The sequence below is a fragment of the Micromonospora sp. NPDC005257 genome, from assembly GCF_042872445.1.
Taxonomy (GTDB): domain Bacteria; phylum Actinomycetota; class Actinomycetes; order Mycobacteriales; family Micromonosporaceae; genus Micromonospora.
The window spans coordinates 229726-287396 of sequence record NZ_JBIAKL010000001.1; the positions used below are offsets into that span (position 1 = coordinate 229726).

The 57671-nt window shown below is 73.7% G+C and carries 39 protein-coding genes (2 of these 39 only partly in view); 21 read left to right on the forward strand and 18 right to left on the reverse strand.

The window, feature by feature from the left end; genetic code table 11:
• From ACFYO8_RS00955 to manD, 5 genes are all read left to right on the forward strand, one after another.
• On the forward strand, window positions 1–73 hold the end of the coding sequence (locus ACFYO8_RS00955) for a sigma-70 family RNA polymerase sigma factor (protein ID WP_355047584.1). It extends 941 nt beyond the left edge of the window; the window shows 73 of its 1014 coding nt (coding positions 942–1014); its start codon lies off the left edge, out of view; it ends in the stop codon at window positions 71–73.
• Between the two features lie 38 nt (window positions 74–111).
• Complete coding sequence (locus ACFYO8_RS00960) at window positions 112–963, forward strand: nuclear transport factor 2 family protein (protein ID WP_354864246.1); 852 nt, start codon at window positions 112–114, stop codon at window positions 961–963.
• Between the two features lie 140 nt (window positions 964–1103).
• A complete protein-coding gene (locus tag ACFYO8_RS00965) occupies window positions 1104–1325 on the forward strand; it encodes a hypothetical protein (RefSeq protein ID WP_354864244.1) in 222 nt (73 codons plus the stop codon).
• A 77-nt stretch (window positions 1326–1402) separates the two neighbouring features.
• The gene (locus ACFYO8_RS00970; protein WP_184686617.1) at window positions 1403–1573 is read left to right on the forward strand and encodes a hypothetical protein; all 171 of its coding nucleotides are present in this window, start codon (window positions 1403–1405) and stop codon (window positions 1571–1573) included.
• An 86-nt stretch (window positions 1574–1659) separates the two neighbouring features.
• On the forward strand, window positions 1660–2868 hold the full coding sequence (manD, locus tag ACFYO8_RS00975; RefSeq protein ID WP_354864242.1) for a D-mannonate dehydratase ManD: 1209 nt from the start codon (window positions 1660–1662) through the stop codon (window positions 2866–2868).
• 7 nt (window positions 2869–2875) lie between these two features.
• Here manD and ACFYO8_RS00980 read toward each other — a convergent pair whose 3' ends face one another.
• Genes ACFYO8_RS00980 through ACFYO8_RS01005 form a run of 6 tightly spaced genes read right to left on the reverse strand, consistent with a single transcriptional unit; the run spans window position 2876 to window position 10741 of the window.
• On the reverse strand, window positions 2876–4990 hold the full coding sequence (locus tag ACFYO8_RS00980; protein ID WP_354864240.1) for an alpha-glucuronidase: 2115 nt from the start codon (window positions 4988–4990) through the stop codon (window positions 2876–2878).
• A complete protein-coding gene (locus tag ACFYO8_RS00985) occupies window positions 4987–5676 on the reverse strand; it encodes a hypothetical protein (RefSeq protein WP_354864238.1) in 690 nt (229 codons plus the stop codon). The genes ACFYO8_RS00980 and ACFYO8_RS00985 overlap by 4 nt, the downstream gene beginning before the upstream one ends.
• Window positions 5673–7199 carry a xylan 1,4-beta-xylosidase gene (locus ACFYO8_RS00990; RefSeq protein ID WP_354864236.1) on the reverse strand — a complete coding sequence of 509 codons (1527 nt, stop codon included), beginning with the start codon at window positions 7197–7199 and terminating at the stop codon, window positions 5673–5675. The genes ACFYO8_RS00985 and ACFYO8_RS00990 overlap by 4 nt, the downstream gene beginning before the upstream one ends.
• A gap of 6 nt (window positions 7200–7205) precedes the next feature.
• Window positions 7206–8849, reverse strand: coding sequence for an extracellular solute-binding protein (locus tag ACFYO8_RS00995; RefSeq protein WP_354864234.1), 1644 nt, complete (start codon window positions 8847–8849; stop codon window positions 7206–7208).
• Window positions 8850–8888: 39 nt separating this feature from the next.
• The gene (locus tag ACFYO8_RS01000; protein WP_354864232.1) at window positions 8889–9815 is read right to left on the reverse strand and encodes a carbohydrate ABC transporter permease; all 927 of its coding nucleotides are present in this window, start codon (window positions 9813–9815) and stop codon (window positions 8889–8891) included.
• Window positions 9812–10741 (reverse strand): ABC transporter permease subunit, encoded by a 930-nt coding sequence (locus ACFYO8_RS01005; RefSeq protein WP_355047390.1) that lies wholly within the window; start codon window positions 10739–10741, stop codon window positions 9812–9814. Before ACFYO8_RS01005 ends, ACFYO8_RS01000 begins: the two co-directional genes overlap by 4 nt.
• A gap of 67 nt (window positions 10742–10808) precedes the next feature.
• Here ACFYO8_RS01005 and ACFYO8_RS01010 point away from each other — a divergent pair, with 67 nt between their 5' ends.
• Both ACFYO8_RS01010 and ACFYO8_RS01015 read left to right on the forward strand, forming a co-directional pair.
• Window positions 10809–11837 (forward strand): acetylxylan esterase, encoded by a 1029-nt coding sequence (locus ACFYO8_RS01010; RefSeq protein WP_354864228.1) that lies wholly within the window; start codon window positions 10809–10811, stop codon window positions 11835–11837.
• A 71-nt stretch (window positions 11838–11908) separates the two neighbouring features.
• Window positions 11909–12949, forward strand: coding sequence for a DUF4034 domain-containing protein (locus tag ACFYO8_RS01015; RefSeq protein WP_354864226.1), 1041 nt, complete (start codon window positions 11909–11911; stop codon window positions 12947–12949).
• A gap of 56 nt (window positions 12950–13005) precedes the next feature.
• Here ACFYO8_RS01015 and ACFYO8_RS01020 read toward each other — a convergent pair whose 3' ends face one another.
• Window positions 13006–15048, reverse strand: a complete 2043-nt coding sequence (locus tag ACFYO8_RS01020; protein ID WP_354864224.1) for a caspase family protein — start codon at window positions 15046–15048, stop codon at window positions 13006–13008.
• Window positions 15049–15495: 447 nt separating this feature from the next.
• Here ACFYO8_RS01020 and ACFYO8_RS01025 point away from each other — a divergent pair, with 447 nt between their 5' ends.
• A complete protein-coding gene (locus ACFYO8_RS01025; protein ID WP_387256617.1) occupies window positions 15496–16551 on the forward strand; it encodes a hypothetical protein in 1056 nt (351 codons plus the stop codon).
• Window positions 16552–16591: 40 nt separating this feature from the next.
• Here ACFYO8_RS01025 and ACFYO8_RS01030 read toward each other — a convergent pair whose 3' ends face one another.
• Window positions 16592–18961 carry a CHAT domain-containing protein gene (locus ACFYO8_RS01030; RefSeq protein WP_387256618.1) on the reverse strand — a complete coding sequence of 790 codons (2370 nt, stop codon included), beginning with the start codon at window positions 18959–18961 and terminating at the stop codon, window positions 16592–16594.
• Window positions 18962–19054: 93 nt separating this feature from the next.
• The gene (locus tag ACFYO8_RS01035; RefSeq protein WP_357708429.1) at window positions 19055–20014 is read right to left on the reverse strand and encodes a hypothetical protein; all 960 of its coding nucleotides are present in this window, start codon (window positions 20012–20014) and stop codon (window positions 19055–19057) included.
• Window positions 20015–20072: 58 nt separating this feature from the next.
• Between ACFYO8_RS01035 and ACFYO8_RS01040 the strand changes: the two genes are divergently transcribed.
• From ACFYO8_RS01040 to ACFYO8_RS01050, 3 genes are all read left to right on the forward strand, one after another.
• On the forward strand, window positions 20073–20666 hold the full coding sequence (locus tag ACFYO8_RS01040) for a hypothetical protein (protein WP_387256619.1): 594 nt from the start codon (window positions 20073–20075) through the stop codon (window positions 20664–20666).
• On the forward strand, window positions 20666–22933 hold the full coding sequence (locus ACFYO8_RS01045) for a CHAT domain-containing protein (RefSeq protein WP_387256620.1): 2268 nt from the start codon (window positions 20666–20668) through the stop codon (window positions 22931–22933). The genes ACFYO8_RS01040 and ACFYO8_RS01045 overlap by 1 nt, the downstream gene beginning before the upstream one ends.
• Before the next feature lie 183 nt (window positions 22934–23116).
• A complete protein-coding gene (locus ACFYO8_RS01050) occupies window positions 23117–24124 on the forward strand; it encodes a hypothetical protein (protein WP_355047392.1) in 1008 nt (335 codons plus the stop codon).
• Between the two features lie 703 nt (window positions 24125–24827).
• On the opposite strand, the gene ACFYO8_RS01055 is transcribed toward ACFYO8_RS01050, so the two are convergent.
• Both ACFYO8_RS01055 and ACFYO8_RS01060 read right to left on the reverse strand, forming a co-directional pair.
• Entirely contained in the window at window positions 24828–26135 is a 1308-nt protein-coding gene (locus ACFYO8_RS01055; protein ID WP_355047393.1) for a hypothetical protein, read from the reverse strand.
• Window positions 26136–26318: 183 nt separating this feature from the next.
• Window positions 26319–27545 carry an alpha/beta hydrolase gene (locus ACFYO8_RS01060; RefSeq protein ID WP_355047394.1) on the reverse strand — a complete coding sequence of 409 codons (1227 nt, stop codon included), beginning with the start codon at window positions 27543–27545 and terminating at the stop codon, window positions 26319–26321.
• Between the two features lie 202 nt (window positions 27546–27747).
• On the opposite strand from ACFYO8_RS01060, the gene ACFYO8_RS01065 reads away from it, so the two are divergent.
• From ACFYO8_RS01065 to ACFYO8_RS01110, 10 genes are all read left to right on the forward strand, one after another.
• Window positions 27748–28884 carry a hypothetical protein gene (locus ACFYO8_RS01065; protein ID WP_357708434.1) on the forward strand — a complete coding sequence of 379 codons (1137 nt, stop codon included), beginning with the start codon at window positions 27748–27750 and terminating at the stop codon, window positions 28882–28884.
• A 113-nt stretch (window positions 28885–28997) separates the two neighbouring features.
• Complete coding sequence (locus ACFYO8_RS01070; RefSeq protein WP_355047396.1) at window positions 28998–29615, forward strand: M23 family metallopeptidase; 618 nt, start codon at window positions 28998–29000, stop codon at window positions 29613–29615.
• A gap of 152 nt (window positions 29616–29767) precedes the next feature.
• A complete protein-coding gene (locus ACFYO8_RS01075; RefSeq protein WP_354864204.1) occupies window positions 29768–30307 on the forward strand; it encodes a DUF1697 domain-containing protein in 540 nt (179 codons plus the stop codon).
• A 27-nt stretch (window positions 30308–30334) separates the two neighbouring features.
• Entirely contained in the window at window positions 30335–33421 is a 3087-nt protein-coding gene (locus tag ACFYO8_RS01080; protein WP_354864202.1) for a BTAD domain-containing putative transcriptional regulator, read from the forward strand.
• A 122-nt stretch (window positions 33422–33543) separates the two neighbouring features.
• Window positions 33544–35208: a bifunctional 3-(3-hydroxy-phenyl)propionate/3-hydroxycinnamic acid hydroxylase gene (locus tag ACFYO8_RS01085; protein WP_354864200.1), complete on the forward strand. Its 1665-nt coding sequence runs from the start codon at window positions 33544–33546 to the stop codon at window positions 35206–35208.
• A 61-nt stretch (window positions 35209–35269) separates the two neighbouring features.
• On the forward strand, window positions 35270–37195 hold the full coding sequence (locus tag ACFYO8_RS01090) for an ABC transporter ATP-binding protein (RefSeq protein WP_355047397.1): 1926 nt from the start codon (window positions 35270–35272) through the stop codon (window positions 37193–37195).
• Between the two features lie 43 nt (window positions 37196–37238).
• Window positions 37239–39272: a hypothetical protein gene (locus ACFYO8_RS01095; RefSeq protein WP_355047398.1), complete on the forward strand. Its 2034-nt coding sequence runs from the start codon at window positions 37239–37241 to the stop codon at window positions 39270–39272.
• A 161-nt stretch (window positions 39273–39433) separates the two neighbouring features.
• Window positions 39434–39835, forward strand: coding sequence for a hypothetical protein (locus tag ACFYO8_RS01100; RefSeq protein ID WP_387256621.1), 402 nt, complete (start codon window positions 39434–39436; stop codon window positions 39833–39835).
• A gap of 41 nt (window positions 39836–39876) precedes the next feature.
• Window positions 39877–40308 carry a hypothetical protein gene (locus ACFYO8_RS01105; protein WP_387256622.1) on the forward strand — a complete coding sequence of 144 codons (432 nt, stop codon included), beginning with the start codon at window positions 39877–39879 and terminating at the stop codon, window positions 40306–40308.
• 173 nt (window positions 40309–40481) lie between these two features.
• The gene (locus tag ACFYO8_RS01110; protein ID WP_387256623.1) at window positions 40482–42713 is read left to right on the forward strand and encodes a S8 family serine peptidase; all 2232 of its coding nucleotides are present in this window, start codon (window positions 40482–40484) and stop codon (window positions 42711–42713) included.
• Here ACFYO8_RS01110 and ACFYO8_RS01115 read toward each other — a convergent pair whose 3' ends face one another.
• The 7 genes from ACFYO8_RS01115 to ACFYO8_RS01145 form a co-directional block, all read right to left on the reverse strand.
• Window positions 42714–43613 (reverse strand): GlcNAc-transferase family protein, encoded by a 900-nt coding sequence (locus tag ACFYO8_RS01115; protein ID WP_354864185.1) that lies wholly within the window; start codon window positions 43611–43613, stop codon window positions 42714–42716.
• A complete protein-coding gene (locus tag ACFYO8_RS01120; protein WP_387256624.1) occupies window positions 43610–44548 on the reverse strand; it encodes a hypothetical protein in 939 nt (312 codons plus the stop codon). The genes ACFYO8_RS01115 and ACFYO8_RS01120 overlap by 4 nt, the downstream gene beginning before the upstream one ends.
• Before the next feature lie 124 nt (window positions 44549–44672).
• Window positions 44673–45593, reverse strand: a complete 921-nt coding sequence (locus ACFYO8_RS01125; RefSeq protein ID WP_387188653.1) for a hypothetical protein — start codon at window positions 45591–45593, stop codon at window positions 44673–44675.
• A complete protein-coding gene (locus ACFYO8_RS01130; protein ID WP_355095954.1) occupies window positions 45590–46093 on the reverse strand; it encodes a type VII secretion system-associated protein in 504 nt (167 codons plus the stop codon). The genes ACFYO8_RS01125 and ACFYO8_RS01130 overlap by 4 nt, the downstream gene beginning before the upstream one ends.
• Window positions 46090–46452, reverse strand: a complete 363-nt coding sequence (locus tag ACFYO8_RS01135) for a type VII secretion system-associated protein (RefSeq protein WP_355095956.1) — start codon at window positions 46450–46452, stop codon at window positions 46090–46092. Before ACFYO8_RS01135 ends, ACFYO8_RS01130 begins: the two co-directional genes overlap by 4 nt.
• Window positions 46453–46514: 62 nt before the next feature.
• Window positions 46515–46838 (reverse strand): YrhB family protein, encoded by a 324-nt coding sequence (locus tag ACFYO8_RS01140; RefSeq protein WP_355095958.1) that lies wholly within the window; start codon window positions 46836–46838, stop codon window positions 46515–46517.
• 79 nt (window positions 46839–46917) lie between these two features.
• Window positions 46918–57671, reverse strand: the 3' portion of a protein-coding gene (locus tag ACFYO8_RS01145; protein ID WP_387256625.1) for a DUF6531 domain-containing protein. The gene runs 9133 nt beyond the window's last position; only the last 10754 of its 19887 coding nucleotides appear in the window; its start codon lies off the right edge, out of view; its stop codon occupies window positions 46918–46920.

A 57671-nucleotide genomic window follows, 5' to 3' on the forward strand; every position in this document is an offset into this window, starting at 1 on the left:
CTTCGACCTACCGGACCGGCTGCCGGAAAGTTCGCGCGGAGGCGATGAGTTCGCGGTTCGGCGGGGGTTCTAGTCCTGACAGGTTCACCAGTCACGAAGGGCAGAGCCGACATGCCGAGCGACGAAGAACAGATCCGCGCCCTGGTCGAGCGCTGGGCCGCGGCGGTTCACGAGGGGAGCCTCGCGGGCGTCCTGGCCGACCATGCCGAGGACATGGTGATGTTCGACGTGCCGCCGCCGTACGAGGGCGTGCGCGGGTTGGACGCCTACCGGGAGATCTGGCCGCCGTTCTTCGGATGGCAGGCGCAGGGCGCGTCGTTCGAGGTCGAGTCGTTGGACGTCGAGGCCGGCGAGGACGTCGCCTTCGCGTACGCGCTCCTGCGTTGCGGCACGCCGGCCGACGTCGCCGCGGATCCGGAGAACCGCCTGCGGGTGACCTTCGGCCTGCGTAGGCGGGAGGGCCGGTGGGTCGTCACCCACGAACACCACTCCTTCCCGCTCGCCGGTACCGCCGCCGAGCCGACTCCGGACGCGGCCACCGCCGAGGCGGAGGTGCGCCGGCTCCACCGGCGCTGGTTCGAGGGCACCGCGGCCAAGGACCTCGATGCCCTGATGGATGCCGTCGCCGATGACGTGGTCTCGTACGAGCACGACCAGCCGCTGCGATACGTCGGCGTGAACGCGGTCCGCGAGGTCTGCGCGGCGGGCCTGGCGGCGTCGGGTGACGGATCAGTCGCCTGGGACGTGCCCGACCTGACGATCCTGGTCGACGGCGACCTCGCCGTCGCGTGGGGCCTCAACCGCGTCTCGGTCAGCCCGAGCGGTGGCCCGCCGATCGAGAGCTGGTCCCGGGGGACCCGGGTCTTCCAGCGACGCGGCGGGGCCTGGCTGATGACCCACCAGCACCTCTCCTACCCGTACGACCCCTCGACCGGGAAGGCGAGGACGGATCTGCGTCCGTAGCGGCGGGGGCGGGACATCGCACACCGAGCCGCCATCGACGTCCATCGCATATATCGACTTGCGTCAGCGCACGGTCAGATCCATGGAACCTACGGAGGCGCCTGCGGGGCTGTGGTCGGCGTCGTGATCCAATGAAGCGCATGATTCCCCAGCGGATCGCCGCCGGCCTCCTGTTGCTGATCGGGCTGCTGGCGATGGCGGCCACCCACACCTTCCCGTTCCTCGACGATCTCTCCGAACTGGCCGAGACAGCGGTCGCGATCGGGGGCGCGGCGTGCCTGTCGGCCGGAGTGTGGCTGTGGTTGCGCAAGCCGGCCGACCGGTCGTCCACGCCCGCGGCCGGCGACGCTGAGAGCCCGTGACGATGCGGGAGGCGGAGGCGGGAAAGGGCCGGACCGCTCGGCGGGCGGTCCGGGCGGTGGCGTCGGATACTGGGCCGATGACCAACCCCGACCTCGATCCCGAGCTGTATCCGCCGATCGACCCGCGTGAGGACGTGCCGGACGACCCCGGCGAACTCCTCCCGGACACGCCCGGCGAACTGCCCGAGGCGCCGGTCGAGCCGATGCCCGACGACGGGGAGCCCGGGGGCGTGCCCGAACCGGCCTGACCGGCCCGGCCCGCACCGGCCACCCCATCGATCGACGATGATGGATAATCCTGGGGGATGGGCGCGCCGACCGCAGGGGAGACCGGATGAGAATCGTCGACGCCCGGGTGATCGTGACCTGCCCCGGCCGGAACTTCGTGACCCTGAAGGTCGTCACCGACGCCGGCGTCACCGGCGTCGGCGACGCCACCCTCAACGGCCGGGAGCTGGCTGTCGCGTCCTACCTGCGCGACCACGTCGTGCCGCTGCTGATCGGGCGCGACCCGGCCCGGATCGAGGACACCTGGCAGTACCTCTACCAGGGGTCGTACTGGCGGCGCGGGCCGGTCACGATGAGCGCCGTCGCCGCCGTCGACACCGCGCTGTGGGACATCAAGGGCAAGGTCGCCGGCCTGCCGGTCTACCAGTTGCTCGGCGGCCGGTCCCGCGACGGCGTGACCGTGTACGGACATGCCAACGGCGAGACCGTCGACGAGGTGCTGACCGAGGTCGCCCGCTTCGTCGACCTCGGCTACCGCGCGGTGCGGGTGCAGTGCGGTGTGCCCGGCCTGCCCCGGACGTACGGCGTCAGCGCCGACAAGATGTTCTACGAGCCCGCCGACGCAGCGCTGCCGACCGAGACCGCCTGGTCGACGGAGGCCTACCTGGCCCACGTGCCGAGCGTGTTCGCCCGGGTCCGCGAGGAGTTCGGGCCGACCCTGCGGCTGCTGCACGACGTGCACCACCGGCTCACCCCGATCGAGGCGGCGCGGCTCGGCAGGAGCCTGGAGCCGTACGCGCTGACCTGGATGGAGGATCCCGTCCCGGCGGACCTGCCGGAGGGTTTCCGGCTCATCCGGCAGCACACCACCACGCCGATCGCCGTCGGCGAGGTCTTCAGCAGCATCTGGGACGCCGCCCAGCTCATCCGGGAACAGCTCATCGACTACGTCCGCACCACAGTGGTCCACGCCGGCGGGATCACCCACCTGCGGCGCATCTTCGACCTCGCCGCGCTGCACCACGTCCGCAGCGGCTCGCACGGAGCCACCGACCTCTCCCCGGTCTGCATGGCCGCCGCGCTGCACCTGGACCTCGCCATCCCCAACTTCGGCCTGCAGGAGTACATGCGGCACACCGAGGCGACCGACGAGGTGTTCCCGCACGGCTACCACTTCGACGGTGGCTACCTGCATCCGGCCGAGACCCCGGGGCTCGGGGTGGACATCGACGAACAGGCCGCGGCCCGCTACCCGTACGCACCGGCCTACCTGCCGGTGAACCGGCTGGCGGACGGCACGGTGCACCCCTGGTGAGCGCGGCTCAGTAGATGCGGCGGCCGTGCGCGTCCGGCACCCCGGACTTGCGGAAGAAGTAGGTGTTGATCTGGTCCCGCCACTCGACGGCGCTGCGGAACTGTTCGTCGAGGCGCTCGGCCACCCGGTCGTGGACGGCCGGGTCGACCGCCCCGGCGAGGAGCCGCCACCGCTCCCGCATCGCCGCCACCTCCTCGACCCCGGCGAAGTGCGTGTCGTAGATGTGCTGGATGACGGTACGGCCATCCTGCAGCACATGCCGGTACGGGACGTGATGGAAGAACAACAGCAGTTCGTCGGGGCAGCGCTCGCGTGACTCGTACACCTCCGACCACGGCGGCGGGTACTGGCCGGTGAAGCCGGTCCCGGTCGCCCGGGTCCGGTCCACCCCGACGCCGTCGCGGTCGGCGAAGTGGTAGGTGCCCCACGGGGTGTACTCGTAGCCGTCCACGTCGGGACCGTAGTGGTGGCCGGGCCGCACCATGAAGCCGACGCCGAGCGGGGCGGTGTAGCGCTCGTAGGTGCGCCAGGAGTCGTCCATGATCGCGTGCATCGTCCGCCGCACCGGATCCGGATCGCCGGCGGTGACCGGCACCCAGGTCAGGTCGATCCACTCGTCGAGGATCGCAGCGGGATCCAGCCGCGGATCCCAGGCGAGCCGGCCGAAGGCGTACAGGTTCGCCTGGGCCAGCGGGTGCCCGGTCCAGAACGGGTCGTCGCCCACGTTGGCCACGGCGGCCAGACCGCCACCGCCGGTGCCCGCCCGGCCGGCCGCCACGTCGGCGATCGTGCCGCCGGCCGCGCCCCGGGGCCGGAACCCCAGCACCTCGCTCCACCAGGGTCCGAGGTAGCAGACGTGCCGCTGCTGGCCGGTGTACTCCTGCGTCGCCTGCACCTCCACCGCCAGCCGGGTGGCCGGCATCGCGGCGAGCACCGGGGACACCGGTTCGCGTGCCTGGAAGTCGATCGGGCCGAACTTCACCTGGACGATCACGTTGTCGGCGAACCGCCCGTCCAGCGGCGCGAAGTGGTCGTGGGCGGCCCGGGCGCGGTCGGTCGACCGGTCCCGCCAGTCCTGGCGGTGGTCGTAGACGAACGCCCGCCAGCGCACCACGCCGCCGTGCGGGGCGAGCGCCCCGGCGAGCAGGTTCGCGCCGTCGGCGTGGTCGCGCCCGTACGCGAACGGGCCGGGCCGGCCCTCGGAGTCGGCCTTCACCAGATAGCCGCCGAAGTCGGGGATCCGCTGGTAGACCCGCCGGGTGGCGGCGGCCCACCAGGCCCGTACCCGCTCGTCCAGCGGATCGGCGGTGGGCAGGCCGCCGAGGACCACCGGGGCGGCGAAGGTCACCGACAGGTGCACCCGGATGCCGTACGGGCGGAGCACCTCGGCGATCTCCGCGACGTCGCCGAGCCGGTCGGTCAGCAGTCGCGCCTCGGTGTCGTGCACGTTGACGTTGTTCACGCAGATCGCGTTGACGCCGCAGGCGGCGAGCAGGCGTCCGTAGTCCCGCAGCCGGGCGGGCTCGTGCCGGGCGGCGCCGTCGCGCCAGAACAGGGAGCCGCCGGCGTAGCCCCGCTCGACCTGACCCGACACCGGGTGTACGGCCACGTTGTCCCAGTGGTCGAGCATCCGCCGGTCCAGCGCCGGCCGGTGCCGCCGCGCCGGAAGGTCGTCGTCGAAGGCCGCCGGGCCCAGCCGGACCACGTGGAACATCCCGTACAGCAGGCCGGCCGGCGCGTCGGCCAGGACCACTGTCACGCCGCTCACCCGCGCCAGCAGGTACCCCTCGTCGCCGAGGGAGCCGTCGCCCGTGCCGTTCACCGCCGGTGTCGCACCGAGCCGGATCGCCTCCGCCGCCGCGTTCGGCACCGGACCGGCCTCGCGCAGGGCCAGCACCAGGTCCGCGTCGACCTGCCACGGTGGACCGTGCCAGAGCCGTCCGCCGTACCGGGCGCAGGCCCGGCTCACCTCGTCGATGACGGTGTCGACCAGGAGCCCGTCGCCGTGCACCAGCACCCCGCGGGAGCCGAGTTCGCGGAACACCGCGGGGGGTAGCCAGGCGGCGTGCCAGGCCGACTCGCCGGCGTCGGCCGCAGCCCGGCCGGTGACCGGAACGCTCATGCGGTGAACTCCGCCCGGATGTCATCGATCATGGGGTCGCCGATCCGCAGCAGCGCCAGCACCAGGAGCGCGGCCAGCAGGGCGAGTACCGCCTCGGAGAACACCGCGGTGACGGCGGCGCCGGCGGCCAGCAGCACGACGTTGCCGACTGTGACGCCGGGCTTGCGCGTCACGTAGTAGAGGGCGAGCCGGAGCACGTCGCGGGTGCGGAAGGCGAACAGTGAGACGATCACCAGCGCGTTGACCCCGACCAGGATCACCCCCGCGCCGATCACCACCAGCGGCACGGCCCACCAGCGGGGGAGGGCGGCGGCGGGCAGGTTCGCCAGGTTGACCGCGATGACGGCCAGCCACAGCAGCGTCGGCGCCCAGACGCGCAGCACGCCCGGCAGGTTGGCCCGGTAGGCCCGGCGGAACGTGACGGCGGGCCGGAGATCGGTCAGGTCCGGGCGTTGGTGGCGCAGCGTGTGCAGCGCGGCCGAGACCGCCGGACCGACCGGCAGCGCGGCGGCGGCGACCAGCGGGAGGTTGCTGCTGTCGCGGTCGAGCAGCACGAGCACGGCCAGGCCGGGCAGCATGCTCACCAGGAGGAGCAGTTCGACCACGAGCAGGGTGTGGACCGCCGCGGCGGCCCGCGACAGCGGCCCGTCGCCGAACTCCCGCGGCCCGCCGGTCGCGCCGCTCACCGTGGGTCCCCGGGCGGGTCGAGCAACCGGTCGTCGTCCCACCACGGCGGGGTCTCGTCCACCACCGGAGTCAGCTCGGCGAGGGTCACCTCGTGCCGGGTGAGGACGAGGTCGAGGTCGGCCCGGCCGGCCGCGACCCGCAGGGCCCGATGGGTACGGGCCGGCTCGGCGGCCTCCCGCAACGCGTCGAGCTGCCGGGGCCGGGGCGAGTGCGGGCTGCCCATCTCCCGCCAGGCCGCCCAGGCGTTGCCGGCGTCCTCGCTCACCGACGAGCGGAGCAGGAACGCCGACACGGTGCCCGGCGGGCCGACCGGAACCGACAGCGACAGGGTGTGCCGCTCGGGCGCCGGCTCCCGGCCGGTGACGTCCACCGGGGCCCAGGCCAGCACCGCGACCCGGCCGTCGGGGTGCCGGGTGACGAGGTGGTCCGGTCCGCGCGCGAGCACCTCGTCGCCGAGCCGGGCCATGAACGCGTACAGGTGGTAGGTGGGTTTCTTGACCTGCCGGTGGGTGAGCAGGCCGAAGCCGCCGTGCAGCAGCGCGGTGGGCACCCCCTCCTCCTCGAACACGTCGCTGAAGGTCCAGTAGGAGAAGGAGTCGACCAGGTCCCCGCCGCCGGCCAGCACCGGAGCGAGGTAGGCGGCGTGGAAGGCCGTGTCGTGGATCGGGTTGTCCGGCCGGTAGGAGGAGTTGAACTCGGTGATGTGCACCGGGAGGTCGGCCAGCGCGGTGCCGGCCAGGTGCCGGCGGGGCGCGGCGAACTGCTCCAGCAGTTCCGCGGCCGGGGCGAGGGTCTGCCGGGTGCCGAACGGCAGGTGCCGCGCCGGGCCGGAGGTGTAGGCGTGCCGGCTGACGAAGTCGACGGGCACGTCGCGGTCGGTGACGAACTCGGCGAAGGGCTTCAGCCACTCGTCGGCCCCGGGGGAGAGGGCCGGGCCGCCGACCTGGAGCGCCGCGTCGACCTCCTTCACGGCGTGCGCCGACACCTCGTACAGGCGGTGGTAGGCGTCCTGGTCGGCGCCCGCCCAGAACGCCGTCAGGTTGGGTTCGTTCCACACCTCGATCGGCCAGCCACGCACCTCGTCGAGGCCGTACCGGCCGACCAGGTGGGCCACCGTGGCGCGGACCAGGTCACCCCATTCGGTGTACGACTCCGGAGGCGTCACGTTGCCCCGCCACCAGAACACCGTCTGGTCGCCGGAGGCGAGCGCCGAGGGCATGAACCCCAGCTCCACGAAGGGCCGGATGCCCATGCCGAGGTAGGCGTCGACGACCTGGTCGACGTAGGTGAAGGCGTGCCGCACCCGGCGCTCGCCCTGGTAGGTGTAGGGGCGGTGCACGCCGGCGCCGTCGCTGAGCAGCCCGTGCCCGCGGATGTGCCGGAAGCCGATGTCCCGCTGCACCAGGGCGAGCGAGTCCTGGTAGTCGCGTCGCAGGGCCAGGTCGAACCGGCCGGTGCCGACGCAGGTACGCCAGGCGTCGGTCAGCCGGCCGGTGGGTCGATCGGGAACGGTTTCGCGCATCGCCGGTCAGCCGTGGTTCTTGCGGTACCGCTCGTACGCCTTGTTGACCAGGTCGGTGTAGGCCTGCGCGTTCTTGCCCCTCAGCTCCGAGACGTAGGCGTCCCACTCGCTCAGCGGCCGCTGGCCGAGGGCGAACTTCAGCGTGTTCTGGGTGACGTGGTCCTTCAGCGCGGTCGCCCACAGTGTCGTCTGCTCGCGTTCTTCGTCGTTGAGCGGCGCGGGTGGCGGGGTCACCCAGGGCGCGGGCTTGCGGGCGTTCATCTCCTTCTGGAACTCCAGCTCCTCGGGCGAGAAGAACGACTGCACCAGGTCGAGCTTGCCGCCGTAGGCGAAGACGCCGTTGTAGAAGCCGAAGTCCTTCTGGAGGTGCTTGCTGCCCTTGGGGTTGAGGCCGACGACGTTGACGTCCGGGGCGAGGGTGCGCTTGCCGGAGGCGTCAGTGGCGTACGTGGTGCCCTCGACGCCCCACTTGGCGAACTCCTGGCCGGCGTCGGAATACCAGAGCCAGTCGATGAACTGCATCATGGCCACGAAGTTCTTGCCGTCCCGGGCCTTGCTGGAGATCATCACGCCGTTCTCCAGCCGGCTCGCCGGGTTGACCGGCCCGGCCGGCCCAACCGGGAAGAGGATCTTGCCGAGCCGGGCGTTCGGGTTGATCTTCGCGATGTCCGGGCGGTAGTCGTTCACCAGGGTCTGCGCGTTCGTGCTGATCACGAAGGACTTGCCGCTGGCGAGCTTCTGCCGGGCCTGGTCGTCGGTCTGGGTGAACGTCTCCGGGTCGAGCAACCCTTCGGCGACCAGCTTGTGGAGGTACTCCACCACCTGCCGGTAGCCGTCCGAGGCGCCGGTGAAGACGTACTTCCCGGCCCCGGCGTCCCAGCTCGTCGCCTGGTAGTTCCAGCCGGCGCCGGGTAGGCCGTGCGCGAGGGCCAGCATGTTCAGCAGGTTGCCGGCCGGGTTGGGCTTGCCGAACCGGTCGGAGAACGGGATGACGTCCGGGTGGGCCGCCTTCATCGCCTTGAGCATGGCGTACACCTCGTCCCAGGTGGTCGGGGACGGGATCTTCAACTGCTCCAGCACGTCGGTGCGGACCGCGAGGGTGTAGTCCTGCCAGGGCTTCTCGTGCAGTCCGGGCAGCAGGTAGAACTTGCCGTCCTCCTGCCGGAGCGTGTCCATCTCCGGCTGGAGGTTCCACCGCTCGATCTTGTCCTTGAAGTGCGGCATCAGGTCGAGGTAGTCGCTGACCGGCAGGATGGCGCCGGAGGAGACGTACGAGCTCTCCTGCGGGTGGTAGGTCTTCGGGATGATCAGCGGGGCGTCGCCCGAGCCGACCAGCACGCTGCGCTTCTGCTCGTAGTCGCTCAGCGGCACGGCGACCGGGTCCAGCTTGACGTTCGTCCGCCGGGCCAGCTCGGCCCAGAACAGCCACTCGGGCTTGAGCGGGTAGTTCGGGTGGTTGTTGTAGAGGATCGAGAACGTGACCGGTTCGGTGGCCTTGAACTGGTCCCCGAGGCCGTACTTCTCCATCGCGCCCGCACGGTTGCGGTCGAGGTCCTTCTTGTCGGGGGTGTCGTCGCCGCAACCCGCCAGGGAGACGACGGCGGCCGCGCCGCTGGCGAGCAGCAGTTGGCGCCGGGACAGCTTGGCCATGGATTCTTCCTTCCGGTGGTGGAGGTGGTGCGGGGGCGGCTATCCCTTCACGGCGCCGAGCATGATTCCGGAGACGAAATAGCGCTGGATGAACGGATAGACCGCGAGGATCGGCAGGATCGTCAGCACGATGGTCACGGACTGGATGGTGGCGGCGGACTGGACGACGTCGCCGGCGCTGCCGAGGCCGCCGCCGGTCTGCGTGGCGTCGGTCGCGCCCGCGATGAGGTTGCGCAGGTAGACGGTCACCGGGAGCAGGTCCTGACGGTCCATGTAGAGGAACGCGGCGAACCAGGAGTTCCAAAACGAGACGGCGTAGAACAGCACCATCGTGGCGACCATCGCCTTGGACAGCGGCAGCACGATCCGCAGCAGCGTGCCGTACGTGTTCAGCCCGTCGACGGCGGCAGCCTCCTCCAGCTCGACCGGCAGGCTCTCGAAGAACGCCTTCATCACCAGCAGGTTGAACACGTTTATGGCGTTGGGCAGGGCGATCGCCCACACGGAGTTCTTCAGCCCCAGGCTGGTGACCAGGACGTAGTTGGGGATCAGGCCGCCGGTGAAGAACATGGTGAACACGGCGATCCCGACCAGCGCGGTCCGGCCCCGCAGGTGCCTCTTCGACAGCACGTAGGCGTAGCAGGTGGTCAGCACGACGGAGATGAGCGTGGCGACCGCCGTGTAGAAGACGGTGTTGCGGTAGCTGACCCAGAACGCCGGGTCGGACGTCACCACCCGGTACGCGGTGAGGTTGAACCCCCGCGGCACGAGGTTCACCTCACCCGCGACGATGTACGCGTTGTCGCTGAGCGAGCGGGCCACGATGGTGAGGAACGGGTAGAGGGTCACCACCACGACGGCGGTCAGCACGACGGCGTTTACCGCCTGGAAGACCCGGTAGCCCCGGGTGGGCCGGGGGCCACGCGGCCGGACCGCCGGTGCCCCGGTGCGGGCGCGCGTGCTCACCACAGGCTCGTCCCCACCGTGCGCCGGGAGATCGCGTTCGCCGACAGCACCAGCGTCAGCCCGATCACGGACTCGAACAGGCCGATCGCGGCGGCGTAGCTGAGGTTTCCGGAGACGATGCCCACCCGGTACAGGTAGGTCGAGATCACGTCCGCAGTCGGGTAGGTGAGCGGGTTGTACAGCAGCAGGATCTTCTCGAAGCCGACGGCCATGAAGGTGCCGATGTTGAGGATCAGCAGGGTCACCATCGTCGGCCGGATCCCCGGCAGCGTCACGTGCCAGGTCTGTCGCCACCTGTTGGCGCCGTCGATGCGCGCCGCCTCGTACAGGTCGCCGTCGACAGTGGTGAGCGCGGCGAGGTAGAGGATGGTGCCCCAGCCGACGGTCTGCCAGACCTCGGAGGAGACGTAGATCGTCCGGAACCAGCCGGCCTGCTGCATGAACGGGACCGGCTCGCCACCCACGGCGCGCAGCATCTGGTTCACCGTGCCGTCCACCGACAGCAGCTGGAGGACCATGGCGGCCACGATCACGATCGACAGGAAGTGCGGCAGGTAGGACACCGACTGCACGAACCGCTTGAGGGCGCGGTTGCGCACCTCGTTGAGCAGCAGTGCGAGCACGATCGGCAGCGGGAAGCAGAACACCAGGGTCAGCGCGCCCAGCACGAGCGTGTTCGTGAACACGCTCCAGAAGGTGGGGTCGGTGAAGAACAGCCGGAAGTACCGCAGCCCGGTCCAGTACTCGCCGAAGAGGCTGCCGCCCGGCTGGAAGCGCCGGAACGCGATCACGTTGCCGAGCATCGGCAGGTAGCGGAACGTCAGGAAGAACAGCAGCGGCAGGACGGCCAGCGAGTAGAGCTGCCAGTCCCGGCGCAGGGCTCGCCGCCAGGGCGTACGGCGACCGCGCGGGGTCGGTGATGCCAAGCTCATCCTCCCGCCTGAACGTCGACCGGAACTTTCCGGTAATGCGCCGTAAGCCTTTCGGAAATTTATGGGTATCGTTATCGGGGTGTCAAGAGCATCGATCGATATCTCCCTCGACCAGCTCCGTCGCTATACGCCGGACGTTGTCGAACCCGCCGACTTCGACCGGTTCTGGTGCGGCACCCTCACCGCCGCCAGGGCCACCCCGGTGCTCGTTGACGTCCGGCCCGAACCCACCGGCCTGCGGCTGGTCGACGTGTGGGACGTGACGTTCGCCGGCTTCGCCGGTGAACCGGTCCGGGCCTGGTACACCCGCCCCGCGGGCGCACCCACGCCGCTGCCGGCCGTGGTGGAGTACCCCGGCTACGGACGCGGCCGGGGTCTGCCGGGGGAGCGGCTCACCTGGCCGGTGGCCGGCTACGCCCACCTGCTGGTGGACAACCGGGGGCAGGCCGGACTCTTCGGCCACGGCGACACCCCGGACCCGCACGACGCCCCCGGTGGGCCCAGCCCTGTCACGCGGGGGATCCTGGCCCCGGACGACTACCACTACCGCCGTCTGATCACCGACGCGGTGCGCGCGATCGACGCCGTCCGCGCCCTGCCGGGTGTGGACCCGGAGCGCGTCGCCGCGGTGGGCAACAGCCAGGGTGGCGGACTCGCGCTCGCGGCGGCAGGCCTCGTCGACGGCCTCGCCGCGCTCCTGGTCACCGCCCCGTTCCTGTGCGACATCCAGCGCGCCATCGAACTCACCGAGGCGTCCCCCTACGGCGAGATCGCCGGTTACCTGGCGGTGCACCGCGACGCCGAGGAGCCGGTCCGGCGCACGCTGTCCTACGTCGACGGGGTGACCTTCGCCCGGCGGGCCACCGCCCCGGCACACTTCGGGATCGGCCTGCGCGACGACGTCTGCCCACCGAGCACCGGCTTCGCCGCCTACAACCAGTACGCCGCCGCCGGCGGATCGGCCGCGCCGCTACGGGAGATGCACACGTACCCGTTCAACGGGCACGAGGGCGGCGAGGCCGTCCACGTGCGGCGGCAGTTGCGCTGGCTCGACGCGGTGATCCGCGCCGCCGGGACGGCAGACGGCTGACGGGCTCACCGGCTGGCGGTCCGGCTCGCCGGGGCTGCCGGCGGGCCCGCCGGCATCTACCATCCCTGATCATGATCTCGACCGTGTGGCGGCTGCTCACCCGCCAGATCGACCCCAACCTGGCGCAGGACGACGCCGTGCTGCGCGAGGCGTGCACGCAGGCGCGGTACGGCTCCGACATCGGGCCGGCCCGGAAGGCTCTGGCCGCCACGCGGGATGACTACGACCGCCGGGCACGGTACGTCCGTGTGCTGGCCGAATCGACAGCCGGCGGGCTCGGATCCCGGATCGACCGTACGACCGGCCGGGTCGACACCGCCGCCGCCTGGACCGATCGCTGGGCGTCGCGCGCGCCCGCCGATCCGGATGCCCAGCTCGTACGTGCTCGTTCCCTGATGGCCCGTGCGTGGGAGGTGCGCGGCGGCGACTGGGCGGCCTCCGTACGTCCGGAGCAGTGGGCCGAGTTCAACCGCCTGCTGGACCTGGCCCGGCAGGTGAACGACCTCGCGATGCGGCTCGCGCCCGACGATCCCACACCGTGGGCGCACCGGCTGCGCCTCATGATCGACGAGAGCGCGCCACTGGAGGACGTCGAGGAGACGTGGCGTGAGCTGACCAAGCGGGATCCCTGGCATCAGGACGGCCACGTCCTGCGGCTGACCTACCACTGCAGGAAGTGGAGCGGCTCGCACGAGGCGATGTTCCGCTTCGCCCGATCGGTCGCCGCCGCGGCGCCGACGGGCTCGCCGCTGCTCGTGCTGCCGGTGCGCGCCGCCGCGGAGTGGGCGCTGTGGGAGCAGGATCGCGAACCCGAAGGCGGCACCGCCGACGAGATCAGCGAGCGGTGGCAACAGGATCCGGTCATGCGGTCCGATCTCGACGACGCGCTGTCCCGGTGGTTCCACCAGCCGGCCACCCGGCACGCCGACTGGCTCGACGACGCGAACTTCCTGGCGTACGGGCTGGCGCGCACCGGCCGCGACGCCGAGGCCGCGCCGGTGTTCGCGTCGATCGGCCGGTACGCGACGGGCGTTCCGTGGTCCTGGTGGGGCCGCGGGCGCGGCGACGCCGCCTTCGTCCACGCCCGTCGCCGCGCCCGCCGCGCTGCCTGACCGCCTGCGACCGGGTCCCCTCGTCGGTCCCGGTCTCGGCCCAGGTTGTCCACCGCTCACGAGATCTCCGGCACCCGCGTGCGTACCGTCAGGACGCTGCTCGCCCAGTCCGGTGCCGCGGCCGGCGGGCGAACCGCCTCGCGATGAAGGGCGGTCATCCCCAGTTGGTCGAGGATGCCGGTGAACGACCCCGAGCGGCTCGGGCTCCTCTCGACGGCCCTTTGGGTGCCCAGCGCGCCGAGGTGGAACGACGTGGCCGGGAACTCCTCCTCCGAGACGAGCAACTGCAGGTAGTCGCGCGTTTCGGCACCGGGCTCGACGGCGCGGTCCTCGGGCAGTTGGAAGGCGACCAGGCCGCCGTCGAAGGCCACACCGCAGTTCCGGGGCGCGATGATCCGGCCGGGGAACAGGTGCGGGTGGACGGCGTGCCGGTCGGTCAGGTCGAGCAGGACGCAGTAGAGCGGCCGATCGCTGGTGTTCCGGAGTCGGATGAAGACCATCGGTGGCACCCACCCGTCGCCGGCGCGGGCGTACGTCAACAGAACGGCGCCGTCGTCGCCGGGCTTGGCCGGCGCCCGGTCCCGCGGTGCGCTGATCTCGCCCGGTTCCGCCACCACGACCTCGATCTTGACCGCACCGGCGAGCCGGGAGACCCGGTTGGCCAGGTTCCGGATGGTGCGCCAGCGGGCGATGTGCTCCAGCCGAGCCACGGCCGTGTGCACGTCGGCGCGGGTCAGGTCGTCCGTCAGTGGCCCGCCGTCGAACGAGTGAACGCGGATGCGGCAGCCGTCGGTGGAGACCCGCAGGTCGGGTGTCTTCTCCGGGTCGTCGAGCGGGACCAGTCGCAGGTGCGGTGAGGGGGACCCGTCGGGCCCCGCGCTCCGCAACGCGTCGATGACGGCGCGGGCGGTTTCCGGGTCGTCCCGGCTCGTCCCCCCGACCGCCACCGTGACCGCGGGCATCGGCACCCGGGACAGCACCACGTCGTACTGGCGGCCGGTGTCGGGTGTCCAGCCGAGGGGTTCGACGACGCTGAGCTCGGTCCGTACCCGGGTCACTCGCGCTTCGCGTACGGGGCTCTCGAGGTGTACGGCGACCCGGACGTCCTCGCCGGCCGCAGCCTCGATCCCGTGGATCGACCCGGCGTTGATCTCCCAGCTGCCACGCTTGTACCGCATGACGAGCGCGCTCGCCGGCGCCCGGGACACACCACCGAGGAAGGGCTGGTCGACGATGTCGTGGTCAGCGGGGTACAACGTCGGCACCTGACGGTCCCTGGCGTTCTCGACGGCGCACCGGGCGGCGACCATCAGTTCGCGGTAGGTGGCCCCGGGCCCCAACCGCTCGATGGCGTCGAGCAGGCCGAGGGTGAAGATGCCGTTGCGTCGGTTCCACGGCCCGGTCTCGTACGCCTGCTGGTCGTCGCGGCACGCCGTGAGCGCCACGTGGTCGGCGTCGGCCTGGTCCGGGCCGACGTCTCGGTTGCCGCCGAGGGCGGCATCGTTGGTGGCGCCGACGAGTTCCGGTAGCAGCGACTCCAGCGCAGGCGGCCGCGGGGCGGGCTCGGCCCAGCGAGGGGCGACCGGCGCGATCCGGATCACCTCGTCCGTCTGCGGGTCGGCGCCGGGACCGGTCCTGGTGGCGCCGGCCGAGTGGCAGCTGTCGAGGACGACGGCGACGTGCGCGCCGCGGGCCGCGACCTCCGATATCAGCACCCGGAGTTCGCAGTCGAGAAGATCGGGCGTTTCGGTCCCGTCGGCCCGGCTGTCGTGGCACACGAGGGTCTGGCACCAGCCGCTGGGTTCCCGGTGCCACAGCTCCGGCGGCAGCCGCGAGAGCGAGCCGTGCCCGCTGAACCAGAACAGGGCGGTGTCGCCGGGACCTGCCTGGCCGAGGTGTTCGCGGAATGCCGAGACGACCGCCGCTCGGGTCGCCTGCTCGTTGAGCAGCGTCAGGGGGCGCGTCTCGGAGCCCGATCCGAACCGGGCGTCGAGGAGCTGTTCCACCCGCCCGACGTCGTTGAGGCACCCGAAGAGCCGGCTCAGGTCGGGTGTCCGATACGAGTTGATGCCGACCAGCAGCGCGTACAGCGACGACACGGAGTTCCCGCCCTTTCCTCGATCCGGCGAGCGATTCGTCGGAGGTGACACAGGTATCTGACGGACCGTCCGCCTCGATGACCGCCGACGATCTCGCTGCACAGAACCGCCACTGGCGCAAGACCCCAGATCGGGGACAGGAGGACGTCGGAGGGGGACTGGTCGGGTTGGTTCACCGCTCACCGCCGGATGACGCACCGGCGGCGCGGGCCGGCCCCGCCGTCACGTCCGACCGATGTGGAGGATCCACTGAAGAGACTGAATGTGGCTCCTCGGGTTCAGCGGTGCGGCCGCGCTGTCGCGTGGCGCCCTGTAGCGGGGGCAGGCTGTGTCCGTCCGATCCCGCCGGTCCTGGCGCGATCGGAGACCATCCCTGACGAATCTGCTCTGGAAGGAGCCGCAGTGGGTGCTTCGGCAGCGCAGTCCCGACAACGGGACTCAGCCCGGATGCCCGTCGTTCGCCGGGCTCCCGCGCCCGGCGAGACGCGGCAGGCCGTCGATCGCGGCGTGCCGGCGTTGACGGAGCTGGCCCGCGAGGGCACCCTCGCCGCCGCTGCGGCGACCGCAGAGGGCCCGGAGCGTCGAGCGATCGTCCGGGCGGCGTACGACCTCGTCTGGCCGATCGTGTTCGCCCGCGTGACACGCCGGTTCGAGCGCCGTCGGGGCCATGCCGCCTGCTCCGTCTCCGTCCTACGGCTCGCCGACGAATGCCTCGACCGGTTCCACGACGACGTCGAGGCGGTGGTGGAGGACCTGTTGACCCACGCCGACCGGCCGATCCACAACCTGGAGGGGTGGATCGCCGGCCGCCTCAACGCGGCGACGGTGGACGGCCACCGCCGGCGACGCGGGCGCCGGGGTGCGCTGCAACGTCCCCGGATACCCGGGTGGCTGGCCGACGAACTGGGCCGGGACCGATGGCTCACGGCGCTGGCCACGGAACTGCTCGGCTGGGTGGGGGTCCCGGTGACGGCCGGGAACGACGTGTGGCCACTGGAGGCGTGGGCACAACGCCGTGCCGAGGTGACCGGCGACTGGCCGGGCAGCGAACCGCCGGTCGTCGCGCGGGAGGTGGAGCGGGTCCTGGCCGCCATGCGCAGGCGCAGCGGCTGGTACGAGAAGTACGTCGAACGTCCGCTCGGGCACAAGGAGCCTCCGGTGGCCCCGGCGCCGCCCGAGGACGGATTCGTCGCACCGCTTGCGCCGGCCGGCCTGGACGCGCGGGTCGACGCGGAGCTGACCCGGCTCGCCGCCCGCGCCGTCGAGGCGATCGAGGAACGGATCGGGCGGGGCGAGCCCGCGGCCGAGACGGTGGTCGACGTCCTCGCGACCGTCTTCGGGCGGGCGAGCGCGGTAACCGATGTCGAGCAACCGCCGCATGCCGGTACGGACCCGGGCGAAACGGTGCTGGGTGCGCTGAGTGGGCGTGTCGACGTGGACCGGATAGCGGCCGCCGCGCTGGAGATCGTCGGCGCGAAGAGGTCCGGCCCGGTCGCCGGCTGAGGCAGTCGCCCGTCGGATGTGGCCGGAGGGCGCTCGTCGCCTACCGGCCGTGGTGGCTGACCCCGGCCCACGCGGCGACCTCGGCGCACCCCGCCTCGCCCGCCTCCGTGCGTAGGTGGTCGGGCATCGGCTGCGGCGCCGTGCGGCCGCCGTCGAGCATCCACAACTGGGCGCGGCGCAGCGCGTCCGCCGGAGGCAGCCCTTCCCGCCGAAAGTGCGAGGTCATGTAGGCGAGCAGCGGCGCCGAGGAGCCCGGCCCCGGCCATCCGGCGGCGAACACGGTACGGGCGCCGCCGACCAGGTACGCCGTCGCCGGCGCGAACGCCTGGTCCTCGGCCCCTGCGGCCTCGGTCCCGCCGGGGCGGGGCGGGAGCGTGACGACGTCCGCCCCGGCGGGTCGCGTCAGGATCGCGTGCGGCGCCAGGCCGGCGTCGCCGGTCAGCTCGGCGCCGGACGCCACCGGCCTCCGCCAGGCCAGCTCGCACAGCAGCCGGCCGGAGACGATGTACGAGAGGGCGGCCTCCTGCACGGCGTACCGGCCGTCCGGGGCGCGGGCGGCCTGCCACGGCACCGTGGACAGCGGCCCGGGCGCGACGAGGGTCAGCCGCGCCGGGCGGTCCGGACCCGGGACGTGGCCCAGGGCGTGCAGCAACGGGCCCACGGCCACCCGCCACGCCCATTCGCCCATCTGAGCGGAGAACGGCTCGGCAGCCGGCGGGACGGTCAGCGCCGGCAGCGCAAGCGAGAAGGGCGCTTCCCCGCGCGGCACGACGACGGCGAGGCCGCCACCGCTGGCGTCCTGGGGTAGCAGATGGACGAGCGCGTCCCGGCCCAGCGAGGTCAGTGCGGCGCGGATCTCGTCGAAGCTCGTCGTGCCGATCAGGCGGCCGACGGCAGGTGTCGCGGAGTACGTCAGCGCGGCGGCGGCCCGCGTGGCACGTCGCGCTCCGGCGACGTCCAGGACGCCGTCGCCGGCCGTCCAGTCCGCGGCGAGGCCGGGTTCACCGGCCGCGGTCAGCAGTTCCGGAACGGTGGCGACCGCTGTCGCCGCGTACAGGAGCATGTCGCGCCCCGCCTCCAACGCCGTCCCGGCCGCCTCGACGTCGTCCTGGGCCAGGCACCAGCGCGCCACCTCCGCAGCCGTCGTCGCCCCGTCCCGCGCGATCGTGACGGCGCCTTCCGTACCGCTGCCCAGCAGCACCTGGTAGGCGTACCCGGACAGTCCGCGCAGCCCCACGTCGCAGGCGGCGCGTGCGCCACCGGCGTCGAGGTGCGCGTGCGCCAGGGCGTGTGCGGCCGGTGCGAAGACGGGGTGGCCCGGCTGGGCCGCCTCCCGTACCGCGGCGGTGAGCTGGTCGACCGCCTCGGCGAGCGCGGCGGTGTCGCGGCCGGCGCGGTGGGCCAGTGTGAGGGCGTGGCCGAGCGCCATCCGTACGGCGGGCAGTCGCGGGTCGTCCGGGGCGGCGGCCCGGACGGCGCCGGCCAGGTCGTCGACGCCCCGGCGTAGCAGGTCAAGGTCCTGGCCGGCCTGCGCCTGCGCGACGAGCCGGGAGCCGCTGGTGATCAGCCGAGCCACGTCGTCGGCGGGCGTGGCGGCGTCGTCGGAGGCCGGGGGCGGGCCGGCGGCGATCGTCGAGAGCAGGCCGTCGAGCTGAGTCTTGTTCTGCTCGATGTGCTCCCGGAGGTCGGCCACGCCCGGATCGTCGGCGGGCATGCGGTCGAGTCCTTCGCGCATGCGCCGGAGCGCCTCCTCCGCCGACCGGAGGTCCTGCCGTTGCGCCGCGTCGACCAGCCGGGCCGAGACCTCCAGCAGTTCGCCGGTCGACGCGTGCTGCCCGTGCTTCCACAGCTCCCTGCGGGTCGACCGGGCCTGCTCGAGCAGATCTTCCACGGCGGCCCGATCGTCGGGGTCGGCGATCTGCGACGCCAGCGCCGCCTTCATGAGCGGCAGCACCGCGGCGTAGGGGCTGTCGTCCGGAACGCTGATCGACGAGAGCCGCGCCAGCGTGCCCGCGAGGTCATGGGCGGGTCCCCCGCGCAGGACGCCGGCCAGATCGGTCATGACGCCCAGCATGGCCCGGTCACCGGGACTGGCCGGGTCGTCCTCGGCCTCGTCGAGAATCCGCTGGAGCGGCCCGACGTCCCCGGGTGCACCGACGGCGGCCTCCTTGGCTCGCTGGGCGGCCAGCACCCGCGCCACCTGGGCGCGGTCGGCGGGACTGCCGCCGGCCGCGGCGAAGTCCGCCTCGGCGCGCGCGAGTGTCTCCGGCCGGCGGTCGTGCTGATGGAGACGGGCGTACGCCATGGCGCGGGCGAGCAGGTCCCCCGAATCGGTGAAATGGTCGATGGCGTCGGGGAGGTCGTCGATCGACATGTTGACGATCACGTTCAACAGGTGTTCGCCGTCCAACTCCGGTACCCGGCCTTCCGGTGCGTCGCCCGCTCGGCCCGCGACAGAACCGGGCCACACCCGTCCCTGACGGACAGCGGGACGCCGCCGGGGTCACGGCTGCGCGAACCGCCACCCCACGCCGTAACCGCGCCCCTGTCGCAGCCGCCGGAACTCCGCCACGACGTCACCCGCGCCGTCCACGCTGAGCCGGTCGTGCCGGCGGTCCGGATCGTCGAGCAGCCCTTGCGGCAGCCCGTCGATCCGCCACAGCGCGGCGGGCTCGCGACCGGCGAAGCGGACCCGCACCAGTCCGTAGTCGCAGGGATCCAGCGGAGTGATCACGTACCGGTCCCGGATCCGCTGCCCGGGCGCCACCCGGAAGTGCATGCACAGCTTGTGGTTCCGGTCGGCGCTCAGCGTCTCGGGCAGGGCGAGCCGGACCTCGAAGTGGCGGTTGCCGTTGCCCCGCCGGACGCTGCGGATGCGTGCGCCGTAGAGCACGTCGATGACGAGGTCGGCGCCGTCCGAGCTGTCGGTGTCCGGGCGGGGCAGGTCGAGCCGGACGACGATCTCGTCGAGATCCCGGGTGGCGACGATGGTCCGGACCTCGTACAGCTCCGGCGTCGGGGTGTCGAGCCGGAGCAGCGCCTCCAGCGACCGGACCCGCCACCCGGAGTCGAGATCCCCCGCGAGGCGCGTCGCCCACTCGGCCTCCGCCGCCGCGGCCAGCAACTCGGTCACCTGCTCCGAACGGCGCCGGGCGGTCCGCAACTCGTATCTCTGCTCCCGGCCCAGCTGAGCCTGCCGGGTGGTCAGGTCGGCGTAGGCGTGCTCCGCGTCGATGGCGTAGGTCAGCTCGACCACACGGACCAGGTCCGCCGGCAGGTCCCGGGCCAGGGAGAGCAACGTCTGCCCGACCCGTTCGCGCACCACCCGGTCGGGGTCGGTCGGCGTGGTCCCGCTCAGCTCGTGCAGCCGTGGCCCGACGAGCCGGCCGAGGGAGGCGCTCAGCAGGCCCCGCCGCCGGCGGAGGTCAACGAGTTCCCGGTGGAGCTCGTCCTGAAGGGACACGGCCGCCTCCCCGGTCCGTCAGTAGTCGGCAACCGGAACCGTACTCTGTGGGGTCACGTTGGCTCAGGTACCCGATGAGGCGCTGCGTACGCTTGCCGACTCGGCATCGGCAGCGATGAAGCTGGTCGGCGAGGCGGGCAGCGGGCCGTGGCGCTTCACCCGCTGCTGGCTGCGTCTGGTCGCGTTCGACCAGCACGGCCGGCGGCCGGCCGACCTGTCGGCGGCTCTCGCCGACTTCGACGAGCTTCCCGAGGACCTACCGGGGCGGTGCAAGCTCGCGCAGATCCTGGTAAACGCCATCCTCCGTTCGGGACACTTCACCGCACACCTCGAACGAGCGGTCGCATTGGGTGAGATCGCCGCCGCCGACCCGCACCCCCTGCCGGAGGCGGAGCTGGACGCGGCGGTCGTGCGGTCCACCGCCCTGGCGCAGGCGGTGGCGGAGAGCGCGCCAGGGGTCACTCCTCGAGGAGCGCTTGCCGAGGTGGAGCGGCTGGCCCGGGTCGTGGGCGATCGGCAGCCGTACGCGCAGATGGTGGACAACGCGCGCGTCGCTCTCGGCTTGTGGTCCGCGGGCTGGAGGGTGATCCGGCGAGTATCACGCGGTCCTCAGCGGACTCCGAACGCGCGCTCCAGGTCATGGCCGGCCTGATGTCCGGCAACCCACGGGGGACGGCGCGCGTTGCGGCGCTCAAGAGCCTTCTCGAGGTCGACGCGGCGTTGGTCCGCGGCGACCTGCCGGCCGTGTGGACGGCCCTGGACCGCGCGGAGGAGGTCGCGTCGTCGTTGCCCGCCGACGATTCGGTACGAAGCGCGCTGCGTGCCATCCGGATCCAGGTCGACCCGTTCCGGGAGACGGCGAATCCCGCCCCGGCCGGCGCACCGCCGGGGAGCGATCCGGCCGATCCGGAGCTGCGCGCGCGGCTCGCCACGTTGCGAGCGCTCGCCGAGCAGCCCGGGCAGCCGCGGCACGAACGCGCGATGCACCTGCATGCGCTGGGGGTGGCGGAGTTGACTCACGGGATGGACAGCAGGAGCCTGCTGGACGCCGCGATCAGCGATCTTCGCGCGGCACTGGAACTGGTGTCGGGTGATGACCCGCAGCGGGTGCGGTATCTGGCCAGCCTCGGCAGCGCGCACCTGCGCCGAGCCGAGAAGCTGGCACGCCGCGCGGACCTCGTCGAGGCCATCCGGCTGCTGGAACAGGGACGCGAACTGGCCGGTTCTAACCAGCACCAGCAGTGGACGCAGTTGTCCAACCCGCTGGCGCACGCGTACCGGATGGCCGGCGACAAGCGGCGGGGCCGGGAGGTCGCGCTCGCCGGGCTGCGCGGGCACGCCTGGAACGTGTTGCTGACGACCCGCATCAGTGACGCCGACGCGGCCGCGCGGAACGCCGCGGGCGACGCGCTCGATGTCGCGAGGTGGTGCCTCACCGACGACGACCCGGGATCCGCGGCGCTGGCGCTGGACGCCTGTCGCGCGCTGATCCTCTACGCCGCCACCGAGACCCGTGACCTCGGCGCGCGCCTGACCGGTGCCGGCCGGGCCGACCTCGCCGCACGCTGGCGCGACGCCGTCGCCGAGACCGAGCCCGAGCTCGTGCCGGGCGAGCTGCGCCGGGAGGTCATCGCGGCACTGGCCGGGATCGCCATCACCGAGGACGGCACGACGACTGTCGCGCCCGACGCCGCCGCGACGCGGCTGCTCGCCCCGCCCGACCTCAACGAGATGCGAGCGGCGCTGACCGCACTGGGCGCCGACATGCTCGTCTATCTGATGCCGGGCGACGAGAGGTCGGGCGCGGTGGTGATGGTGCCACGCGCGGAGCCGCCGAGTTGGTTCCCGCTGGCGACGCTGAGCAAGCAGGGCACGGCAGGCTTCGACGCGTTCCTCACCGCGACCACGGCCGACAGCCGCGCCTCCCGGGTGGCGGTGGCCGGATCATGGTCCGAGGCCGCCGGGGCGGCGCGCAAGACCCTCGACGACGTCTGCGACTGGGCGTGGACAGCCGCGATCGGTCCGCTGTTGGAACGCTGCCCGCAATCGGCGGACGGACGTGCGCCGCGCCTCGTGCTGATCCCGATGGGCGAGCTGGCCCGCATTCCCTGGCACGCCGCCCGCCAGGTGACGGACGGGGGAGTGCGGTACGCGATCGAGGACGCGGTGTTCTCGTACGCGCCGTCGGCGCGTCTGCTGTGCGACCTGGCCTGGCGTGCCCCGGTGCCGCTGTCCGACTCCGGCCTGGTGGTGGGCGACCCGGACACGGCGGGCGCCGCCGCGGACCTGCCGGCGGCCCGGGCCGAGGCGCTGGCGGTGCGGGAGCGGTTCTATCCGCGCGCCCGGTACGTCGGCCGTACCCCGGACGGAGTCGCCGCCGACGGTGGGGTGGGCACCCGGGCCGATCTGCTCGGGTGGCTCGCCGACGAGCACGCCGGCACCATGCTGCACCTGGCCTGCCACGGCGTGGTACGCCCGGGCCGCACCGGGGCCGACACGTCCTACCTCCTGCTGGCCGGTGGGGAGCGGATGTCGGCCGAGGAGGTCGTCCGGTTCGCCCCGGCCCGTTCCATCGCCCTGGCGGTGCTCGCCGCGTGCGGCAGCGGCGTCTGCGGCCGCGCCGACGACGAGGCGTTCAGCCTGAGCACCACGCTGCTCGCGAACACCGCCAGCGCTGTCGTGGGTGCCCAGTGGAGCGTGCCGGACGCCGCCACGTCGGTGCTGATGTACATGTTCCACCATTACCTGCGTCGCGAGGATTTCGCGCCGGCCGATGCCCTTCGCGCGGCCCAACGGTGGATGATCTCCGACGCGCGGCAGGTGCCCACCGAGATGCCCGACGTGCTGCGCGCGGCGCTCGGCCGCACCACTACGGCCGATCCGGTCGGCTGGGCCGCGTTCGTCCACTTCGGGCGCTGAGATCGACGGCTGGCCACCAACTGGCCACAGAGTCGGCCGGGCGATGACCGGCGGACGACCGGCGGCGAACCCACGATTGATCTGTCAATCGTGGGGTGAGCTGCCCTGACCGGCCGGCGGCCAGCGCACCGCCGGGGTCTCCGCACGCTCCACGCCGGTAGTCACCGCATCGGAAGGAGCGCTGTGACGAGTTCGCACCCCGCCGCCGCAGACGCCGAGGCCGCCCACGTCCGTCTCCTGGCCGGGCGCGGTCAGTTGGCGGCCGTGGCGCGGGCCGCCTCGCCGGCAGAGCGTCGGCGGCTGACCGCCGGAGCGTGGGCGATGGCCTGGCCGCTGGTCTTCTCCCGCGTCACCCGGCCGGTCGAACACCGTCGCGGCCACTTCGTCTGCGCGGTGGCCATGCCGCAGTTGGCCGACGAGTGCCTCGACGGTTTCCACGACGACGTGGAGGCGGTCGTGGAGGATCTCCTGGCGCATGCGGTGACGCCGATACGCAGCGTGGAGGCATGGATGACGCGGCGGTTGACCGCTGTCACGGTCGACGCGCACCGACGGCGCCGAGGGCGGAGGGGAGCGCTGCAACGTCCGCGCGTCCCCGGCTGGCTGGCCGACGCGCTTGACTACGACGCCTGGCTGATGGAACTCGCTGTCGAGATTCTCAACTGGGTGGGTGTCACCGCCACCGCCGGTGCCGATGTCTGGCCGCTGCAGAGCTGGGCGGCGCGGCGTGTCGCCGTGACGGGCGACTGGGTGGGGAGCGACCCGGCGGCGGTCGTGCGCGAGGTCGAGGAGGTGCTCGCGGCGATGCGGCGCCGCCCGACCTGGTTCGCCAGGTACGTCGAGCGACCGATGGGCGCCAAGCCGGCCCCGGTGGCGGCGACGCCGGTGGGCGAGACCGCGGACCATACCTCGACCAGCGGCGAGATCGACGAGGCGAGGCTGCGATCGCTCGCCGCGGCCGTCATCGACGCCCTCGACGAGGCGCTGGGCCGGGGAGTGGATCCGAACGAGGCCGTCGTACGGGTCGTCACCGCGGTGTTCGGGGAGGGCACCGGGGGAGACGAACTGGACCGCGTGCCGGGCTCGGCGCCCGCCTTCGACGAGCGGATCTCAGCGAGACTCGCCGACCCCGCCGTCGTCGCCCGGGTGGTCGCGGCCGTCCAGCAGATCGTCTGTGGCACCGAGCGATGACTCCAGGGCCCGGCGGCGCTCGTCCAGGTCCGCGGCCAGCGCTCCGGCCGGGACACCGTCGGCCGCGGCGGCGCGCAGGGCAGCGCGAAGCTCCTCCTCCACGAGGCGTTGGAGCTTCGCGCTCTGCTCCGGAGAGAGTCTCACCCGCACCGCTGGCCGGCCGGTTGAATGATCACGAGACGATTCTGCACCGCGAAGGTCTCGATCAGGTTCCCGCTGTGGTCCGTGTCGGGTGCGCTCCGGCCGGTTCGCAGACCCACCGCAGCGCCCACCACCGCCGCCAGGGGGATGGGCGGCTCGTACCCGGCCGGTGACGGTCGCGTGTCCGTCCGCCCGGCTGCCCGTGCCGCACCGGCAGTCCTCGTCGTCATCGGCGGCCCACCTCCGTCCCGCCGGACTTCGCCCGCGTACCCCTTCCTGACGGACCGTCCGTCAGGAAGGGACGGGCGGCGGGCTCACCGGCGACCGGTGGCGCACGCGGGGGATCTGGCGGCCTGGGAAGGCAGGCAAGTGCCTTCCCAGGCCGCCGTCAACGCAGATCAGTGCGACTCCACGTCGGCCACCCCCCGGCTGTGTGGGAATCCCTTCCGGCCACATCCCGGCCGCTGATCGGAATCAGACCGGGAAAGCGGCGTGTGGAATCCGACCGAAACCGGAATCGGCAGGGGGCGGCGACGCGGTCGTCAGCCGGCCGGCGTCCTCGTCAGGCGCCCACCGACAGGGTGGTGCCGACGGCCACCCAGCAGTGCTCCACGAAGCTCTTCTCCGGCAGGTCGACGATGACGGGTGTGAAGTCGCCCGGCAGCGGCGGTTCGGCGGCGTGAACGATCACGTCCTTGAAGAGCACGTCGGGGATGCCCAGCACGAAGTCGGCCGCCGCGTTGTCGCGCAACGCCGCCCGCAGCGGAGGGCTGTCGAGAAGGCGGTGCACGGCGATGGTGGACGAGCCCACCCACCCGTTGCACGCCGGTTTGACCAGACCCCGGTGCAGCGCCACCCGCAGGCGCAGCCGGGCGTTCGGCGCGGCGATCGCGTTCACCTCGCGCAGGGCGGCGCCGAGCTCGTCGACCAGGCGTGGAATGACCGCCGACTCGTCGATCCCCGGGGGCAGCACCGTGAACTGGCCGTCGCCCTGTGCCTGAGGCACCACCGCGGAGTCGGCGATGCCCGCGGCGCGACGGGCCCGGGCGAGAACGTCGACGAGGAGGGCCTGGATCCGTTCGGTCTCGGCGTTGGTCCGGCTGCTGTAACCCGACACGTCGGCGGCCATGCAGAGCCGAACCGCCGCTGAGGCGGTCACGTCGGCCGGCCCGGCGGTGGCCTGGATCGATTCGCTGAAGGCGATCGAGTCACTCAGGTCGGCGTGCAGGACCGTGGACGTACGTGTCGACACGTCGACGTGCATGTCGAGCGTGCCGTGAAGGTCCGCGAGGTCCGCGGGGACTTCGATCAGCGCGTGCACGGCGTACGACCGGGGCAACAGGAGGACGCTGCGCGGGTCCTCGTACGTCCAGCGGAAGCGGTGCTGGTGCAGGCCGAGCGTCCACGCGCGGGGGACGCCCCATCGGTTGAGCAGACGGCGGAGCCAGTCCGGCCGGGTCCCGGCGGCGGTGACCGTGTGCGCCGCGGTCGTGGAGGCCGGGGCCGGCCCGGCGTCGTCGAAGGTCAGCCCCAGCGCGCCGCCGTCACCGTCGAGCCGCACCGCCACGGCGCGCCGGTCGGTCAGCTCGACCTCGAACCGGACCGCCTGGTAGCGCTCGCCGTCGGCGAGACCCCCGAGGTCGAAGGCGAATATGGCACCCACGTACCGGTAGCCGGTGCCGGCCCGCCGCTGCAGCGCCGGCGGCAGGTCCGCAGCCGGCACCGGGTAGATCACCGGGCGCCCGCAGCGGACGCCGTCGCCGACCACCCGGACGTCCCGATCGTCGGCAGAACGCCCGGAGGCGGACACGAGTTCGCGTCCGGCTAGGACGTCGGACGGGTGCAGCAGGTCGATGGCGTCCGCCGTCATGGTGTCTCCCTGGCCGGTGCTCGGGTTGCCCTGTAGCGATAGCTGACGGACACGCCGGGCGGGTCCGGTCAGATCGAGACCGTGAAAAGGGTCCCGGCCCACTCGCCCGTCAACTCGGCATGCCGTTCAGGGTTCGCGCCGGTGGCAGGCCGGTCGCCTCGCGCAACTCCTGCCGCGCCTCACTCACGGCCGGAACTCCCAGTACGGCCCGCCCCTCGACATCATCAGCCTGAGCCCGGGCCGCGCGTTCGGCGGGTGATCATGATGGATCAAGAGGTGGATGTCGCTGACGACGGTACGACGCTCCATCGCGTAGGAATGGCCCAGGAGACCGGTCTCGACGCGGCTCGCGTCGATGGTGTCGATTCCGTCGAGGACGAGCTCGTCGATGCCGCCCGCGCCCGCCCGCGGGGCATTGGCGAGCGCGTACGACCCGGAGGCGGCAAGGGCCAGGTCGCTGTCGTTCACGTACAGGGTGTAGCGCTCGGCGGTGCCCGAGAAGTCGGCGACCCGGTCCCGGAACTGCTCCGCGTCCAGGTCCGGCGCGGCGAACACGACATGCCCGAGTCGGTAGCCGGCCAGGCCGCTGAGCGCCTCGGTGAGAACGCGGTTGCCCATGCTGTGCGCGATGACATGCACCCGGCCGCCGTCGGTGGACTCCAGGAGCGAGGTGAGGAAAGTGCGGAACCGGCGCTGCGTGCCGTCGGCGGCCGCGCCGTCGGCGACGTAGGCCGCGGGCGAGCCGGCGGACGGCCAGATGTAGAGGACCGGCACGCCGCCGAAGTCCACGTCGTAGGCGAGCTGCGCGGTACGCCGTACGGCCTCGGCGAACGACACGTTGTAGCCGTGTACGAAGACCAGCACGTCACGGCCGGGTGCCCGGTCCCGCATCCCGGCGACGGTGGCGGTGAGGCTCGCCGACTCCTCCAGGCGCAGGCCCGTATCCCCGGGCCTGCGGAACCTGAGGCGCCATCGCCGCTTCGGCCGGGGCAGCTCGCCGATCCGGCGGTCATCGGGAAGCGCGACCCAGGCCCTGCCGCACCGCAGTGTGCGGTCGCGGCCCGGGCCGTAGAACTCACCCGGACGGCCGGTGGGCACCCGGTCGGTGGCGTAGGCGATCTCGACCTCGCTGCGCCGCTCCGCCACGCCCTGCGGCTGCGGCGATCCGACGCCGCGTTCGGCGCCGAGCAACGTCGCCCGGATCGCCGACTCCACGCGGCGGTGCAGGTCGGGTGCTTCACCCAGCACCGCGAGGACGCGATCCTGCGCGCTCTCCGCCTCGTCGGGGCCGGCGGTGTCCAACGCACGCAGAGCGTCGACCAGGGCGGGCTCGATCGCGGCCTCCTCGGGCCCCGGCTCCTCCGGCCACACCGCACCGACAGCGTCGACCAGCATGCGTGACTCGTCCATCACCCCGAGCATAGGGCGCGCGATCATCCACGATTGTTGCTGCCGGATCCGGGCCGCGAACCCCGGCAGGGCCCGGGCGGTCCATGACCCGGGGGGCGAACGCCGTTCTTACCACTGTCTTACGGGACGGCGCGCGGGCGTACCCGGAGCGTCAGGGAGCGCGATGCTGAGGGCCGGCTACCAATCCAGGAAGAGGGCGACCATGCGATCACCGGTACGGTACGGGCTGTCCGTGGCGACACTGTCCACTCTGGTGGGAGGCGTGCTGCTCCCGCCGGTCACGCCGGTCGCCGCCGCTACCCCTTCGGCGTGGACGGCGACGATTCCCGCGCTGATCCACGACAGCCGGCTGACCGACGTGGCCGCCACCGGCCCGAACAACGCCTGGTCCGTCGGCTACCAGGCGTCGACCTACACGGGGTACTCGATCGACCAGCCGTACGCGCTGCTGCGGTGGAACGGGCAGACGTGGACGGAGCGGCGGCTGCCACACGAGGCGCATGTGCTGTACAAGGTGGACGCGGCGGCCGCCCGGGACGTCTGGACGGTGGGCGTCCGGCGGCTCGGCCAGCCGTACGCCGGGCATTTCAACGGGGAGACCTGGACGGCGCACGCGCCGTGGACCGCCCCGGCCGGGACCTCCGATCTGCTGGACGTGGCCGCCACCGGCGGCGGACGGGCCGTGTTCGTCGGCCACGACGGCGGCCGGCCGCTCGTCGTCGAAGGCGACACCCGCGGGTTCGGCCGGGTCGCGGTCCCGGGGACGGACGGACTCAACGGCGTCCTGCGGGCGGTCTCGCGCACCCAGGACGGCGGCGTGTTCGCCGCCGGTGAACGGTACGTCGCCGACGCGCCCTACCCGGAGCCGATGATCGCGCAGCGCGTCGGCGGGTCGTGGCGGGTGGCGTCGCTGCCGCCGATCCCGAGCGCCCGGCTCACCGGTGTGTGGGCTCGCTCGTCGACCGATGCCTGGGCGGTCGGCACCCAGGACTACGACTCCACCCCCAAGCCGGTCATCCTGCACTGGGACGGCCGGACGTGGCAGCGGGTGGCCGGGCCGGCATCCGCCGGTTGGGTGTACGCCGTCGCCGGTGACGCGAACGGCAACGTCTGGATCAGTGGTACGAATCCCATCCCGCCGTACATCGAGTACCCGGGCACGCTGCTGCTGCGCTACACGGGCGGGCGATGGAGCGTCGCGTACGGGCCCAAGGTGGAGGGCAACGACCCGAGCATCGACGCCCTGGCGAACATCCCGGGTACCTCGGCCTTCTGGGGGAGCGGCGCGGCGTCCACCGACGGGTTCCGCCTCGCCGGTGTGATCGAGCGGACCAGGTGAGGGTCGCTCGGTGGTTGACCGAACAGCCCTCGTGAAGCGCTGACCGGACGGCCGGTCTTCACCGATGGCGGGGGAGCGGCAGCGGCCGAGCACCGCCTGTCATGCTCGAAGCGATGACCACCGACCGTCCACCGGGCTCCCGGCTCCCGCGCGTCCTGCTGATCGTCGGCGCCCTCGCGGTGCTCGTCGCCGGCGCGGCGGTCGTGGTGCCGCTGGTGCGGCCGCCGGGCCCGCGACCGGACTTCCAGCTCCCGGTGGCCTGCGGCGAGACGTGGCGGCTGTCGACCTATCCGGGACACGACGACTACGACGTCGACCTCTTCCCGACCTCGGGGGAGGCGTGGGGGCGGCCGGTGCTCGCCTCCGCCGCCGGCACCGTCACCGTGGCGGGGATCAACGGCTCGCTCGGCGGCCGTACGCCGCAGGATCCGGACGGGCCGCGGGGACGCGGGGGCGGCTACTGGGTCAAGATCGACCACGGTGGCAAGTGGGAGACCCAGTATCTGCACCTGCTCGAACCGCCGTCGGTGAGGGCCGGTCAGCGGGTGGCCCGGGGCGAGCAGCTCGGGCGGGTCGGCAGCACCGGGAACTCCGGCGCCCCGCACGTGCACTACGAGCAGCGCCGGGGCTGGGAGAAGGTGGAGACCTACTTCGGCGGCGTGCCGTCCGGCATCACGTCCGACGACCGCGAGTACTCGATCCGGCTGACCAGCGCGAACTGCGCGCCGTAACCCGGGGCGCGGTCGACGGCGATGTGGAACGCCCACGCGTCGGCCAGGACGCCGAGCCAGTCGGTCCGGTCGCCGAACGCGGCCGTCGACACGGCCACCGCGCCGAGCGGACTTACCCACGGCGAGGGCCCGGCCGGTTACCATCCTCGGTCATGGCGAGATACGTCGCTCTGCTGCGCGCGGTGAACATCGGCGGCGGTAGCTCCATGGCGATGACGGAGCTGAGAGAGGTCTTCGTCTCCTGCGGCTTCGACCGGGTGGCGACCTACATCCAGAGCGGCAATGTGGTGTTCGGCTGCCCGGAGACCGACGAGGCCGCGATCCTGACCGAGATCGGCCGGGCCGTCAGGCAGCGGTGGGGCCGGGACGTGCCGGTGCTGCTGCGCAGCCTGGCTGAGCTCGACGCGATGATCGCCGCCAACCCGTACCTCGACGCGCAGACCGATCTGACGAAGTTGCTGGTGACGATGCTCAGCAGCGATCCCGGCGCGGACAAGCAGGCGGCGCTCGCCGCCCCGCCCGGCGAGACCGGGACGCTGACGCTGCTCGGGCGGGAGGTGTTCGTGCACGTTCCCGACGGCTACGGGCGCAGCAAGCTCGGCAACGCCTTCGTGGAGAAGAAGACGGGCGTGATCGGGACGACGCGCAACTGGCGCTCGGTGCTGAAGTTGCGGGAGATGGCGGCGGCCTGACCCGGACACGAAAGGGTCGTCGTCGAGGTGACTGTGCAGTTCCGGGTGCTGGGCCCGCCGCAGGTCGTCCGGAACGGGCGCGTGGCGCCCCTCGGCGGGCCGAAGCAGCAGGCGCTGCTGGCCCTGTTCCTGCTGCGGCCGAACCGGTTCGTTGCCACCGATTGGCTGGTCGACGCGCTCTGGGACGCACGACCGCCGGCCAGCGCCCGGACGACGCTGCGCACGTACGTCGCCGGGCTGCGCCGGGCCGTGGAACCGGAACGGTCCCACCGCGAGCCGCCGCGCGTCCTGCGCAGCCACCCCGGGGGGTACGAGCTGCGGGTCGACGCCGACGCGGTGGACGCGATCCGGTTCGCCGCCCTGGTGGACCGGGCTGCGGACGCGCTCGCGGCCGGGCAGGCGGCGGCGGCGGGGCGGACGTACACCGAGGCGCTGGCGTTGTGGCGCGGTGAGCCGCTGGCGGGCGTGGCCGACCTGGCCGTGGTGCGTCCGGAGGTGGCCCGGCTGGCCGAGCTGCGGCTGAGCGCCGAGGAGGGGCGGTTGACCGCTGCCGTCGCGGCGGGCCGGCACGCGGCGTTGCTGCCGGAACTGCGCCGGTTCGTGTCGGCGCACCCGCTGCGCGAGGGAGTCCGGGCGCAGTTGATGCTGGCCCTGTACCGCTCGGGGCGGCAGACCGAGGCGCTCGCCGTCTTCGACGAGGGGCGCCGGATCCTGGCCGGCGAGTACGGGCTCGACCCCGGTGAGCAGATCCGGGCCGTGCACCGGCTGATCCTGACGCAGGACGTACCGCAGGACCGGAGCAGCCCGGCGGAGGCCGGGCGTCCCGCCCCGATGGAGCACGACGGCGCACCGCTCGTGGGCCGGGACGCGGAGCTGGAACGGCTGCGGGAGACGCTGGACGCGGCCACCGGGCGGGGCGGGCGGGTGCTGACCCTGGTGGGGGAGGCCGGCATCGGCAAGAGTAGCCTCGCCGCGGCGCTCGGCGCGCGGGCCGCCGCGGCCGGCGTCCCGGTGGTCTGGGGTCGCTGTCCGGACGTCGGGCAGGCGCCGCCGTTCTGGCTGTGGAGCCAGGTGGTACGCGCGCTGACGGCGCTGCCGCAGACGCGCTCCACCGGCTCGGCGAGCCGGCTGGACGGGTTCGCCGCCGGATCATCGAGCGGACCGGCGGACGGTCACGGTCTGGACCCCACGGCCCGGTTCCAGGTGTACGAGGCGGTGGCGGACCTAGTGCACGCGGCGGCCCGGGAGCGCGGGCTGCTCGTCGTCCTCGACGACCTGCACGCCGCCGATCCGGACTCGCTGCTGTTGCTGCGGTTCCTCGCCACCGCCCTGCCCGCGTCCCGGGCGCTCGTGGTCGCCACGCTGCGGCCGTACGACGGCGACCCGGCCCTGGTGGCGACAGTCGCCGAGCTGGCGCGCGGACGCGGCTTCGGTCAGGTCCGGCTCGCCGGGCTGGACGCCGCGGCGGTCGCCGACCTGGTCCGGGGCCGCACCGGCGTGGCGCCGCCGGAGCCGATGGTGACCCGGCTCGTCACCCGCACCGGCGGGAATCCGTTCTTCCTCACCGAACTGCTGCGCTCCCGCACCGACGCGGGCGCTGCCGCGGATCTGCCGCCGAGCATCCGGGACACCGTGCGGCTTCGGCTCGCCGGGCTGCCCGGTCCCGCCCGGCGCTGCCTCGACCTGCTCAGCGTGGCCGGACACGACCTGGACCTGGCGGTGCTGGCGGCGGCGCTGGACAGCACCGCCGAGGCGGTCGCCGAGGACCTCGCCCCGGCCTATCCGGCAGCGCTGGTGGTCGAGACCGGGCCGGGCGCGCTCGCGTTCCGCCACCCGCTGATCGCCGAGGTCACCTACGCCGAGCTGGTCCCGCCGCGCCGGGCCGCGCTGCACGCCCGGCTGGCCGCCGCGTACGAGCGGACGGCCGGCACCGCGCCGGCCGAGCTGGCCCACCACTACGGCGAGGCGATCGGGCTGGGCCACGGCGAGGACCACCTGCGCTGGTCGCTGCGCGCCGCCGACGACGCCACCCGCCGGGTCGCCTACGAGGACGCGCTCGGTCACCTCGAACGTGCCGCGCGCCGGCTGGCCCCGGCCGCGCGGCTCTCGCCCGACGCGGCGGCCACCGAGCTGACCGTCCAGTTGCACCGCGCCTCAGTGCTCCAGATGACGGTGGGCGTCGGCAGCGACGCGGTCGACCGGGTCTGCGCCCGCGCCCGCGAGCTGCTGACGCTCGTGGGGCCGGACGCCGACATCCGCCACGCGCTCTGGGCGCTCGGCGAACTCGCCGCCAACCGGGCCGAGTTCGCGATCTGCGCCGACCTCGCCGGGCGGCTCGTACGGGCGCCCGACGACGGCAGCGGGCTGATCGCCGTCGCGGGCGAATACCTGCTGGGCGCCGTCGGCTACTTCACCGGCCGGCAGGCTGAGAGCGAGCGGCGGCTCACCGCCGGGATCGAGCGGCTGCGTACCGTCGACCGGGCGCTGCTGCGCCGCGAGGCCGGACGGCGTCCGGTGCTGGCCTGCCACAACTTCCGGGCGCTCGTCCGCTCGATGCGCGGCGACCCGGCCGGCGCGTGGGCCGACATCGCCGCCGCCGAGGCCCTCGCCGAGGAGCTCGACGACCCGTACGGCCGGGCCAACGCGGCGCTCTACGCGGCCTGGCTGGCGATGCAGGAGCACGACGTCGCGGCGGCCGACGCGGCGGGGCGCCGGTGCCGGGACATCGGCCGGGCCGCCGGCCTGCCGCACATGACCGCCACCGGCGCGTACTTCCTGGAGTGGGCGGCCGCGCGCGGCGGCGACCACGGCCGGCTCGACGCGATGCGCGCCGCCGCCGAGGATTTCTACCGGCCCGGACTGCGGTCCACCCGGACCATCACGCTCTGCGCTGTGGCCGAGGCGTACCTGACCGGCGGCCGACCGGACACCGCGGCGACGCTGGCCGGTGAGGCGCTGGCGGTGGCGGACCGGATCGGCGAGCGCGTCTTCGTGGCCGAGCTGCACCGGATCCGCGGCGTGGCCCGGGGCGACCGCGCGGAGTGGGACCTCGGCGCCCGGATCGCCGCAGAGCAGGGCGCCCGGCTGCTGCTGGCCCGGTTCGCCGACTTCTGAGACGGTCCGCAGGCCCGCCTCCACGCCTTCTCCACGGTCCTTCCACGCCGGGCTGGTGCCCTGGTCGGCGTCGGGTAGGACGGCCGGAGCCGTCCGGGAGCACGCGTCGAAGGGCACCAGCGATGGGATCAGTTCAGCCGGAGGTCGAGGTCGCCGTGATCGGCTGCGGGCCGGTGGGCGCGCTCACCGCCAACCTGCTCGGCGCGCGCGGCGTCAGCACGCTCGTCGTCGAACGCAGCGCGGCCCCGCACGGTCAGCCGCGGGCCTTCTCCTGCGACGACGAGGCGCTGCGCATCTACCAGCAGGCCGGCCTGCTCGACGAGGTCCGCGACTCCACGATCGCGCCGCCGCTCGTCGAGTACGTCAACCGCGCGGGCCGGACCTTCGCCCGGATGAAGCTGTCCGAGACGGATTTCGGGTACGGGCACGCGCCGCTGCGCTTCTTCGACCAGCCGCGACTGGAACGGACGCTGCGCGCCGGGTTGGACCGCTTCCCGCACGTCCAGCTCGCGCTCGGCACCGAACTGGTCGGCCTCACCCAGGACGAGGACGGCGTGACACTGCTGTTGTCCGACGTGGACACCGGCCAGCGGCGCGCGGTCCGCGCCCGCTATGTGCTCGGCTGTGACGGCGCCCGCAGCGCCACCCGCGCCGCCGTCCGTATCCCGCTGTCCGGGGCGAGCTACGCCGAGCCGTGGCTGGCCGTCTCCGGTGACGTGCCGCCCGAGGCGGTACGGGTGCCGGACACCACGTTCGTCTGCGACTGGCAGCGCCCGGCGTTCGTGTCGCCCGGCGCGGCGGGCAGCTACCGGATGGAGTTCATGCTGCGCCCGGGCGAGACCGAGGCGCACATGCGGCGGCCGGAGAGCATCGCCGCGCTCGTCTCCCCGTACGTCGACCCGGAGCGGTTCGCCGTCACCCGCGCGGTGGTCTACGCCTTCCACCACCTCATCGCCCAGCGGTGGCGGGAGGGACGGGTGTTCCTGCTCGGCGACGCCGCCCACCAGATGCCCCCGTTCATGGGCCAGGGCCTGTGCAGCGGCCTGCGCGACGCGGCGAACCTGTCGTGGAAGCTGGCACTGGTGCTGTCCGGCGCCGCCGACGCCACCGTGCTCGACACGTACGAGACCGAGCGGCGCCCGCACACGGTGGAGATGGCACAGACCAGCGTCCGGCTGGGGCGCGTCTTCCTGGCCCGTAACCGGCTCACCGCCGCGTTGCGCGACACCGCGCTGCGGGCGGTCCAGACGATTCCCCGGGTACGGCGGTTCGTGGAGCGCTTCGAGTTCAAGCCGGTGCCGGCGTACCGGCGGGGCCTGATGACGGGCGGGCGACGGGACGGCGTGGTCGGGACCATGTTCCCCCAGCCGCGCGTGCTCATCCCGGGTTCGCCCGGCGAGCGCCTGCTCGACGAGGCGCTCGGCGACGGCTTCGCCGTGCTCGGTCCCGCCGCGGTGGACAGTCCGCCCGGACCGCTGTGGCAGGGGCTGCCGGTGCGGTTCGTCGCCGTCCACCCGGCGGGCACCCCGGTGGCCGCGCTGCCGGGCGACGCCCGGCCGGACCGGGTCGAGGTCGTCGACGCCGACGGTGTGCTGGACGGATGGTTCCGGCGGCACCGCGCCGGGCTGGTGGTGCTGCGGCCGGACCGGTTCGTGTTCGCCCTCGCGGCGGCCAGCGGCGCCGAGGTGGCCGGACGGGAGCTGGCGGCCGCCCTGGGCACGTCGCCGGACGGGCCGGGCGAGCCGCGTGCGGACAGCGTGGACGTCGCGGCGGCGCCGGGCCGGTGACCGGCGCGGTGGCTTGACCTCAAGCGGACGTGAGGTTCTAGCCTCCTCGCGGAGGTACGGCATGAGCATGGAAGTGACAGCGTGGACGTCCCTGCACCACGCCCTCAACGCGCAGGATGAGCGGCCGCTGTCCCGGGCGACGCTACGGCGCGTCGCCGGGTTCGCCCGGCCACACCGTAACCTGATCGTCAGGTTCCTGCTCTTGAGCGTGGTGACGGCGGTCCTCACTGTGGCGGCGCCGGTGCTGGCCGGGCGGGTGGTCGACGCGATCGTCAGCGGCGCCGACAGCGGCGTCGTGGTGCGGCTGGCGGCGCTGATCGCCGTGATCGCGCTGGCCGAGGCCGGCCTGGGGCTGTTGACCCGGTACCTGTCCGCCACCATCGGGGAGGGCCTCATCGTCCAGCTACGGACGGCGGTCTTCGACCACGTCCAGCGCATGCCTGTCGCGTTCTTCACCCGGACCCGTACGGGCGCGCTGGTCAGCCGCCTGAACAACGACGTGATCGGCGCTCAGCGGGCCTTCAGCGACACCTTGTCGACAGTGGCCGGTAACGCTGTCACGCTGCTCCTGACCCTGGCGGTCATGCTGAGCTTCTCCTGGCGGATCACGCTGCTGGCGCTGGTCCTGCTGCCGGTCTTCGTCCTGCCCGCACGCCGGATGGGGTCCCGGCTCGCCCGCCTGCAGCGCGAGGCGGCGGAGCACAACGCCGCCATGAGCAACCGGATGACCGAACGCTTCTCGGCGCCCGGCGCGACGCTCGTCAAGCTGTACGGGCGCCCGGCCGAGGAGTCGGCCGAGTTCGCGGCCCGGGCGCGGCGGGTCCGCGACATCGGTGTTCGCGCCGCCATGCTCCAGTGGGTCTTCATCACCGCGCTCACCGTCGTCGGCTCGCTGGCCCTGGCCCTGGTGTACGGGCTCGGTGGCGTGTACGCCCTGCGGGGCAGCCTCGACGCCGGCACGGTGGTCGCGCTCGCGCTGCTCCTGTCGCGCCTCTACGCGCCGTTGACGTCGCTCGCGAGCGCCCGGGTCGAGGTGATGAGCGCGCTGGTGAGCTTCGAGCGGGTCTTCGAGGTCCTGGATCTCAAACCGCTGATCGTCGACCGGCCCGGCGCACGCCCGCTTCCCGACGGGCCGGTCGCCGTCGAGTTCGACAGCGTCCGGTTCGGCTACCCGTCGGCCGACAAGGTGTCGCTCGCGTCCCTGGAGGATGTCGCGAAGCTCGACACGCGCGGCGGTGAGGAGGTGCTGCACGACGTGTCGTTCCGCGTGGAGGCGGGCCGGATGGTCGCCCTGGTCGGCTCCTCCGGGGCCGGCAAGTCGACGATCGCCCAGCTCGTACCGCGTCTGTACGACGTCGAGCACGGTGCCGTGAAGCTCGCCGACGTCGACGTCCGGGACCTGTCTACCGAGTCGGTGCGGGCGGCGCTCGGCGTGGTCACGCAGGACGGGCACCTGTTCCACGAGAGCATCCGCGCCAACCTGGCGTTCGCCCGGCCGGACGCGACCGAGGACGAGATGTGGGACGTCCTGCGGCGGGCCCGCCTCGACGCCCTGATCCGGTCGCTGCCGGACGGGCTCGACACCGTCGTGGGGGAACGTGGATACCGGCTCTCCGGCGGGGAACGTCAGCGGCTCACCATCGCGCGGCTCCTGCTGGCCCGTCCCCGGGTGGTCATCCTCGACGAGGCGACGGCGCACCTGGACTCCACCTCGGAGGCCGCCGTGCAGGACGCCCTCGCCGAGGCCCTGACCGGCCGGACGAGTGTGGTCATCGCGCACCGGCTGTCCACCGTCCGTACGGCCGACGAGATCCTCGTGATCGAGGGTGGGCGCGTCGTCGAACGCGGCCGGCACGGTGACCTGCTCGCCGCCGGCGGACGGTACCAGGAGCTGTACCGCACCCAGTTCGGCCAGGACAAGCCGGAGGTCCCGAGGGAGCGTGCCGCCACCGGCCAGACCCTTGCCGAGATCCGTTCACGGGCGTAGGAAGAACACCACCCGCCACCGTCCGATGTCGAAGGAGACGCGCGTGCGCACACCTCGACGGCTCCGTCTCGCCGTGTCCGCGCTGGTGACCGCCTCGGCCGTGCTGCTCGGCTCCGGCGCCGCCGCCGCGCCGTCCGCGCCTCCCGCACCGGCCGGGCAGCGGTCCTGCGACCCGATCGACCCGGCGGCCTGCCTGCTGCCGTTCCCGAACGACTACTTCACCGTCCCGGACCGCAGCACCCCGACCGGCAAGCGGGTCCGCATCGCGGCCTCCGCGATGCCCGCGAACGTGCTCGGCGTGCCGATCGACCCGGCCGAGTGGAACCGGCAGGACGGGTTCAGCCCCGGCTCGCCGATCCTGGCGCGCGTACCCGGTCTCGACGCCGCGCGGACGCGGATCGCGCCGGTCACCGACGTCGGCCGGTCGCTGGCGCCGGACGCGCCGATCGTGCTGCTCGACGCCCGCACCGGCAGGCGTACGCCGTACTGGGCGGAACTGGACGCGCACGCCGCGGGCAACCCGGATCGGCAGACGTTGATCATCCGGCCGGCGGTGGCGCTGACCGAGGGCGCCCGGTACGTGGTCGGCCTGCGTGGGCTGCGCGACGGCGACGGCGCGCTCATCCCGGCGCCGAAGGCGTTCCGGACGTACGTGACCGGCGCCGGCCTGGACCGGCTGGACCCACGCGCGCCGCAGATGAAGCGGATCCTCGCCGACCTGACCCGGGCCGGCGTCAAGCGGCACAGCCTCTACCTGGCCTGGGACTTCACGGTGGCCAGCCGGCACGGCCTGACCGGGCGGATGCTGGCGGTCCGGGACAGCGCGTTCGCCGCGCTCGGCCGCCGCGCGCCCGGGTTCACCGTCTCGCAGGTCACCGACTACACGCCGGAGCAGGACCCGCTGATCGCCCGGCAGGTGACCGGCACGGTCGCGGTGCCGTCCTACCTGACCGGCGACGGCGGTCCCGGCTCCCGGCTGCACTACGGGCCGCCCGGCGGCGACGGCACCCCGCCGACGCCGAACGCGCTGCCCACACCGTCCGGCACGACGGTGGCCGCCGACTTCGTCTGCAACATCCCGCGCGGCGCGTCCGCCGCGCGACCCGCGCACCTCTCGCTCTACGGCCACGGCCTGCTCGGCCGGCCGACCGAGATCAACGCCGGCAACGTCAAGACCATGTCGCAGACGTACGACTTCACCTTCTGCGCGACGAGCTGGATCGGCATGGCCGCCGCCGACGTCCCGTACGTGGCGGGAGCCTTCACCGACCTCAGCGCCTTCCCGGCGGTGGCCGACCGGCTCCAGCAGAGCTTCCTGAACTTCCTCTTCCTGGGCCGGACAATGATCCACCGCCACGGGTTCGCCGCCCACCCGGCGTTCCGCGACGCCGCCGGGCGGCCGCTGATCGACGTGGCCGGCGGGCTGCACTACGACGGCAACAGCCAGGGCGGCATCAACGGCGGCGCGCTCACCGCCATCGCCCAGGACTGGACCCGTTCGGTGCTCGGCGTGCCCGCGATGAACTACTCCACGCTGCTGCAACGCAGCGTCGACTTCGCCCCGTTCCAGACGATCATGGACGGCTACTACCCGGACAAGATCGACCAGCAGCTGATCCTGGCGCTGCTGCAGATGCTGTGGGACCGGTCCGAGGCCAACGGGTACGCCCAGCACATGACCGACCGGCCGCTGCCGCGTACCCCGGCGCACCGGGTGCTGATGCATGTGGCCTTCGCCGACCAGCAGGTCTCGACCGCCGCGGCGGAGGTGCAGGCGCGTACCGTCGGCGCCCGCCTGCACGCCCCGGCGCTCGTCGACGGCTGGTCACCGGACGTGCGCCCGTTCTGGGGCATCGCGCCGATCCGCGGGTACCCGTACGCGGGCTCGGCGATGGTGGTGTGGAACAGCGGGGCGGCGTACGCGCCGCCGACGACGAACCTCGCACCCGCAGGACCGGAGTACGGCGAGGACTCGCACGAGTTCCCGCGCGCCCAGCCCGGCGCCCAGCGGCAGAAGGCGGTTTTCCTGCTCACCGGCAAGGTGATCGACGTCTGCGCGGGCGGGCCCTGCCCGTGACGTAGCGGCCGCTCGCTGTCGGCGCCGCGTCGCCCGGCACATCAGCCTCCTAGGACGCCTTGGCGGGTGTGCCGGGAATCGCAGCGGACAGAGAGCCGCCCTGGCGGCGATTCCTGCCCGGACGCGCCCTGCTGACTGACAGCTGTCCGTCAGCAGGTGGCATGGCATTCGTCCGACGACCGCCCAGCTCGCCGTTTCCGGACGACATGGTGCGGTGGCTCGACCTCTTCGGCCGGTACTCGTTCGACGTGCACGGCAGCGGGATCGACGACAGCAGCATGTGGGAACGCGTCGGATCGCTGTACCGGTACGCGACCAGCGACCGGGAGGGCTTCCTGGCCGCCCTGGGTGACCTCGTCGCCGACGACCAGGGCGGCTTCGCCACCTTCGGTGCGGCCCGGCTCGTCTGGGAGATGTTCAGCGGTGACGCGCTGACGATGCCCGCGGCGTTGCCGCTGATCGACGCGGGCATCGCCTTCAAGGCCGCGCGAGGGCTTCCGGTCGCCCTGCTCACCGGCTACGAGCAGCAACGGCTCCAGCAGATCCGCGCAGAGCGCGGCTGAACCCGAAGTCGGCGACGACTTCATCCGATCGCAAGAAGGGAATGAACACCGTGGAAGGACTAGTCTGCTTCGGCATCGTGGCCGCACTGATCGGCGTTCTCGTCTGGCAGTTCATCGAGACGCGGAACGCCACCGCGACCACGATCGTCGACACCACGTGCGATTCCGCCCTGGCCGCCGAGGTCGTACGAGGAGCCTTCGGTGGTCCCCGCGCTGTGTTGTGGACCGGCACGAACGGACCGGGAATGATCAATATGCGGCGGCGTGGAATCCGAGGTGGGATCACCATGTCCATCGACATCGAACCACACCCGGGCGGGGGCTCCCGGTTGGAGATGTGGGCCTCGGAGACAGCCGTGTACATGGGGATCCTGGTGAACTTCGCCGGTGTGGTCAACCGGCGGAAGACGGCGATCGGGCGGATGCTGGCCGCCGCGGAGAGCGCCAAGGCCTCGGGCAGCTTCGGACAGTGACACCGGAGCGGTGAATCCGGCACATCCGCGGAGGAGGTAGGCCCTCCGCGGATGACCGCGTACTCGACTGGAGCGTCCCCACCGGTGCACCGCCGCCGTGCGTCGGGAGTCGGCGGTGCTAGCCTGCCCGTCTGGTAAGGACAGTCTTCTCGACCGGGCTCAAGAGTGGATCGATGACTGATGGTTCGGACGCCCGGCGTTCGCGGTACCGCGGCGACCACGCCCGTGACCAGCGCCGGCACCTGTGGTGGTGGCGGGTGACCCGGACCGCACCGGCGGTGGTCCGGGCCTCGCTCGCCGCCGTCGTCGCGGTGGCAGTGCTCGCGCTGGCCCCGCTCGCCCAGGCGGCCCGCGCCGACGGTGACCAGGTCAAGTACTACACGGTCGAGGCGACCCACCAGGGCGAGCCGGAGAACCTCACCGAGATCGCGGAGCGGTTCCTCGGCGACGGCTCGCGAGCCGCCGAGCTGTTCGCCCTCAACACCGGCCGGATCCAGCCGGACGGCGCCACCCTGACCGACGCCTCCCGGCTCCGGGCCGGCTGGGTGCTCGTGCTGCCGTGGGACGCGTACGGCAGCGAGGTCCGCCAGGGCGTCCCGCCGGCGGCGAAGCCGGCACCCGGCGCGTCCACGCCGGCCGGGCGGCAACCGGCCGCCGACGGCGACGCGGCTGTCCGCCCGCCGAAGGGGTGCCGCACCGCCGCGACGGCGCGTGCTCAGTCACAGTGGGCCGGCCTGCGCGTCGCCGCGGACCAGGCGTGGCCGCACAGCCGGGGCCGGGACCAGCTCGTGGCCGTCGTCGACTCCGGCGTCGCCGGCAGCCTGCCCTCACTCGCGGGCCGCGTGACGACAGGCGTCGACCGGGCGGCCGGCGGCGCCCGCGGTGACACCGACTGTCTCGGCACCGGTACGGCGATGGCCGGTCTGATCGTGGCGCAGCCGGTGAAGGGATCGGCGGTGGCCGGGGTCGCGCCGGACGCGGCGGTCATGCCCGTCCGGGTGGCGGGCCGGACGCCGGGCGCCTCGACCGCGGCGAGCGTCGCGGGGATCCGGGCGGCCGTCGGCTCCGGCGCCTCGGTCATCGCGCTCGGGCCGCAGGTGGACCTCGGTCAGGCCGAGGTGGTGTCCGCCGTGAACGACGCGGTCGACAAGGGCGCGGTGGTCGTGGTGGGCGCCGCCGGCGAGGCGGCGCCGCCGGACCCGGACGTGCCACTGCACGACGCCGTGCTGCGCGTCGGCGGGATCGGGCCGGACGGGGGCACGGCCGAGCGCTACCGGTCCGGCGGCGTGGACGTGATGGCGCCCGGCGTCGACGTGACCAGCCTCGGCATCGCCGGCGCGCGGCCGGTGAACGGCACCGGCACGCACCTCGCCGTCGCGTACGTGGCCGGGCAGGCGGCGCTGATCCGGTCGGCGTACCCGGACCTCGACCCGGCGCTGGTCCGCAACCGGGTGCTGAAGACCGCGAAGACCACCGGTGGCGTCGCGCCGGAGATCGACCTGACCGCCTCCGTCACCGCGGTGCTGCCCGAGGAGGCGCCCCGAGCGCAGGCGGCCGAGCAGGCGTCCGGCTCCACCACCGGGATCGGCCGCCGGGCGGCGTTGCTGGCGCTCGCCGGGCTGGCGGCGCTCGCCGCCCTGCTGCTGGGTCTGCGCGCCCGCCGGTCGGCGCGGAGCGGTGCCGGGCGGCCGGAGGCGGCACCCGCCGGGGCCGAGACGGCACCGCCGTCCGTCCACACCGGCAGGACGGACCTCGCCGCGACCCGGACCGATCCGGCCGTGGCCGCCCCGGTCACCGTCCGGAGGGGCGCCGATCCGGCCCTCGCCGGCCCGGCCGTCGCGGATCCGGCCCGAACCGGCCCGGCCGTCACCGACCCGGACCTCGGCGGCCCGGCCGTCATGGATGCCGTCGACACCGATGCCGATGACACCGCTCCCGGCGACGCCGTTGCGGCCGGTGCCGGGCCGGACGTGACGGCGGCGGTGGCGGAGTTGAGCCGCGACCCCGCGCTGCGGCACCTGGCCGCCGACGAGGCGGGGATGGCGTACCTGGCCGAGACCCGCGCGGAGGCGCGAGAGAAGGCGCTCATCGGCCTGGTGCCGGGCATGGACGACGACACGGTGGCCGCGCTGCCGGCCATGGTGACGGCGCTGCCCGGCACCGACGAGCAGGAGCAGTCGCTCACCGGTGTCCTGGTGGACGTCCGGCGTCACCTGCGCGGCGACCCGCTCGCGCTGGACCGGGCGCTGGTCCGGGCCGGGAAGGTCCGGTGGCAGTCCCAGTACGAGCTGGCCGAGCACGTCACGTCGTACGCGCGGCAGCATCCGGAGCTGGCCCGGCTCGCCACCGCCATCGTCGAGACCCGCTGGTCGAGCGGGGCCGGTGAGCCGGCGCGGGGGAACTGATCAGAGCAGCACGAGTTCCTGGGCCAGCATGTCGGTCCAGGTGCGCCGGGTGAAGTTGCAGCCGGTGTGCGCCACGAACTGCTCCAGGGTGCGTACCGGCCCGATGCCGAGCCGGTCGGCCGGCGGGGTGTGCAGCATGTAGAGCACCCGGCGGCGGCTCAGCTCCTCGTAGCGGGCCCAGTCGGACTCGACGTGGTCGCTCCAGTGCCGCGGCCGGTCCTGCCGGATGTAGTAGTGCCAGGTCAGCACCTCGGTGGGGTGGAACAGGTCGTAACCCCACGTGAAGGCGCGCAGCGCCAGGGTGATCTCCTCGCCGTGGAAGTAGATGCCCGGGTCGTAGGGCACCTCGGTGACGAACGAGCCGGGCGCGAAGAGGAACCCGGCGGCCAGGAACAGTGCCGGCTTGGGCGGTACGCCGGGCGCTGCTCCCTCGATCAGACGCTGGCCGAAGACCGGCACGCCGAACGTCGTCCAGTCGCTGACGACGATCTCGGCGGGCGCGCCCGCGCCGGTGAACTCCTGGTCGGGCTCGTAGCTCGGCGGGTACGCGGTCAGGATCGGCTTCGCCGCACCGGTCTCCCGCGCCATCCGGATCAGCCGGACGTCCCAGTCCGGCGCGAACCGGGTGTGGCTGTCCACCTGCAACAGCCAGTCCTCGCCGTCGTACCGCTGGAACGTCCGGTCCCGGGCCCAGCAGGCGCCACGGCTGTCCCGGGCGTCGTGCTCCTGCACGTCGACCTGTGGCAGGTCCCGGATGGCGGAGATGTCCTCGTCGCCCAGGTGCTGCCAGCACACCGCGATGCGGACGTCCTCCGGGTGCGCCGCCTTGCCCAGGCAGTCCAGCACCGTCGGCACGAGTTCCGGGTCCCGGTAGGACGCGATCGCCACGAAGATCGTCACGCCTCCGCCTCCGCCTCCGCCGGGACGAGGGCGTACGACTGGAACAGCAGCGCCAGCGCGCGGTGCTCGTCGGCGGGGTCGGTGACCGGCGGCAGCCCGCCGCGCGACCGGATGTGGGCCAGCAGGTCCGGCTCCGGCGCCAGGCCGTACTCCTGGAGGTAGTAGGTGACGGACTCGGGCCAGAGCCACCGCCCGTCGGTGCGGTAGGTCATCGGGACGACCCGCCCGCGTTCGGGCTCCACCACGTCGGGACCGCGTGCGGTGGTGGCGAGCACCGGTGTGCCCGCGTCGAGGTACGTGGCCGCCCGGGCGAGATCGGTGCCGGAGAGCCGTTCGTGGTCCGGCGCGAAGCGTGCCCCGTCATCGTCCACCTCGTCGAAGACGCGGGCGATCCGCGGCGGCGCGGTGTCCCGGTCGGCCCAGAGCAGCGCGCCGGACCGGCGGGCCGCCGCGGAGTACGGCGGCAGCTTGTCGCCGGGCCGGTACACCTCGACCAGCGGCGCCGAGATCCCGGCCGCGGCCAGCGCCCGCATCACGGTCGCCGCCGTCACGGCCTGCGGCCCGTCCGTCTCCAGCAGGTAGACCGGCGCGGGCGGGATCACCGCCGCGGCCCACTCCGGGGCGATCCGCCATCCGCGCCACAGCGCCACCGCGCCGGGCTGCTGCCGCGCGGCGGCGACGGCGACCCGGTCGGTGTCGTCCATCAGGCCCTCGCGGCCGGTCAGGTCGGCCAGCGGCGGCACCCGCCCGCCGAAGACACGCGGATTCGGTACGGCCGACGCGAACGTGAACGGCAGGTCGACCGGGCCGGGCGGCTCGGGCAGGATCACCGTGCCGGTGTCGGCGAGCCGAAGCCGCGCCTCGGCGAGCAGCGCGTCCGGCACCCGGCCGCCGAGGTGCAGCAGCTCGGTGTGCAGGTGGTCCTGGTCCGTCATCCCCGGCCTCCTCGGGTCCTCGTCGGCGGGTGTCGGCATTCGACCACGCCGGCCGCCGGGAGCGCCGCGCGACGCCGGGGCTCGTGCCCGAGAGACACCGCGACCGGGGCCGTTCGTGCACCCGTCAGAGCGCTCCGGCGCGTACCAGCGTGGCGAACGCCCGGTGGACGGCGACCGCGCCGGCCGGCGCGGGCGGATCGGCCCGGCACCGCCGCAGGTGCCACAGCAGACCCTCGTCGGCCAGCGCGCCCTCGTCGAGCAGCCGGTCGGCCACGTCGGCCGGCCAGACCCACACGCCGTCGGTACGCAGGTGCGCGGTCAGGGCGGGCGTGGACCGCAGGTGGGTGACGAACGGCGCTACCTCGTCGTCGTCGACCGGCATCAGCGCGTCCCCGTCGGCGGCCAGGCGTACCTCGACGGGCGGTTCCGGGGCCCAGATCAGCGCGGACCGCGATCGGGCCGCCCACTGGTACGCGGGCAGCGGCAGGTCGTGCCGGTAGACCTCGACCGGCGCGGCGTGCCCGGCGTCGGCGAGGACCCGCTGCCCCCGGTCGGCGATCACGGGCAGCTCGTCGTCGGGCGCCGTCGCCTCGACCAGGTAGACGCGCACCGCGTCCACCGTGTCGTCCGGTCCCGGCGTGAGCCGCCAGCAGCGCCACACCCCGGCGGTGTGCGCCGGGTCCAGCACGTCGAGCAGCACCCGGTCGAGGCCGTCCACGGTGCCGCCCGCTGTCTCGTCCACCACCGGCGGCGCGGCCGTCGCGTACAGCGGCAGGTCGGCCGGCGGGAACGGGATGAACACCGCCGCCGGGTCGGCGTCCACGTCCTCGTCCGCCGCCGGGCCGGGCAGCAGCGGCGTCTCCGGGGGCAGCAGCGCGGTCAGTGTCGCGATCTCGGCCGCGGACTGCGGGAACGCGCCGAGCAGCCCGGCCGCGCAGGCGCCCCGGTCACCGCGGGCGAGCCGTGCGCGCAGGTCGGCGAGTTCCCGGTCCGGGATCCGGCCGGCGGCGCGCAGGCAGAGCAGGTGCAGCGGGCCGGCGCTCATCGCGTCGCCGCCGTCTCGCGCAGGAAGGCGGCGGCCAGCCGGGCCGGCGCGGTGCCGCCGGGGTTGACGAGCGCGTCGCGTTCACCGGCCACGGCAACCAGTTCCGGCAGGTCCAGCAGCCGCCAGCCGGGGGCGGGCACCCGCTCCCGGTGCGGCTCGCCGGTGGCGACCACCACGCACCGCTCGTCGTCTTCGACCGGCACGACGAGTGGCCGCCCGTCGCCGTTCACCGCCAGGTGCAGGGTGGACGCGCGCAGCACCGCCGGCAGGTGCGCCGGCTGGGCCGCACCGGCGGCGATCAGGCGCAGCAGCGCGTCCACCGGGTCGGTGGGGGAGTCCGGGAAGTGGGGGAGGTAGTCCGGGTTGTGCCGGAACTCGCCCACCTCGCCGTCCTCACCCACCTGCCACCCGCCGAGGACCGCCTCGAACGGCGGTTCGCCGTCCTCTTCGCCCGCCGGCCATTCCGGGTCGAGCAGGAACAGGAACTCCTCGTCGCTCATCCGGTGTCCTCGTCCGCGAGCAGGAGCGCGTGCCAGACGAGCGCGGCGGCCAGCCGTACCGGCTCGGGGCCGCCCGGGTCGACCAGGACGTCGATGCCGTCCGGGAGCAGCTCGGCCAGCTCGGCCGTCTCGACCGGGCGCCACTCCGGCGCGAAGGTACGCGCCCGCTCCTCGGCCGAGGTGGCCACGGCCACGCACCGTACGTCGTCGAAGGAGGTGACGACGAGCGGGCGGCCGTCGCCGTTCATCGCGAGGTCGAGCCGGGAGCCGCGCAGCGCGGACTGCACCTGCTCGATCGGGGCGTCGCCGCGCATCATCCGGCGCAGCAGCGAGCCGAGCGGCTCGGTGCTGTCGGTCATGGTTCCTCCAGGTGGCGGCGGCCCGCCGCTTCGCACGGTCGCGGCGGGCCGTCCGTCCGGGCTCAGGCGAACGGGTCCGGTGCGGCCGGTACCGGCACCGCGGGCAGCCCTTCCCGCGCGGCGTACTCGTTGAGCCAGCGTTCCAGCGGCGGGCCGGACGGCGCCACCCAGGGCTCGGCGCCGTTCTTCGGCACCACCAGCGGGCCCACCGCGAGCGTGTCCATGATGTTGCCGGTCTCGGTGGCCCGGACCGTGTTGAACGGGTACACCCAGCACCACTCGTACTCGGCCGGCGCGGCCGGGGCGAGCAGCCTCAGCGGCTGCGCCGGGTTCTCCAGCCGGCGCAGCGCGGCCTGCGCCCGGGTGCGGGCGTCGTCGGCGTTCATCGGGTAGTCCTTCTCTGTCGATGGTGGTCGGACGGGGTGCCCGCCCCGGCCGCCGTGACGGCCGGGGCGGGCCGGCGGATCACCGCCGGGGTACTGGCGCGGTCCGCGGCTCCGGCAGGGGCCCGCCGGACGAGGTGGTCACCGCGGCCCTGTTCACCGTCTCGGTGACCACCCGGCCGGCGGGGTCGTGCTCCGGCCGGATCTGCGAGTCGTCGTCCGCGGTGGAGACGGCCCGTCCCGCCGCGTCGTACGCGAACCGCGTCACCGACTCGCCGGTACGCCGCTCCACCACCCGGCCGAGCACGTCGTACGCGTAGCGCGTGATCTCGCCGGCCGCGTCGGTGCGCTCGACGAGCTGGCCGGCGGCGTCGTAGACGTACCGCTGGGTGCGGCCGTCGAAGTCGGTCTCGGACACCATCCGGCCGTTCGGGTCGTACGTGTAGCTCCACGTCGCACCCGCCGGGTTGGTGACACGGACCAGCCGCAGCTCGGTGTCGTACGCGTACTCGGTGCGGTTGCCCTCGTCGTCGATCTCGGCCGTGACCAGGTCGAACGCGCCGTACTCGCGGAACGTCCGGCGGCCGGTGGCGTCGACCCACTCGACCAGGTTGCCCTCGCCGTCGTAGAGGAACTCCTCGACCGAGCCGTCCGGGTTCTCCCGCCAGGCCAGGTCACCCTCCAGCGTCCAGCCGAACTCGGTGAGACCGGTGTCGTCCTGCATGCTGAACAGGCGGCCGAGCGCGTCGTGGATGTACTCCGTCTCGCCCTGCCCGGTGCTCACCGAGGTGATCTGCCGGGCCGCGTCGCGCACGACAGCGGTCGGGCCGACGTGGGTGGTCGTGCCCCGGCCGTCGGCCGCCGGCTGCTCGAAGCGGACCACCTCGCCGGAGGCGTCCACCTCGGCGATCAGCAGGCCGTCCGGGCCGAACTGACGGTTACGGGTGCTGCCGTCGAAGTCGGTCCAGGACACCGCGCGACCGAGTTCGTCGTACGTGGTGACGGACCGGCTGCCGTCCGGCCGGGTGACCGAGACCAGCCGCCCGAACGCGTCGTACTCGCTCGTGGTGGTGCGGCCCAGCGGGTCGGTCGTGGACCGCAGGCGGTACGCCTCGTCCCAGACGTTGCGCGTCGTCGCACCGAGCGCGTCGGTCTCCGCGACCACCTGGAAGCGGTCGTTGAGCTCGTAGACGCGCACCGCGCCGAGCGAGTCGGTCACCACCGTGCGGCCCGGCTGGTAGTCGAACCGGTAGCGCAGGTAGCCGCCCCTGCCGTCGGTGGCCACGCACCGGCCGGCCTCGTCGTAGGTGTACGTGTACCACTCGCCGTTGCGGTCCTCCCAGCGCACCAGCCGCCCGTCGGCGTACGTGAAGCGCTCGGGGTCGCCCGAGGAGTTCGTCACCTCGATCAGGTTGAGGTCGCCGTCGTAGCCGAACTGCGACGCCACCATGAGGTCACCGGCCGCGTTGGGCAGGGAGACCATCGTGACCAGCCCGGCGGACGAGGTGAACGCGATGGTGGCCCCGGTGGACGACAGCAGCCGCGTCGGCGTACCCCGGCGGTCGCGGACGATCGTCCAGCGGACGCCGCCGTCGGTGACGTCGGTGAGCACCGACTCGGTGCGCGACGCCGCGGCGAACAGCAGGCTGCGGCCGGACGTCGGATCGGTCAGCAGCCAGCCACCGCCCACCAGCCGGCGCAGCGGCAGCCTCCGGCCGGTCTCCGGCTGCGCCACCTCGCCCTCGGCGGGCAGCGGATACGTGAGCAGCGAGCCGTCGGCGGCCAGGTACCGGACCCGATCGCCGTCGACGATGATCCGCTGGTCCAACGTGGAGGCCCAGGCCCGGCCGAACGACCGGCCCCACCGGTAGTCGGAGCGGTAGGTCCGCTCCAGCGTGAGCCCCGGCATGACCGCGTCGGTGTGGGTGAGGATCATCCGGCCGGTGGTGACGTCGATCGGGTCACCCACGGTGGGCGTCTGCGCGGTGGTCTTCGCCACCGCCTCCGGCGCCACACCGGCGAACGTCTCGGTGGTCGGCGAGAAGTCGGCCATGTCGACGTCGCTGTCGGCGTCGCGGACCGAGGTCATGTCGACGTCGCTGTCGCTGTCGGCGTCGCGGACCGAGGTCATGTCCACGTCGCTGTCGCTGTCACGGACGGAGGCCATGTCCACGTCGCCGGCCGGGCTCGGAACCGGGTCGCTGGTCCGGATCAGGACGACGGAACCGTCCGGCCCGATCTGCGGCAGCGTGGCCAGACCGGGCACCTGGGCGTCCTCGAACGTCACCCGGCCCCGCGAGTCCTTCACCACGTTCACCACGTGCCCGACGGTGCCGGGACCGCCGGTGCGGAAGCCGACGATGCCGGTGGTGCCGTTCGGCATGGCGCCGAGCGCGTCCACCAGCCCTTGGAGGGTGCCGACCTCGTCGACAGCGCGCCCCGGATACTGCTTCTGGAGTTCGTTCAGGTCCCTCGGGCGCGTCTGCGGCGGGATCTGGCTGACCAGGCCGGACTGCCGGTAGCCGTCGACCGCGATGGTGAGCGTGATGCAGTCGTTCTGGTTGCCGGCGGCGCGGGACTGGTGGATCTGACGCAGGTGCCGCCGGTCCGCGTCGTCGAGCGTCGCGAGGTCGGCGGCGGTGTCGCCGGTCGCGCCGTGCGAGTTGGCCGCCATGATCTGCAACGTCGACCCGTTGCTCAACGGGACGGGACGCGACAGCGCGTCCCGGAAGGTGTCGAGGATCCGGGCTTGTGCCTGCGGGTCGCCCTGTGCCGCAGCCAACTGCTCGGCCAGCGGCGTGGTGGTGTCCGCCGGGGTCGCGGCGGGCGCCGGGCCGAGGCCGGCCGGAGCGGTCTGCGGTGCCTGGAAGCCGTACTCCTGGCGGCGGCCCCGGCGGTGGCTGCTGCCGCCGGGGCGTCTCTGGTCCCGTGGGCTGCGCGACCTGTCGCTGCGGTCCCGGCGGCCGGTGCCGGTTTCCGCGTCGGCGCCCTCGTACTCGCGCGGGACGATCCGCTGCGGGCGGCGCGGGCCGGTGATCAACTGGTCGGGCCGGGGGCGGTCCGCCGGCGGGACGTAGTCCTCACTGGCATAGCCCACGCGGGCCGGGCCGTACCAGGAACCGACGTTCTCCCAGTAGTGCCGCGCGCGGCCGGAGCGCGCCAGGGAGTGGATCTCCTGGAGTGCGTTGGCCAGTTCGTGACGCTCCTGGGTGTAGCCGCGCGCCTCCTCGGCGAACGAGACCACCGCGGCGAACTCCCGCCCGGCCTGGCTCTCGATGGAGTCGGGCGACGCCAGGCCCCGGAGGAAGTTCGCGATCTGGCCGGCGGTCCGCCGTCCGCCGTCCCGCTCCGCGCCGATCCGGTCGCCGAGTCCGGTTCCGTCGGCCCTGTTGTACGGGCGGTTGCCGATCATCGGCTCGTTGAAGTGCAGATCCCGGTTGCTGCGGGGGCCGGTGCGCGGCGCGTATCCGGTGCTCGTCCGGATGGTTTCGCGGATGCCCTGGTAGCTCTGGTACGCCGACGTGGACGTGTCGGCGAGCGTCGCCTGCGAGGCGAAGCCGACGTTGTCGAACCAGGACTGGGCCTGTGCGGTGATCTGGCCGATCGACGTGTTCGGCGGCGGCGGTGTCGGGGTCTCCCGCAGCGCCCAGCCGCGGGAGGGCACGCCGTCCGAGTCCTCGGCCTCCTCGGTCACCCAGGTCGGCATGCCGTAGAGCGCGCTCGGCGGCGGCGGTGCCGGGTTCGTGGGCAGGCTGCTGGGCGTCTGGTCGGAGGGCGCGGCGAGCGCCGGTTCCACGGTGGCCAGCGGGTGCGGCGTCGTCGGGGCGGGCGTGCAACTGGTCAGGCCCAGCGGGTCGGCCACGGTGAGCGGGTCGGAGACGTACGCGGTCGGGTTCGGGCCGCCGGACAGGCCGAGCGGGTCGGGGCTGACGTACCGGCCGGTGGCCGGGTCGTAGTAGCGGAACCGGTTGTAGTGCAGGCCGGTCTCGGCGTCGACGTACTGGCCGGGGAACGCCAGCGGCATCGCGGTGCGGTCCGCGCCGCGTCCCCACAGGTCACCCCGCGACCACCAGCGCAGCCCGCCGCCCGGCTCGACCAGGTGGGTCGGAGTGCCGATGGTGTCGGTGACCACCGCGCGGACCGCGCCGTCGTCGGTCTGCGCGACCGGCACCGGCGCGTCCGGGCGGTAGTCCCACGTGGTCGTGGCGGTGGCGCCGGCGGCGTCGCGGTGCGTCTGCTCCAGGATCAGGTCGCCGGCCCAGGCGAAGGTCACCTCCTCCAGCACCTGGTCGCCGTCGCCCAGGCGCTGCTTGGCGATGCGCCGGCCGAAGCCGTCGTAGCGGTAGCGCCAGCGGTCGCCGCCGGGGGTGACGGCCAGGACCATCCGGTCCTCGGCGTCCCACTCGAAGCGCCACGCGCCCGCGCCGTCGACCCGGCCGGTGAGACGGCCCTTCGCGTCGTAGGAGAACGACGCGTCGTCGGAGCGCACGAGCATCGTGCCGGTGAACTCCCAGCGCCCGCCGCCGGCGCCGACCAGGTTGCCGGCCTCGTCGTAGTCGTAGCGCTGGGGGGCGTCGCCGTCGACGGCCCGGATCCGGCCGGTGTCGTCGGCGGTGAACGTCAGGTCACCGGCGAGTGAGTCGGCGATCGCGGTGACGCGGTCGGCGTCGTCGTAGGCGTAGCGGCGTTCGGCGCCGCCGGCGATGTGCTGACCGGTGAGCCGGCCAGCCGCGTCGAACGTCTGCCGCAGCGCCACCAGGCCGCCGATGGTCCGGCCGATCTCCCGCCCGGCGTCGTCGTGGGTGAAGCCGAGCAGGTGCTCGCCGGCGGTCAGGCTCGCCGGGCGGCCGTCGGCGTCGAACGTCCACCGGCTCGACCGGCCCGACGGCGTGGTGCGCGTCTCGACCGCGCCGGAGGCGGTGTACGAGGTGCGCACCGTCCGGCCGTTGATCGTCTCGGACACCACCCGGCCGTTCGCGTCGCGGGTGAAGCGCACCTGCGCGTCCGGGCTGAGCACGGCCGCGACGTGACCGTCGGCGTCGTACTCGACGCGGGTGACGGCGTCGCCGGCCCGGCGTTCGACGACCCGGCCCAGCGCGTCCCAGCGGTAGCGGGTGACGGCGCCGGTGGCGTCGGTGTGCGCGACCAGCCGGCCCGCGGCGTCGTGCTCGTAACGCCGGGTACGGCCGTCGAAGTCGGTCTGCCCGCTCAGCCGGCCGGCCGCGTCGTACTCGTAGCGCCACGCCTGACCCGCCGGATTGGTCACCGCTGTGAGCCGCAACTCCGTGTCGTACGTGAACTCCGTGCGGTTCCCCGCCTGGTCCACCCGTGCCGTGGGCAGATCGAAGGGGCCGTACTCGAAGCTCACCGCCCTTCCTGATGCGTCGATGACGTCCACCAGATTCCCTTCACCGTCGTAGAACCACCGTTGCGTGGAGCCGTCCGGGCGGGTCCGCCACGCGAGGTCCCCCTCGGCGGTCCAGCCGTACGTCGTGACCGCGCCGTCCGGGGCCCGGGTCGCCCGGACCCGTCCGAGCGCGTCGAACTCGATGTCGTCCGCGGGCACGGGCGGCCGGCGCGGCGGGACCGGACGGGTCGAGCCGTCCGGGAGGGTGAGCGTGCGCGTGTCGTGGTCGAGCCGGGTGACGCCCCCGAGCGGGTCGGTACGCGACAGCAGCCGGTGCGCCGCGTCCCACTCCTGCCGGACCGTTGCGCCCAGCGGATCGACGATCGCGGTGACCCGGCGGTGCTCGTCGTACTCGTACCGGGTCACCTGGCCCAGCGAGTTCGTCACGTGGGTGACACCGTCGTGGTAGCGCAGGGAGTAGCGCAGCCAGTCGCCACCGCCGCCGGCCCGGACGCAGCGGCCCGCCTCGTCGTAGTCGTACCCGAACCACTCGCCGTTGCGGTCCTGCCAGCGCACGAGCCGGCCCGCCTCGTCGTAGCGCAGCCGCGTCTCGTGGCCGGAGGAGTTGCGTACCTCGACCAGGCGCCGCCTGTCGTCGTAGCCGAAGGTGGGCAGGTGCACCACGTCGTCGGCGGTGTCGTCACCGGCGCGCACGTGCGCGCCGACGACCAGCCCACCGGCCAGGTGCGGCACCACGACGAGGCCGGACGAGGAGAGCAGCAGGGCGGGGGTGCCGTCGGCGGAGCGCTCGATCCGCCATCCGGCGCCGTCGGTGACGACGTCGGTGAGCCAGGCGTCGCCGTGCGCGTCGGCCGGCGCGAACAGCAGCGACCGGCCCCGCTCGCTGAGCAGCCAGCCGCCGCCGGCCAGCCGGCGCAGCGGCCCGCCCGGGCCGACGACCGGCAGCGCCTCGCCGCCCTCGGCCGGCATCGGGTACGTGCGGATGGAGCCGTCGGCGGCCAGGAAGCGGGCGTACGTGTCGTCGGTGACGACGCGCTGGTCCAGCGTGGAGGACCAGGTCGGGCCGAAGCACCGGCCCCACCGGTAGTCGGAGCGGTGGGTCCGTTCCAGGGTGAGCCCGGGCAGCCGCGCGTCGACCTCGGTGTAGACGACCCGGCCGGTGGTGACGTCGACCGGGTCGCCGACCACAGGGGCCTGCGCGGTGGGGGTGGCCACCTCGGCGGCCGGCACGTCCACCGGCGGGGTCGGGGCCGGTGGCCGGGCCACCTCGGCCTCGTGCGCGTGGTAGGCGTCCCACCAGGCGTTCTCGGCCTCGGTCAGGGCCCGCTCGGCCTCGGCGACGGCCTCCGGAGTCGTGTCCGTCCGGGACGTCAGCCCGTCCAGGCGGGCCGCCGCCTCCGACATCTTCTTCGCCGCGTCCGCGACGGCCAGCGCGGACGCGCGCAGCGCGGGGGAGAGGTCCCGGCCGGTGGCGTCCCGGGCCGCCGCCTCGTCCAGCCGGACGACGAAACCGCCCGGCACCCGCACCTCGGTGCCGCCCCGGTGCCGACCGTCACGGGAACGGGCGATGAAACGGAACTCGACGTCGTACTCGACAGCGGCGGTGATCTTGTCGTCCGGGTCGGTGCGCCGGTCCGGCTTGCCGGTCGCGCTGACCGCCACCGTGCCCTCGTCCTTCACCTGGGCGCCCGGGTCGGTCCGGTAGAGCTGCTGCTCGACGAGCGAGGAGGCGTTGACGGCGGCGAAGTCCTGCCGCTCGCCCACCCGGCTCGCGCCACCCGGATGACCGACCCCGCCGACGACGAGCGGCCCGGCCGTCTTCACCGTGAGTGAACTGCCCGCTGTCTGCTCGTACTCGGTGTCCGCGTTGCGCTTCGCCGAGCCGCCGATCTTCACCGTGGCGTCCGCGCGCAGGAGGGTGGGACGGGCCACCAGGCGGGCGTCGAGGAACAGGTCGCGGCCCAGCCCGGCCGGCATCGGCAAGGGGAACGCGCCGTTCAGCATCGCCGGCAGCGCCTTGCTCCGGCTCACCGTCAGGGTGCTGCGCAGCGCCGCGTCGACGTCCCGGCCGGGGTCGGCGCCGGAGGCGATGAGCGCCTGCCGGGCCGCCTCGTGCAGGCCGGGCAGGTCGACCAGGACGTCCTGGACGGCGAACCGGCCCGGCTCGGGCAGCCGGTCGAAGCCGGCCGCCTCGCGCCACTGTCGCCGGCCCTCGTCGGTGGTCTGCCCGGCGGGCACCGGCGTGACCGGACCGGAGACGGCAGGTGGCCTGCCCTCGGTCCCCGAGTACGTGGTGACGTCGCGGACCGCCTGGATCGACACGCCGCCCTCGGGCAGCCCGCGTCCGGTGACGGTGACGGTCAGGCGGACCGGCCCGCGGTACGTGGGCACCGGGCCGGACACGGTCAGCGACTGCTCGTACGTCCGGCCGGTGCGCTCGGTCGTCTTGGTGTTCTGGTTGCCGAGGGCGGCGGTGCCGCTGAGGCCGGCGGCGACGGTGCCGGAGGACGGGCCGTGCCCGGTGGCGCGGGTGGAGTCGTCCTGGACCCGGTCGGTCTCGGTGCCCTGCCCCCGTGCGGTCAGCGTGACCTGCGCCGCCGTCCGGGAGGTGGTGCGGGTCTGCGCCTCGCCGACGACCGAGCGGTCGGTGACCGACAGCTCGTCGACCAGCGCGATGCCGGTGAAGCTCGGCTTCGCCACCGGCTCGGCGGTCAGCGTCACGTGGTACGTGGCGCCCCGGAACCGCCGTTCCACCCGTACCGTGTCGCCCCGGCCGCCGTTGAGCGCGTCGGCCAGGTGCAGGTGCGCGGCGCCGAGGAACCCGGTGCTGCCGAGCCCTCGGATCGGGTCGCCGGGGCCGCGGTCGCGGGTGGTGGGCAGGATCGCCTGGGCGAGTTCCTCGCTGGACTCCCGGGCCAGGGCGCGCCGCAGGTGCGGGATGCGGTCGGTGAGGTCGACGTGGGTGGTGACGCCGCCGATGCCCAGCGATCGTTCCGGCGCGGGCCGGAACTCCGGTTGTGCCGCGTCGGCCGGTGTGCCGGGGCCGGCCGCCTCGTCGTCCTGCCGCTGCTGCGTCTCGCGTTCCAGGTCGCGTTCCCGCTGCTGCTGCTCGGCCTGCGCGGCCCGCTCCTGTTCCTGCGCCGCCAGCAGCGCCTCCGTGGCCGCTCTGTGCGCCTCGGTCAGCTCACCGAGTTCACGCCGGTGGCGTTCCTGGAGATGGGTGAAGGAGCGGTCCACAAGTTGCCGGGCCGCCTCGCCGACGACGCGGTCCCGGTGGACCCGGTCGACGTACGCGCGGGCGTCGCGTAGCTCGGTGTGCTGCCGGCGCAGCCGGTTCCCGCGTTCCGTGTCCTGTTCGCGCTCCATCCGGGCGAGCTGCTCGCGCTGGTCCGCGCGCAGCGTCTCGGCGTCCTCCGCGTGCCGCAGTTGCAGGCGCACGTCGGCGGTGCCGTGCCGGCGGACGCGGTCGCGGTCCTGGAGTCGCTTCAGTTCCGCCGGGGTCATCCGCATCACGACCGCGCCGGGCAGGGTGAGTCGCCGGCCGGCCCGCCGGGCCGCCGACCCGGGCCAGCGTCCCAGCGGACGCAGGTTGCTGTCGTGCCGGGCCTCGGCGACCACCTCGGCCTCGACGTCCACCTGTACCAGCAGCTCGCGTTCGGCCCGGCCGCCGCTGAGGCGCAGCTTGGCGACCCCGGAGGCGCTGCGCTCGCTGATCCGGCCCCAGGCCCGCCGCCACGGCGTGACGGACAGGATGACGGCGCCACCGGGCCGGCCGGTGCTGCCGCCGTGGTCGGCGACCGGCCCGCTGACCGACGCCACGCCGGTGCCGGAGACGCTCAGCTCGACCGCGCGGGCGCGTGTGGACTTGCGGGCGGTGCCGCTGGCGAAGGTCCGCTTGATCCGGGCGAACTCGGCGCCGTCGAGCACCCTCGGGTTGGTCGGGCTCAGCCGTACCCGTACGTCGGCGCGGGCGTCGGCGGCCCGGCGGCCGTGCCACAGGTTGCTCAGTGCCAGCGGGCGGCTGAACAGCTCGGCGTCACCGGTGAGGCGCTCCGGTGACAGCTCGTCGGCGACCACAGTGGAGACGCGGCCGTCCTCGACGGCGTACACGTCGTCCCGGGCCGCCTCGCGCAGCGTCTCGACCACCGCCTCCTGCAACCGGTCGGCGCCGACGAACGACTCCACCGGGCGTCCGTCGAGGTCGTGCGGTCCGCCGGTCATCCGGCTCAACGCGGGCGGGTACGCGATGGTGTGCACGTCGCGGGGGGCCGGGCTGGGCTCCGCGTCCGGGCGTTGCCGGGAGACCCGCGTCTCCGGGACGAGCATGCGCACGTCGAGGCGGTGCGTGCGGGGACGCTGCTCGGACGAGGCGACGACGGTGGGCACGTCTCGGCCGTACGTCCCGAGGGAGAGCTGCCGCCCCGCCTGGTTGACCCGCACCGTGGACCGGGTCGTGACGGTCAGGTCGAGGGTGGCGGCGAACTCGCGCAGCCGTACCCCGGTGGGCTTGCCCTCGTCGTCGAGCGCCGGCCCGTGGTCGCTCTCGGTGGACTGCCCGCCGGTGACGGCGCTCTCGTCGGTGGTGCCCCAGGTGACAGCGGCGCGCGGCCCGCCGAGCAGTGTCGAGGCGGCCTGGCCGAGCGGGCCCAGGACGCGGGGTTCAAGGCTCAGCTCGGCCGACCGGCTGTCGTCGCGGGCGCTGGTCACGGTGGATCGGGCGGTCCGCTTGTCGGCGGTGCCGATCTTGTCCTGGTCGAGCAGGTCGCCGTCGGACACGTCGCCGAGGCTGCCCCGGATGGTCACCACCGTGACGTGGTCGTGGAACGTGCCGGTGCGGATCAGCGGGATCTTCAGCCCGGGCCCGACGATCCGGTCCGCCAGGTGACGCAACTGGTCGGGGGAGAGCTGGGTCTTCAGGTCCGTGTCCCGGTTCAGCGCCGCCTGAAGCTCGGGGGTCAGCCCGTCGGCGAGCCGCGCGTCGCCGAAGTGCCGCAGCATCTCCTCGGGCGTGGCCAGGCGGAACCGGCTGTGACCGGGCGTCGAGCGGACCGCCTCGACGACCGTCTCGTAGAGGCTCCGGTCGCCCACCCGGGTCAGGTACGCGCCGCCGAACGACTGGCCCTGCTCGACGCGGGCCGGTGCGAAGTGGGTGCGGGCGGCGCCGCGCCGTCCGCGCCACTCCCGGCCGTTCGGGTCGAGCGCGGTGCCGGGCAGCCGGTCGCCGGTGGTCCACTGGAGCGCGTCGACGGAACCCGACAGCATCCGCGGCGCGCGGCCCAGGACGCGCACCTGCACGCCGTACTCGACCCGGTACCGGACACCCGGCGCGGTGCCCGTCACCGTCTGCTTGCCGCCGGTCCGCTCGGCGATCGTCTGGGTGGCGCCACGCTCCCGGCCGCCGCCGGCCCGCGGCCCCACGACCAGGCTCAGCGGCGCGGCGTCCACCCCGGCGCCGCCGAGACCCCACA

Coding starts and splice junctions, on each gene's coding strand:
- ACFYO8_RS01085 (WP_354864200.1), top strand. CDS start 33,544: ATGGGATCAGTTCAGCCGGAGGTCGAGGTCGCCGTGATCGGCTGCGGG.
- ACFYO8_RS01090 (WP_355047397.1), top strand. CDS start 35,270: ATGAGCATGGAAGTGACAGCGTGGACGTCCCTGCACCACGCCCTCAAC.
- ACFYO8_RS01045 (WP_387256620.1), top strand. CDS start 20,666: ATGTCCGGCAACCCACGGGGGACGGCGCGCGTTGCGGCGCTCAAGAGC.
- ACFYO8_RS01105 (WP_387256622.1), top strand. CDS start 39,877: ATGAACACCGTGGAAGGACTAGTCTGCTTCGGCATCGTGGCCGCACTG.
- ACFYO8_RS01135 (WP_355095956.1), bottom strand. CDS start 46,452: ATGACCGACAGCACCGAGCCGCTCGGCTCGCTGCTGCGCCGGATGATG.
- ACFYO8_RS01120 (WP_387256624.1), bottom strand. CDS start 44,548: ATGACGGACCAGGACCACCTGCACACCGAGCTGCTGCACCTCGGCGGC.
- ACFYO8_RS01075 (WP_354864204.1), top strand. CDS start 29,768: ATGGCGAGATACGTCGCTCTGCTGCGCGCGGTGAACATCGGCGGCGGT.
- ACFYO8_RS01110 (WP_387256623.1), top strand. CDS start 40,482: ATGACTGATGGTTCGGACGCCCGGCGTTCGCGGTACCGCGGCGACCAC.
- ACFYO8_RS01055 (WP_355047393.1), bottom strand. CDS start 26,135: ATGACGGCGGACGCCATCGACCTGCTGCACCCGTCCGACGTCCTAGCC.
- ACFYO8_RS01130 (WP_355095954.1), bottom strand. CDS start 46,093: ATGAGCGACGAGGAGTTCCTGTTCCTGCTCGACCCGGAATGGCCGGCG.
- ACFYO8_RS01015 (WP_354864226.1), top strand. CDS start 11,909: ATGATCTCGACCGTGTGGCGGCTGCTCACCCGCCAGATCGACCCCAAC.
- ACFYO8_RS01010 (WP_354864228.1), top strand. CDS start 10,809: ATGGGTATCGTTATCGGGGTGTCAAGAGCATCGATCGATATCTCCCTC.
- ACFYO8_RS00995 (WP_354864234.1), bottom strand. CDS start 8,849: ATGGCCAAGCTGTCCCGGCGCCAACTGCTGCTCGCCAGCGGCGCGGCC.
- ACFYO8_RS01060 (WP_355047394.1), bottom strand. CDS start 27,545: ATGGACGAGTCACGCATGCTGGTCGACGCTGTCGGTGCGGTGTGGCCG.
- ACFYO8_RS00970 (WP_184686617.1), top strand. CDS start 1,403: ATGACCAACCCCGACCTCGATCCCGAGCTGTATCCGCCGATCGACCCG.
- ACFYO8_RS01125 (WP_387188653.1), bottom strand. CDS start 45,593: ATGAGCGCCGGCCCGCTGCACCTGCTCTGCCTGCGCGCCGCCGGCCGG.
- ACFYO8_RS00965 (WP_354864244.1), top strand. CDS start 1,104: ATGATTCCCCAGCGGATCGCCGCCGGCCTCCTGTTGCTGATCGGGCTG.
- ACFYO8_RS01100 (WP_387256621.1), top strand. CDS start 39,434: ATGGCATTCGTCCGACGACCGCCCAGCTCGCCGTTTCCGGACGACATG.
- ACFYO8_RS01070 (WP_355047396.1), top strand. CDS start 28,998: ATGACCACCGACCGTCCACCGGGCTCCCGGCTCCCGCGCGTCCTGCTG.
- ACFYO8_RS01025 (WP_387256617.1), top strand. CDS start 15,496: ATGCCCGTCGTTCGCCGGGCTCCCGCGCCCGGCGAGACGCGGCAGGCC.
- ACFYO8_RS01065 (WP_357708434.1), top strand. CDS start 27,748: ATGCGATCACCGGTACGGTACGGGCTGTCCGTGGCGACACTGTCCACT.
- ACFYO8_RS01140 (WP_355095958.1), bottom strand. CDS start 46,838: ATGAACGCCGACGACGCCCGCACCCGGGCGCAGGCCGCGCTGCGCCGG.
- ACFYO8_RS00990 (WP_354864236.1), bottom strand. CDS start 7,199: ATGCGCGAAACCGTTCCCGATCGACCCACCGGCCGGCTGACCGACGCC.
- manD (WP_354864242.1), top strand. CDS start 1,660: ATGAGAATCGTCGACGCCCGGGTGATCGTGACCTGCCCCGGCCGGAAC.
- ACFYO8_RS00980 (WP_354864240.1), bottom strand. CDS start 4,990: ATGAGCGTTCCGGTCACCGGCCGGGCTGCGGCCGACGCCGGCGAGTCG.
- ACFYO8_RS00960 (WP_354864246.1), top strand. CDS start 112: ATGCCGAGCGACGAAGAACAGATCCGCGCCCTGGTCGAGCGCTGGGCC.